This is a genomic window from Streptomyces sp. NBC_01166 (assembly GCF_045039765.1).
In the GTDB taxonomy this organism is placed as follows: Bacteria; Actinomycetota; Actinomycetes; order Streptomycetales; family Streptomycetaceae; genus Streptomyces.
Genome location: NZ_CP108613.1, coordinates 2,846,015 through 2,903,685 on the forward strand (window position 1 = coordinate 2,846,015; position 57,671 = coordinate 2,903,685).

Genomic DNA, 57,671 nt, shown 5'->3' on the forward strand with positions numbered 1-57,671 from the left:
CAGCCAGCGGCGGTAGAGGCCGTCACGGATCTTCCCCGGCTCGGTGTACTGCTCGACGATGTCGAGCGCTTCACGGAGGTTGCCGTAGTAGCCCACCGGGTCGAAGCGCTGGAAGCCGGCGTTCGACGCGTCCTCGCGCTTGATGTGGTAGTAGCACAGGTAGTCGCTGAGGACGGAGATGTTCGCCGCCCGCAGGTAGGTCTCCACGACGAAGACGTGGTCCTCCAGGCGCCGGCGTCCCTCACGGAACTTGATGCCGTTGCTCTCCAGGAACTCCCTGCGGAACATCTTGTGCGGCGTCAGGCTGTCGATCAGCGGGGCGTTGGAGACGCTCGCCCGCGGGCGGTTGACGCGGAAGAGCTCCACCGGCACCGGACGGCCCTTGCCCGCCATCTTCCCGATGATGACGTCGGAGCCGTTCTCCACGCCGTAGCGGTACATGCGTTCGAGCGCCTCGTCGCCGAGCCAGTCGTCGTTGTCGACGTACATGACGAACTCGCCCTTGGCCGCCGCCGTCCCGACGTTGCGCGGCTTGCCCGACCAGCCCGACGACTCCTGATGGATGACGTGCATGTTCGGGTGGGCGGCCGCGAGTTCGTCCAGGCGGGCGGGGGTCGCGTCCGTGGAACCGTCGTCGACGAAGATCGCCTCGTACTCGTCGTCCGGCAGGGACTGCCGCAACAGGGAGGAAATGCAGTCCTCGATGTACTCGCCCGGGTTGTAGACGGGAATGACGACGCTGACCTTGACGGACATGCAGAACCTCATCTGGTAATCAGGAAAAATCGGCGCTGAATCCCACCCGGGACGCCCGTCCGACAGGATATATCCGGAGAGGTGGATCCTTCTCCGGGGTGGATGTTCGGTAATCAGGCGAGGACAATGAGTAACGGGCCGGTGCGGGGGTGAACGACGAGCCGCCGGGCCCAGAATGTGCCCGGCGGCGGTCGGAGTCCGGCGACTTCAGGAACGGACGTCGGACGGGCCACGCATTCAGCTCTTGGCGCCTTCCTCGCTGTAACGCTTCTTGAGCACCCGCTTCTTGTTCGTGCCTTCTGCGTTCTTGCCCTTCTCGATGATGACGAGGTTGTGGTAGAAGTGCATGCCCACAATGTTGAGGTCCGTGTAGGACGGCTCGTAATCCTTGTCCACGAACTCCTCGTAGTTGAGGCCGTCGGCGAGCCTTTTCAGCATCGACATGCTGGTCTTCGGGTCGTCGCGGTCCTCACTGCCCTGCCATTCCGGCCAGTACGAGGTCTGCGTGTCCTCGACGGCATAGATCCCGCCGTCCTTGAGCAGCGGGAAAAGCGTCTCGAACGTGGTCAGAATGTGCGGACTCAGATGGCTGCCGTCGTCGATGATGACGTCGAGCGTGCCGATCTTCGAGGCCACACCGATGAGGGAGCCGGGATCGGACTGGTCGCCGATGAAGGTCGTGATCCGCTCCTCGTCGACAAATGACTTGTCCTGGATGTCCATTCCGAAGATCTGCGCCTTGGGGAAGAAGTGCTTCCACATACGCAGCGAGGCGCCACCTTGCCCCGCCCTGCTGTAACCGCCGATACCGATCTCCAGCAGATTGAAGGAGTCATCCTTCAGATGCTCGAGGTGCCGCTGATAGTGCTGCGCATAGCGGTGGGTTCCCCACTTGTCCGTCCTGAAGTGCTGGGCGAGCTTGCGCAGGTCGTGCGAGATCGCGGCGATTCCCGTAGGCGCGGCGGGGCGCGGAACAGCGGCGGGAGCACCCGACAGTCTCCTCCGGAGGCGGCGCAGCCGCTTCCATCCCGCCTCTCCGACAATTGCCCTGACCATCTTCTTTGCAGCCGTCTTTGTTGCCATCGTACGGATCCCCTTCCGTATGGAACACTGCAGAGGCATCACAACGGAGAGTCGTGACACCCAGAAGTCCAGCCCGTCAGCGATTCGTGAACCCAGGAGTTCGGAGTCGATTCGCCGGCTCGGCCGACACGGGAACAGCATGGACGCCGAAATGCGTCAGCCCCGCGCCGACCGGCTCGATAGGCAGTGAACTTACTGGGTCCGGGCAACAGTCGGCAATCACCACAGGTCACGGAGTTCCGTGGAGATCCTTGAAAGACTCCGCGAGGGCCTCCCGCCAATTCCGGATGGGCTCGAGACCGGCTTTCGCCCAGCGGTCGTGACCCAGCACGCTGTACGCGGGACGCGGAGCCGGCCGGGCGAAGGCCGCGCTCGTGGTCGGGCGGACACGTTCCGGGTCGGCGCCCAGCTGCTCGAAGATGGCGCGGGTGAAACCGAACCACGTCGTCTCGCCGCCGCTGGTGCCGTGGTAGATGCCCGCCGGTGCCGTACCGGCGAGGGCGCCCTGCCCCAGCCGGACGAGCCGGTCGGCCAGGTCACCGGTCCAGGTGGGCTGACCCAGCTGGTCGTCCACGACGTCCAGCGTGTCCTTGATGCCCTCGAGCTTGATCATCGTACGGACGAAGTTGCCTCCGCCCGCTCCGTACAGCCACGCGGTGCGGACGACGTAACCCTTGTCGGGCAGAAGGGAGAGGACGGCCCGCTCGCCCGCCAGCTTGGTCCGCCCGTAGGCGCTCCTCGGCGCGGTGGGCGCGTCCTCGGCGTAAGGCTCGCTCGCCTGTCCGTCGAACACGTAGTCGGTGGAGACCTGGAGGAGCACGATTCCGTACTCGGCGCAGACCTCGGCGAGGAGCCGTGGGCCCTCCCCGTTGATGCGCAGCGCCTCGTCCTCGCGGGTCTCGGCGTCGTCCACCGCGGTCCAGGCGGCACAATTGACGATCACGGACGGGCCGTGCTCCTCGACGGCCCGTCGCACGGAACCCGCGTCGGTGATGTCCAGCGCCTTGCGGTCCAGACCCACAGCGGTCTCGCCGTCCCGGGCCAACCTGGCCAGGACGTCCTGCGCGAGCATCCCGCCCGCTCCTGTGACCAGCCAACTGCCGCTCATACCGCATCCCGCTTTCTGTTGTGCCTGCCGGCGTGAACCGTGAGCCGACGCGAACCCGGCAGCGCGTGGGGAGCCGGAACCCCTGGGGGCCGGCTCCCGCGTCGCTCACCGCCGGGGTTCACCCCGCATCGTAGGGCGTAGGGCTCAGAGAGCCGCGCGGTCCTTCAGCGGCTCCCACCAGGCGCGGTTGTCGCGGTACCACTGGACGGTCTCGGCGAGCCCCTGCTTGAAGTCCTTGCGGGGCTCGTAGCCGAGCTCTTCCCTGATCTTGGTGCAGTCGACCGAGTAACGGCGGTCGTGGCCCTTGCGGTCCTCGACGTAGGTCACGCTGGTCTCCCAGTCGGCGCCGCAGGCCTCGAGCAGCAGGCCGGTCAGCTCCTTGTTGGAGAGTTCGGTTCCACCGCCGATGTTGTAGACCTCGCCGGCCCGGCCCTTCGTGCGCACCAGCTCGATGCCCTGGACGTGGTCGTCGATGTGCAGCCAGTCGCGGACGTTCGCCCCGTCGCCGTACAGCGGGACGGTCTTGCCGTCCAGCAGGTTGGTGACGAAGAGCGGGATGACCTTCTCGGGGAAGTGGTGGTGCCCGTAGTTGTTCGAGCACCGGGTCACCCGCACGTCGAGGCCGTGGGTGCGGTGGTACGAGAGGGCGATCAGGTCGCTGGACGCCTTGGCGGAGGAGTACGGCGAGTTGGGCTCGAGCGGGTGCGTCTCCGGCCAGGATCCCTCGTCGATCGACCCGTAGACCTCGTCCGTCGAGATGTGCACGAAGGTCTTGATCCCGGCCAGGTGCGCGGCGTGGATCAGGGTGTGCGTGCCGACGACGTTCGTACGGACGAATTCGGCTCCGCCGTCGATGGAGCGGTCCACGTGGGACTCGGCGGCGAAGTGCACCACCTGGTCGTGCTCGGCCATCAGCTTGCCGACGAGTTCGGGATCGCAGATGTCGCCCTGCACGAAGGCGAAGCCGGGGTGGTCACGGACCTCGTCGAGGTTGGCCGGGTTGCCCGCGTAGGTGAGCTTGTCGAGCACCGTGACAGCCACGTCGCCCGGCCCCTCGGCGCCCAGCAGGGTGCGGACGTAGTGGGAACCGATGAAGCCGGCCCCGCCGGTCACCAGGATATTGGTCGTCATGAGGAGATCTGCACCTTGCTGTGGTCGCCGAGTACGAGTCGGTGGGCGGAGGGGCTGCGGGGGGCGGGGGTCACTTCGACGTTGCGGCCGATGAGCGACGCCTCGACCCGCCGGACTCCGATGATGGAGGCGTCCTTCAGGACGATGGAGTACTCGATCTCGCTGTCCGCGATGTTGCAGCCTTCGGAGACCGAGGTGAACGGGCCGACGTAGGAGTCGCTGATCACCGAGTCCGCCCCGATGATCACGGGGCCCACGATGCGGCTCCCGGTCACCTTGGCCCCCTTCTCGATGCGGACCCGGCCGATGATCTCGCTGCCGTCGTCGACCTCCGCCTCCTCGGCGTACGGCTCGATGGTCTCCAGCACCGAGCGGTTGACCTCCAGCATGTCGGTGACGTTGCCGGTGTCCTTCCAGTACCCGGAGATCGTGGTGGAGCGCACGTTCCGCTGCTGGTCGATCAGCCACTGGATGGCGTGGGTGATCTCCAGCTCGCCCCGCCAGGACGGCTCGATCGAGCGGACCGCCTCGTGGATGGAGGGGGTGAAGAGGTAGACGCCGACCAGGGCCAGATCGCTCTTGGGGGCCTTCGGCTTCTCCTCCAGGGCGACGACCCGTCCGTCGGAGTCGAGCTCCGCGACACCGAAGGAGGTGGGGTTGGGGACATGCGTCAGCAGGATCTGGGCGTCGGGCCGGTCGCCGCGGAATTCCTCGACCAGCCCGCTGATGCCACCGACGATGAAGTTGTCGCCGAGGTACATGACGAAGTCGTCGTCGCCGAGGAACTCCCGGGCGATGAGCACGGCGTGGGCCAGGCCCAGCGGCTCGTCCTGCGGGATGTAGGTGACCTCGATCCCGAACTCGGAGCCGTCACCCACGGCTTCCCGGATCTCGTCGACCGTGTCACCGACGACGATGCCGACCTCGGTGATGCCCGCCTCGGCGATGGCCTCCAGGCCGTAGAAGAGAACCGGCTTGTTGGCGACCGGCACCAGCTGCTTGGCCGATGTGTGGGTGATGGGGCGCAGACGGGTGCCCGCCCCACCGGAGAGTACGAGAGCCTTCACGTTTTTCTGTCCCCATATTGAGAGTGTGGTGATCGAGTGCTGGACACCGGTGCGAACGAAGCAGGCTGAGCGCAATGTGATTTTACTGTGAAATCCCTGGCTCCCCTGCCGCACGGGAAGGTAAGGCCGACGCGTCCACCCGGTCGCGCGGGCCCCGGGCCGAGTCGGCCCCGTGGGCGGGAACATCCCTCTCCACGGCTCCGTCTACTCCGGACCCCTGCCCGATGCAGGCCAAGGAGTGAACACGGCATCACCGATGTACACCCCGGCGACGTCGCGCAGCCGCCGGGAATCGCACTGTCGTTCACGTTCAATTGAGACAGCCGATACGGCGCGTTGGTTGTGCGCGGCACCCATTTTCGACCTGTGAGCTGCACCACAAAGGCCCGTCGAAACCTGTTTCCAGGTTTCGACGGGCCCATGCCCGATGTGTGCCTTCCCGGGATCAGCCGCCCACGGGTTCGCCGAGGCTCCGGGCGACACCGATGTTGCGCGCCTCCGCCTTGGCGGCCAGTTCCCGGACCGCCGTGTCGAACTGTTCGATGGAGGTGGGCTCGTCGGGGCCGAGCAGATACTGCTTCAGCTCACGCCGGGCCTCTCCCAGGGAGTCGGCTGCCGGGTCGGTGACGGCTGCCATCAGCTCGTCCAGCTCGACCGCCGAGTTCGAGAGGATCACCGCGGCGCGCACCGCGGTGTTCTGACGCCGGAATTCCTCCACGCCCATCGCGGCCGAGTCGGTCACCGCGTACGGCTTGCCGCTCGCGATGAAGTCCGAGACCACGCTGGAGATGTCCGAGACCATGGCGTCCGACTCGTTGAAGCAGTCGTACAGACGGGGCGCGGCCCCGACGATGACCTTGTGCTCCCACCAGCCGGTGGAACGCCAGTAGGCGTCGTTCCACTCTTCCCTGAGCTTCGCGGTCTCCGCCTCGGTCTCGGGGTCGACCTTGGCGTCCCGGGACTGCTCGGCCTCGTCCCTGTCGGTCTGCGAACTGCCGGCGAGCCGGGACAGCCGCGTCTCGATGCTGAGCATCGCGGCCTGCGCCTCGGCCTGCCCGGCGCGCAGCGCGTCGCGCTCCTTCGCCCACCGGGGGTCGGTGGCGCGTTCGGCGGCGGCCTGCTCGATCATCGCGGTGATACGGGCGTGCACGGCCTTGGCCTTCCGGCTGCGGGTGCCGGTGAAGGGGTGCGGCTTGTAGAGCACCCGGACCGGCTCGTCGGCGGTGAGCAGACGCCTGACGATGTTCTCGCCCGCCAGCAGCAGCGAGGTGTTGCCGGGGTTGTCGTCCCAGCCTTCCCAGGTGGGCGCGTACAGCACGGTCGGGATCGGGTTCTTCGGGGCGCCGGTCCACGGCTTGATCGAGGCGAGCTGGGGGCGTCCCACCTCGACGATGTCCTCGTCGCGGATGCCGACGTCGGCCAGCGCGTAGCGGTCCCGCCCGGCCTTCCCGGCGGTCCACACCTCGTCGTACACCTTGCTGTACGGGTTGACGCTGGCGAGCTTGTCGCTGTCGCCGTGGCCGATGAAGACGTGCTTCATCGTCGGGACCCGCAGCATGTGGATGTTCTTGCCGACGTTCGCCGCGTACAGGGCCACGCGGACCGACGAGAGGTCCAGGTTCATCAGGTGGACCCCGCCGGGCACGCAGAGCACCGGCACCGAGGTCATCGCCAGCTGGGGGACGATGTTCCGCTCACGCAGGAAGATCAGCGGCCGCCCGCCGAGCTGGGCCATCGTCTCCAGCCACATGTTCACCTGGTACGCCGAATCCTTGGATCCGGAGAAGTACATGATGACCGTCGGCCGGTAGGTGCCCAGCCAGTCGTCGACCGCCGCGAGGACCTTGGCCTCCGGCGGGACGAGGCGGCTGGGGCGCGCGTAGGGCAGCAGCGCGGCGAGGTAGAGGACGGCGAAGCCGAGCATGAGCGCCAGGCCGCCGTACGCGAAGGCGGCGGTGCCGGTCTCGATGGCGACCAGCACGCCGATCAGGGCGAACAGGTCCAGGTGCAGCATCTTCTCGGCCGGACGGCTCATCAGCCTGCGCGGCGGGGCGTCCCCGATGGCCACGGCGCTGAGGTCGATGTTCCGCGTGACCACCGGCAGCTTGCGGCGCAGCCGGATGAGGGTGACTATCGCGCTCTGCGGCGCCTGGAGCCCGTAGAAGGCCAGCAGGCAGGCCACGGTCACGTAGAAGAGGGCCGCCTCGCCGTAGCCCATGCGCGAGAGCAGCAGGATCAGCAGCAGCTGACGCACCAGGAAGCGGATCGAAAGACCCGCGCGCACCGCGGCGAGCCGGTTGATGAGATAGCTGCCGCAGCGGTGAAGATATTGGTCCGCCGCATACGTCACGAAGGCTGCTGCCGCGAAGAACCACAGGTTGGGGACTATGGCCGCGACCATGACGCACGGGAAGCCCAGACCCAGGAGAAGCGCGGCGGCCAGCTCCGAACCGCTGCCGACACGAGCCAAACGAATGGCTTTCGAAATCACGAAGTACCGCTCCTGAGAATGCCGACTGGATTACCTTGCGGGGAAATTGTGAAGAGCGCCTTCACGCATTCGGACCCCGCCGGTTTCGCCCTTACGGCGAACCGACGGGGTCCGAATAGTCGATCACTGATTATGGCACATCGATCTGACGGTCCAGCACCGAGGCCAGGGCCTGCTCGAAGCCGGACGCCTCGCTCGCCCCACGGGTCGGGTCCTGCTGGCGGACGTCGATCACATGGCCGGTCATCTCGGACAGCAGGACGTCCACGGACGTACGGGCCACGGCCTCGGAGGAGAGCAGCGAGCCCACCGGCTCCTCGCCGAACGCCTTGGTCCGCATCGGCGTCGCGGTCCGCTCGGGGTTGACGCAGTTCACCCGGACCCCGTCCGCCGCCCACTCGTCCGACAGCGCCTGGGTGAGGTTCACCATGGCGGCCTTGGTGGAGGAGTAGAGGCTGTACTCGGCGCGGCCGCGGGTGTAGCTGCTGGAGGTGTAGAGCAGCAGCTGGCCCTTGGTCTCCGCCAGGTACTTGTACGAGGCGCGGGCGATCTGGACGGGCGCCAGGTAATTGACGTTCAGCGCCTCCTGGATCGTCGCGCTGTCGGTCTCGGCCAGCTTGCCGATGCGCAGCACGCCGGCGGTGTTGACCACGTAGTCGATGCGCCCGGTCTCCGCGTACGCCTTGGAGAGCGCGTCGTCGACGTGTTCCGGGTTCTCGATGTGCGTCCCCGTGGTGGAGCGCCCGAGGGCGTACACCTTGGCGCCGAACGACTCCGCGAGCGACGCGATGTCCGCCCCGATGCCGTACGACCCGCCGAAGACCACCATGGTCTTGCCGGTGAGCAGTTCCCGGTAGCCCGCCTCGCCCGTCGGCTGCGGAACGGCCGTCGAGGCCAGCTGGAACAGCTTGTCCGCGATGAAGACGTCGACCGGCTGGGTGACCTTCATGTTGTACTCGTCGCCCGCGACGACGTAGATCGGCACGTCCGGCAGGTACTTCAGGACTACCGAACAGTCGTCGGTGGCCTGGAAGTTGGGGTCACCCGAGGCGACCTCGTAGGCCCGCCGGATGGTCGACAGCTTGAACGCCTGGGGCGTCTGGCCGCGACGCAGCCGGGAGCGGTCCGGTACGTCCGTGATGAACGCGCCGTCCTCGCCGTGGGTGCGGGTCACGATGATGGTGTCGGCGGACGGAATGGCGACGTCGACCGCCTGGTAGCGCTCGAGCGCCTCGACGCAGTCCTTGATCACCCGCTGGGAGAGCAGAGGGCGCACGGCGTCGTGGAACAGTACGTTGCGGTCCTCCCCGTCGGCCAGGCCCTCGCCGAGTGCCGCGATGGCACGTTCGGTGGTCTCGTTGCGGGTCGAACCGCCCTCGATCACCTTGATGACCTTGGTCAGGCCGGCCTTCGCGACGATCTTCTCGACATCGGAGACATAACCCGGAGCCATCAGGACGATGACGTCGTCGATCGATTCGGCCTGCTGGAAGATGCTCAGAGTGTGCTCGATGACGGCTTTGCCGGCGATCTTCAGCAGCTGCTTCGGTATCGACAGACCCACGCGCTGACCGGTACCGCCGGCGAGTACGACTGCCGTGGTGCGGACTTGGGCTATGTACTGCTCAGACACAGACGACCTACCTTGCGAGGGCTGGGGAACATCCCGATGGTTACACTCTCCGTTACCATCTCGCAAGGTGGACGTCGAGTGCGCCTCACCCGGTGAACACCTGCCGTTCCCCTGCCACACAGGAGAAACACCTGAACCGCGGCCCTTCGGGCAGGTGACCGACGCCACACGCGTGAGCGGCATGGAGCACCTTTGAGCGGGCCTCCGCGCACCGGATTTCACCCGCGCGGCCCATCGGCACCCTCCGTACCCCCGCGTCCCGCCCGGGTGGCTTCCCGTCACCGGGCGGGACCGCGTCATCAGTCGCTGAAGGGCTCGAACCCCTCGTACTCGCGCTGCGCGGCGTCGCGCTCGGACTCGCGCTCGCGGCGGCGCTGCGCGGCGGGGCGCGGAGCCTCCATGCGGTGGTCCTCGCCACGGCGGCCCAGCATCTCGGCCCCGGCGGCCATGGTCGGCTCCCAGTCGAAGACGACCGCGTTGTCCTCGGCGCCGATGGCCACGCCGTCGCCGGCCCGGGCGCCCGCCTTGCGCAGCTCGTCCTCGACACCGAGCCGGTTGAGCCGGTCCGCGAGGTAGCCGACGGCCTCGTCGTTGTTGAAGTCGGTCTGGCGGATCCAGCGCTCGGGCTTCTCACCGCGCACGCGGTAGATGCCGTCGTCCTCCACCGTCACGGTGAAGCCGGCGTCGTCGACGGCCTTGGGACGGATGACGACCCGCGTCGACTCCTCCTTCGGCTTGCTGGCCCGCGCCTCGGCGATGATCCCGGCGAGGGCGTACGAGAGTTCGTTGAGGCCCTTGTGCGCGATGGCCGAGACCTCGAAGACGCGGTAGCCGCGCTCCTCCAGGTCGGGGCGGATCATGTCGGCGAGGTCCTGGCCGTCCGGGATGTCGACCTTGTTGAGGGCGACGATGCGCGGGCGGTTCTCGAGGCCGCCGTACAGCCGCAGCTCCTCCTCGATCATGTCGAGGTCGGAGACCGGGTCGCGGTCCGACTCCAGCGTCGCGGTGTCCAGGACGTGCACCAGGACGGAGCAGCGCTCGACGTGCCGGAGGAACTCCAGGCCGAGGCCCTTGCCCTGGCTGGCGCCGGGGATGAGCCCCGGGACGTCCGCGATGGTGTAGACGGTCGAGCCGGCGGTGACGACGCCCAGGTTGGGGACGAGGGTCGTGAACGGGTAGTCCGCGATCTTCGGCTTGGCGGCGGAGAGCACCGAGATCAGCGAGGACTTGCCGGCGCTCGGGTAGCCCACGAGCGCGACGTCGGCGACGGTCTTGAGCTCCAGGACGATGTCCCGGCTCTCCCCCGGCTCACCGAGCAGCGCGAAGCCGGGCGCCTTGCGGCGGGCGGAGGCCAGCGCGGCGTTGCCGAGGCCGCCGCGGCCGCCCTGGCCCGCGACGAAGGTGGTCCCCTGACCGACCAGGTCGGCGAGGACGTTGCCGGCCTTGTCGAGGACGACGGTGCCGTCCGGCACGGGCAGCACGAGGTCCTGGCCGTCCTTGCCGGAGCGGTTGTCACCGGCGCCGGGCTGGCCGTTCGTGGCCTTGCGGTGGGGGTGGTGGTGGTAGTCCAGCAGCGTCGTCACGGCCTGCTCGACGACGAGGATCACATCGCCGCCGCGCCCGCCGTTGCCCCCGTCGGGACCGCCGAGCGGCTTGAACTTCTCACGGTGTACGGAGGCCACGCCGTGGCCTCCGTTACCCGCGGCGGCATGCAGCTCGACGCGGTCCACGAAGGTGGTCATGGTGGGTGCCTCCAGGTACTACGGAAAAATACGGGAATGTCTCTTGACGTAACGCGCCGAGGGCGGACCCGCTTCCCCGGTTACCGGGAAAGCTGAGATCCGCCCTCGGAAGGTGCCTTGTCGTTCAGCCGTTGCCTGACTCAGGCAGCGACGGGAACGATGTTCACGACCTTGCGGCCACGGTGCGTACCGAACTCCACCGCACCGGCGGTCAGCGCGAACAGCGTGTCGTCGCCGCCACGGCCGACGCCCGTGCCCGGGTGGAAGTGGGTGCCGCGCTGGCGGACCAGGATCTCACCGGCGTTCACGGCCTGACCGCCGAAGCGCTTCACGCCGAGCCGCTGGGAATTGGAATCGCGCCCGTTCCGAGTGGACGATGCGCCCTTCTTGTGTGCCATGTCTCCTCAGTCCCTTACTTCGCAGCCGCGGGGATACCGGTGACCTTGATCGCCGTGTACTGCTGGCGGTGACCCTGGCGACGGCGGTAACCCGTCTTGTTCTTGTAGCGAAGGATGTCGATCTTCGCGCCCTTGTGGTGGTCCACGATCTCGGCCTGGACCTTGATGCCGTCCAGGACCCAGGGGTCGCTGGTCACGGCGTCGCCGTCGACAACGAGCAGGGTCGAGAGCTCGACCGTGTCGCCAACCTTGGCGGTGGAAATCTTGTCAACCTCAACGATGTCGCCGACAGCAACCTTGTGCTGGCGACCACCGCTGCGCACGATGGCGTACACGCGGATCTCTCTCTCACTCGGAACGGATCCCCTGATGCCAGCCGCTCGCACGGGCCGGGGCCCGGGACGATCCGGAAGGATGAGCGGCCTCTCCCGCAGGTGCGCGATGCGCGCGCCGAAGCCGGAAGGGATGTGCTCAGGGGGAGGTGCGTACGGAAACACACCGAGCGTTAAGACTACGGACAGCCGCCTTGCCGGTCAAACCGGCCCCGGGCAGGCAGCGGAACGGCCCGGACGGCCCACTGGAGCCCCCGAAAAGCGACTGGGCAGGGATGGATGTCCAGCCGGGGTCGCCGCCCCGCAGGACGACGCGCAGGGGCCCGTGGCGGCGGTGCTCCGGCCCTCCGCGCGCCCCCTGCCCAGGCCGGGCGCGCGGGGCCGTGGTGCGCCCCCGTCCCCGCCACGGTGCGGGACGGGCCGCTGCCCGGCCCACACGCGTCTGTGGGCCCCGCCTCGGTCGAGGCGGGGCCCACAGACGCTGTCACTTCCCGGCCGGTCCCCTAGAGGTCGGTCGAGGCCGTCACGGAAGGCGACGACTGCTCGGCGGCGACGGTCTTCTTCGCCGCTGCCTTCTTCGTCGTCGTCTTCTTCGCCGCGGTCTTCTTCGCGACCGTCTTGGCCGCCGTCTTCTTGGTGGCCGCCTTCTTCGCCGTGGCCTTCTTCGCGGTCTTCCGCGCAGCGGTCTTCTTGACCGGCTCCTCCGATTCCGCAGCTTCGGTGCCGGCGGCCTCGGAGTCGGTACCCGTGACCACGACGGCCGCTGCCTCATCGGCGCCGGCCGGCGACCCCGCCGGAGTGGTGACCTTGCGGGTCACCCGGCGACGGGCGCGCGGCGGGGCGGCCGGAGCGGACTCCTCGTCAGCCGCCGGCGCCTCGGGCTCCGCCGCCTTCTCCGAGGGAGCGGGCGCCGGCGCCGCGGCGGCCTCGACGACCGGGTCCTCGGCCGCGACGGGCTCCGCCGCGGGCTCGGCCGGACGGACCGGCGGTGTCACGTCGGCCTGCTTGGGCGAGCCCGCCGGAGCGGTCGCCTTCCTGGTCGCCCTGCGACGCGTACGCGCCGGAGGTGCGGCCTCGGCCTCGGGTGCGGCGGGAGCCTCCACCGGGGCCTCGGCCACCGGCTCGGGCTGCTGCTTCTCCTCGGCCGCCGGGGCCGCCGGGGCGGTCTCGGCCACCGGGGCGGGCGCGCCGGCCGGAGCCGTGACCTTACGGGTCGCACGCCGGCGGCCACGGCCGCGCGACGCTGCCGCCTCGGCCTCGGCCGGGCTGCTGTACAGCTCCTCGTCGGCGACGAACTCCGGCTCGGGCAGCGCCACCGGGGCGGCGACCTCGGCGGCCACCTCTGCCTCGGTCTCGGCCTCGGCCTCGGCCTCGGCCGGCAGCTCGTGCTCGTGCTCCTGGCCGTGCTCGTGCTCGTGTCCCGCCCCGCCGCGGCCGCGCTTCTTGGACCGCTTGCCACCGCCGCCGCCGACGGCCGTGGGCTGCTCCATGTGGACGATCACACCGCGGCCGTTGCAGTGGACGCAGGTCTCGGAGAAGGACTCCAGCAGACCCTGGCCCACCCGCTTACGGGTCATCTGGACCAGGCCCAGCGAGGTGACCTCGGCGACCTGGTGCTTCGTACGGTCCCGGCCCAGGCACTCCAGGAGCCGCCGCAGGACCAGGTCCCGGTTGGACTCCAGCACCATGTCGATGAAGTCGACGACGACGATGCCGCCGAGGTCGCGCAGCCGCAGCTGGCGGACGATCTCCTCGGCCGCCTCCAGGTTGTTCTTGGTGACGGTCTCCTCGAGGTTTCCGCCCTGGCCGGTGAACTTGCCGGTGTTGACGTCGACGACGACCATCGCCTCGGTCTTGTCGATCACCAGCGAGCCGCCGCTCGGCAGATAGACCTTGCGGTCCAGCGCCTTCATCAGCTGCTCGTCGATGCGGTACGTCGCGAAGACGTCGACCTCGGAGGTCCAGCGCGACAGCCGGTCCGTGAGGTCCGGTGCCACGTGCGAGACGTAGCCGTGGATGGTGTCCCAGGCATCGTCACCGCTGACGATCACCTTCGAGAAGTCCTCGTTGAAGATGTCGCGGACGACCCGGACGGTCATGTCCGGCTCGCCGTAGAGCAGCGTCGGCGCGTTGGAGCTGCTGGTGTTCTTCGACTTCTTCTGGATCTCTTCCCACTGGCCCTGCAGCCGCTCGACGTCGCGGCGCAGCTCGTCCTCGCTCGCGCCCTCGGCGGCGGTGCGCACGATGACGCCCGCGTCCTCGGGGACGATCTTCTTGAGGATGGTCTTCAGCCGGGCGCGCTCGGTGTCGGGCAGCTTGCGGCTGATGCCGGTCATCGAGCCCTCGGGCACGTAGACCAGGTACCGGCCGGGCAGCGAGACCTGGCTGGTCAGGCGGGCGCCCTTGTGGCCGATCGGGTCCTTCGTCACCTGGACGAGGACGGACTGGCCGGACTTGAGCGCGGTCTCGATGCGGCGCGGCCCGTGGGCCATGCCGAGCGCCTCGAAGTTGACCTCGCCCGCGTAGAGGACGGCGTTGCGGCCCTTGCCGATGTCGACGAAGGCGGCCTCCATGGACGGCAGTACGTTCTGCACCTTGCCCAGGTAGACGTTGCCGACGTAGCTGGTGGCCTGCTCCTTGTTCACGTAGTGCTCGACGAGCACGTTGTCCTCGAGGACGCCGATCTGGGTGCGCTCGCCGCTCTGGCGGACGACCATGACACGCTCGACGGCCTCGCGGCGGGCCAGGAACTCGGCCTCGGTGATGATCGGGACGCGGCGGCGGCCCTGCTCGCGACCCTCGCGGCGGCGCTGCTTCTTGGCCTCCATGCGGGTCGAGCCCTTGATGGACTGGACCTCGTCGAAGCCGGTGCCGGGCTCGCGCTCGGCCTCCTTCTTACGGGGCTCGCGGACCTTGACGACCGTGCGCTCCGGGTCGTCGGCGCCCGTGCCCGTGTCCTCGCCGGCGGCGTCCCCGCTGCGGCGGCGACGACGACGGCGGCGACGGCTGCTGCTGGAGCCGGAGGAGGACTCGTGCTCCTCCTCGTCCTCGTCGTCGTGCGCCTGCTGCTCGTCCTCGGAACGGTCCGCGGCGTCGTCGTCGTGCTGCTCCACGTCGTCCGTGTCGTTGGCCTCACCGCGACGACGGCGGCGGCCCCCACGGCGGCGACGGCGCGAGGGGCGGTCCCCGTACTCGTCCGTCTCGTCGCCCTCGTGCTCGGCGTCCGTCTCGGTCTCGGCCTCGTGCTCGTCCTCGACGGGGGCGGCCGGAGCCTCCTGCTCGGCCGGAAGCGTCACCGGGGTCGCGGCCGGCTCGGTCTCGACGGCCTCGCCACGACGGCGGCGACGGCGACGCGAACCGCCCTGAGGCGCGGACTCGGCAGCCTCGGCGGGTGCGGCGGCCTCGGCGGGTGCGGCGGCCTCGGCGGTCTGCCTGCTCTCGGCCTTACGCGGCGCGCGGTCCGCGCTCTTCTGCTCCTCGACCTCGTCGCCCTCGTCGTAGGCCGGGGCGGAACCCGCGGCGGCAGCGGCGGCAGCCGCGGTCTCCGGGGTCTGGAACATCGGCTCGGCGAAGACCGGGGCCTGGAAGACGGCCACGGCGGGGCGCGTCGCGCGGCGTCCCTTGCGGGCGGGCTCCTCGGTCTTCCCGGTGAACTCGGGACGGCCGGCGGCGGCGGTGGCGCGGCGGCGCTGGCGGCCGCGCGGCGCGGCCTCCTCGACCTGCTCGGCCTCGGAGGCCAGCTCCTCGGCCACTGCGGCGGGGAGTTCCTCGCCCTTCTCGGCGGCCGCCTCGGCGACCTCCTCGACGGGCTGCGGGGCACCGGCCGGCGCGGACGCCTTACGGGAGGCACGGCGGCGGCCCCGTGCGGGCGGCGCGGCCTCGGCGGGCGGCGCCTCGACGGTCTCCTCGGCGCGGACGGGTTCGGCGGCCTCGGCAGCCGGTTCGGCCACGATCGCGGCCGGGGATTCGGCGCTCCGGGCGCCCTGCGGCGCCCCGGCCGGGGCAGACGCACGACGGCGGGTACGGCCTCGCGGCGCGGCGGCGGGCTCGGCCGGCTCCGCGGGGGCCTCGGCTACGGGCTCGGGAGCCTTCACCGGCTCGGCCACGATGTCCTGCGCGGCGGTCCCGTCCGCCTGGGGGGAACCCGCCGGAGCGGTGGCCTTGCGGGTGGCGCGGCGACGGCCACGGGGGGCCTCCACGACGGGGGCCTCGACGGCCTCTTCGGTCTCATCCTCGGCCGGGGTCCCGTCGGCGGGCTCGGTGACCGGCTCCACGACCTCGGCGGCGGCCTGCGGCGCACCCGCCGGAGCGGTCGCCTTACGGACCGCACGGCGACGGGCACGTGCCGGCGGCGCGGCCTCGTCCGCCTCGGCGCTCACGGCAGGGGTCTCCGGGGCGGCGGCCGGGGTCCCGTCGGCGGGCTCGCTGACCGGCTCCACGACCTCGGCGGCGGCCTGCGGCGCACCCGCCGGAGCGGTCGCCTTACGGACCGCACGGCGACGGGTACGTGACGGCGGCGCGGCCTCTGCGGCGGGCTCGGCCTGCTCGGCGGAAGCGGCCGGTATGGCCGGCGTGACGTCCTCGGCGGCGGACGCGCCCGGCGCGCCCGACGGCGGGCCGGCGGGGCGGGACGCCGCGCGGCGCCTGCGGCGCGGCGGCAACTTGTCCCCGGGGGCGTTGTTGTCCTCCGCGTTTACGGGGTTTCCGGTGGTACCGGGTTCGTTCGGCTCGTGCATGCGGGCGGTTCTCCCGTCGCGCTCCCGGGCGCCACGCCTTGTTCCGGTCCGACGCGATTCGCGCGATGTGCGCGATACCGCCGTCCGGGGCGCGGGCGCCGCACGGGAGCTGATGTCTGGCTCGCCGGTTCCGTACGCGCTACGCACGGCCTGGCGAAAGTCTTATGGGGCGGTGCGCGGCCCGACCCAGGTGGCTCCCGAGTCCGAGGGCTGCGCTACAACGACCGCCTTACGCGGAACCTGCACCTTCCGGCGCCGTCGCGGCGGCTGCCGGATCGGCCGTGGAAACGGCCGGGGCTGCCTCGCGGTCAGGCGCGAGCGGGTCGGTCACCGTGCCGGACTCCTCGTCGAAGAGCCCCTGCGCCAGCCTGGTCACCGCTGCGGGGACCGGCGGCGCCAGGTCGGCCACAGCTCGGAGACCGGACAGGACGTCGTCGGGTCGCACGGCAGGCGTCACGTGCCGTACTACCAGCCGCAGTATCGCACAGGGCCCGTCCCCGGACCTATCAGGCTGTGGATCAAGAGCCTCCAGACCGGCGACCGCCGCACGGGCGTCGAAGGTCCGCATGCCGTTCTTCGCGCGGCGCTGGACCTCCACGGTCTCCGCGCCCAGGAAGGCGGCGACGGCTTTTTCGGCGTCCTGGACGGTGACCCCGTCCAGCCGCATCTCCCACACGGAGGCGGTCAGCCGGTCCGCGAGGCCCGAGGTGCGGGCCTCCACCGCGTCGATGACGTCGAGGCCCTCGGGCATCGACGCGTCGAGCAGCTTGCGCAGAGTGTCCGGATCCCGCGCCTCGGTGAGGGCGATCTCCAGGAATTCGGCCTCGCTGCCCGTCCCCGTGGGGGCGGCGTTGGCGTACGACACCTTCGGGTGCGGGGTGAAGCCGGCCGAGTAGGCCATCGGCACCTCGGAGCGGCGCAACGCCCGCTCGAAGGCACGCTGGAAGTCTCTGTGACTCGTGAACCGGAGGCGGCCCCGCTTGGTGTAGCGCAGTCGGATGCGCTGCACCGCCGGTGCGGGCGGCGGGCCTTCGGGCTGTCGCTTGCCCAGTGGTTCTTCTCCTCGGTGCGGGGCGGCCGCGGTGGCGTGCCGCCCACGAAGTACAGGGTGCCCCGGGGTGCCGCTCCGGCTCACCCCCGCTTGACGGTTTCGTCGGCAAGCAGGGAGATCTCTGGTGCGGGCGCCGCGCTGGGGACAGTCGTTGTCCTACCCAGGGTACGCGCCGCGGACCCATCGAGTTCCCGCGCGTCCGTGACCTGCGGTGGTCCCACCAGTGCGCGCCACGCGTCCCTGCGGGCCGCGCGGAGGGTCTCCCGGGCCGAGGCGAGTGCGCCGCGGGCCGCGCGTCCCGCCTCCAGTGCGACCCGCTTGACGGGCGCCCAGGCCACGTCGCGCAGGAAATGCCCCACCGGCGTGCACACCGCGCGGTAGACCCAGGTCACCGGCGCACCGACCAGGTGCCACGCCAGCCAGGCCAGGGCGCGGCCGACGGCGCGGGAGATGAACCCTGCGACCCGCCAGGCGACGCCGAAGGCCGCCGCGATCTCCCGGCCCACCGGCGCCAGGACCCGGCGGTACACCCACGCGAGCGGCAGCACGAGCAGGGTCATGACCAGCCATACGACGGCGGTCCACAGCCCCCGGCCGGTGGCGGCGAGCCCCTTTCCGGCCATCAGGAGCGTCCACGCGATGCCGTGTCCCACCGGGGTGAGCACGTGCCGGTGTACCCACACGAGCGGCAGCACGACCAGGTGCACCACGAGCCAGTCCGCCGCGATGCCGAGCGGCTTCAGGACGTACCGCCACACGCCGACGGCGGGCCACACCAGGAGGAGGGTGACGAGTCCGGTGACCGCCGGGACGAGCAGCTTGTCGTACACCCACCGCAGCCCGTGTCCGGCCGGGGTGAGTACGGCTCCGTAGAGCCACACCAGCGGGACGACGACCCCGTACCGGACGACCGGGACGACGACGTAGCGCCACAGGCCTACCCAGGGCCATACGAGAAGGGCCACGGTCAGCCGGGCGAGCGCCCTCCCGACCGGGACGAGCACCTGGTCGTACAGCCACTCCAGCGCCCGCCCGAGGGGGCGCAGCAGCACCCGCTCCGCGAGACGTCCTCCCGCGACGAGAAGATCCCAGAGCATCCGGACCGGCAGGACCAGGACGAGCACGACGATCCTGACGGGAATCCTGACGAGGGTCGTCAGACAGCCTTCTCCGCCTTCGTACGGCGCGGGCGTGCGGTGCTTGTCGAGGTCCATGCCGTTAGGGACGCGAAGACCCTCCCCAGGGTTTCCCGGCAAGGAAGAACTCAGCAGAGGGCCATGGCCCGCACGGACCCGCCGAGATTCTCGTCGTCGGTGCCGAGGAGCGCGTCGGCGGACGCGGGCAGGCACTCCACCGCTTCGATCTTGTACCGGGGGAAGGTGCCGAGCACGGCCGGGGCGGTCGCGAGCGTGACCCGCACCTTGCCGTCGGCCGAGACGGCGACCCTGCCCGCTTCGCTCACCGCGGAGTCGAACGGGCCGTCGTCCCCCGCGTCCGCGGCCGAACTCACGACGATCCGGCCCGAGTCGGTCACCGTGATGTCGGAGATGTGGCGGGTACCGGCGACGGCGGGGTGGGCGGCACGGTAGGTCCGGCGTGTCACGGTGCCGAACCGGGGCTGCCCCCACGAGGCGAAGGTGAGGGGCGCCGCGTACAGCGTGGCGGGACGGCTGTCGCCCGTTCCCCGGTCGGCCCACAGGGCGGCGAGCTTCCCGTTCCGTGCGACCAGCGCGAAGCTCTCGAAGTCGTCGCCCTCACCGATCGACGGGAGCGGCGAGTGGTCGACGACCGTCGCCGTCGACCCGGTGACCTTCAGCCGGTAGACGATGCCGCGGGCGGTGAGCGCCAGGTACTCCCCCGGCATCCCCGGAATGCCCTCGATGGCTTCGAGGTCGACCGGCTCCGGCCCGTCCCAGGTGACCGGGGAGACGTCGTCGGAGCCCGCCCGGTGGGTGATCCGGGAGATCCGCTGCTGCCCGGACCCCTTGTTGTCGTGCACGACGAGCGCGTTCACCCCGGTCCCGTCCCCGGCGGGGCCCTCGTAGGCGAGGCCGCTGACACCGCTGCGGACGTCGCCGCCGGTCCTGTGCCATGCGCCGTCGGCGCCGGCGGGGGCGGTGCCGAGCACCGTCATCAGCGCGGTGGCCGCGGTGAGCCAGGCCATGGGCTGCAACATCGGGAGTTTCACTGGGTGCCGCTCGCCTTCTCCGTAAGACTTTCTCCGTCGGGCCGGCGCGCACGCACGCGCCGGACGTCAGGTTATTGATCTTGGTGAGCGGTCCCGGACACCATTACGCCGTTCGCCGGAGCGCGACGGGCGGTCCGGAAGAGGCAGCGCGCCGCGCTGACAGCGGTCCGCCCCGCCGGGCAGGGGCCGGGCGGGGCGGGAACGGCTGTCACCCGTACGAGGGCGGGGTGTTACTTCACCACCGTGAGCGGCAGGAGCTTCTTGCCGGTGGGGCCGATCTGGATGTCCAGGTCGAGCTGCGGACACACGCCGCAGTCGAAGCACGGCGTCCAGCGGCAGTCCTCGACCTCGGTCTCGTCGAGGGAGTCCTGCCAGTCCTCCCAGAGCCAGTCCTTGTCGAGGCCGGAGTCCAGGTGGTCCCAGGGCAGGACCTCCTCGTACGTCCGCTCGCGGGTGGTGTACCAGTCGACGTCGACGCCGAAGGACGGGAGCGCCTTCTCCGCGCTCCTCATCCACAGGTCGTAGCTGAAGTGCTCGCGCCAGCCGTCGAAGCGGCCGCCGGACTCGTAGACCTCGCGGATGACGGAGCCGACCCGGCGGTCACCGCGGGAGAGCAGGCCCTCGACGATGCCGGGCTTGCCGTCGTGGTAGCGGAAACCGATGGAGCGGCCGTACTTCTTGTCGTCGCGGATCTTGTCCCGGAGCTTCTTCAGCCGGGCGTCGGTGGCCTCGGCGCTGAGCTGCGGGGCCCACTGGAAGGGGGTGTGAGGCTTGGGCACGAAGCCGCCGATGGAGACGGTGCAGCGGATGTCGTTCTGCCCGGAGACCTCGCGGCCCTTGGCGATCACGTTGACCGCCATGTCACCGATCTGGAGGACGTCCTCGTCGGTCTCGGTGGGCAGACCGCACATGAAGTACAGCTTCACCTGGCGCCAGCCGTTGCCGTACGCGGTGGCGACCGTACGGATCAGGTCCTCCTCCGAGACCATCTTGTTGATGACCTTGCGCATGCGCTCGGAGCCGCCCTCGGGGGCGAAGGTGAGGCCGGACCTGCGGCCGTTGCGGGTCAGCTCGTTGGCCAGGTCCACGTTGAACGCGTCGACGCGGGTGGAGGGCAGCGAGAGGCCGATCTTGTCGTCCGTGTAGCGGTCGGCGAGGCCCTTGGCGATGTCACCGATCTCGGTGTGGTCCGCGGAGGAGAGCGACAGGAGGCCGACCTCCTCGAACCCGGTGGCCTTGAGCCCCTTCTCCACCATCTCGCCGATGCCGGTGATGCTTCGCTCCCGCACGGGGCGCGTGATCATGCCGGCCTGGCAGAAACGGCAGCCGCGGGTGCAGCCGCGGAAGATCTCCACGGACATCCGCTCGTGGACGGTCTCGGCGAGGGGGACGAGCGGCTGCTTGGGGTACGGCCATTCGTCGAGGTCCATGACGGTGTGCTTGGACACCCGCCACGGCACGCCGGACTTGTTGGGCACGACGCGGCCGATGCGGCCGTCGGGGAGGTACTCGACGTCGTAGAAGCCGGGGACGTAGACGCCGCCCGTCCTCGCGAGGCGGAACAGCACCTCCTCGCGGCCCCCGGGCCGGCCCTCGGCCTTCCAGGCGCGGATGATCTCTGTGATCTCCAGGACGGCCTGCTCGCCGTCGCCGATGACCGCGCAGTCGATGAAGTCCGCGATCGGCTCGGGGTTGAACGCGGCGTGGCCGCCCGCCAGCACGATCGGGTGGTCGACGGTGCGGTCCTTGGACTCCAGCGGGATGCCCGCGAGGTCGAGGGCCGTGAGCATGTTGGTGTAGCCGAGCTCGGTGGAGAAGCTGAGACCGAACACGTCGAAGGCGCCGACGGGGCGGTGGCTGTCGACGGTGAACTGGGGCACCTTGTGCTCGCGCATCAGCTCCTCGAGGTCCGGCCACACGCTGTACGTGCGCTCGGCGAGGACGCCCTCACGCTCGTTGAGCACCTCGTAGAGGATCATGACGCCCTGGTTGGGCAGTCCGACCTCGTAGGCGTCCGGGTACATGAGCGCCCAGCGGACGTCGCACTCGTCCCACGGTTTGACGGTGGAGTTCAGCTCACCGCCGACGTACTGAATGGGCTTCTGCACATGCGGGAGCAGAGCTTCGAGCTGTGGGAAGACCGACTCGGCAGACATCTGAGGACCTTCGTAGCTGGCAGGGGTGACCACCAAGCGTAACCCGGTGCTCAGCCTTTCAGCGCCGCGCGAAGATCCGGCCGTGACGCCCGCGCCCAGACCTCGGGCAGCTCGCGTTCCCGTGCCTCCGCCGCGGCCTCCTCATGCCCGTACAGAAGACCCCAGGTGAACGCGGACTCCCCCGCGCCCTGGGCCTGCACCGCCAGGGTGCGCAGGGCGTCCCGGGCCACGACGCTGTCCTGGTGGTCGCCGAGGACCGACTGCACGGACTTCATCCGTTTGGCGAACTTCTTGGCCGGCTTGCCCAGCGCCGGCCTGGCGGCCTCGGCGGCGTAGCGGACGCGTTTGGCGGCCTTGCGCGCTTCGTGCATGGCCACGTCGCGTTCCGCGCCGGGCTGCTGGTCCAGGGCGTGCCCGACGCGGGTGGCGAGGCGTTCGTAGTCCTTGAGCACGGCGCGGGGCAGGGCGTCCCGAGGCGGCCGCGCGGCTCCGGGGAGCAGGGGCGGGTCGGCGAGGAGGGCGTCCAGGGAGTCCAGCAGGGCCAGGTAGCGCTCCGCGTCGAGCACGGAGGCGACCCGTCGCCGTGAATCGGTGCGCCTGGCGACGGAGGTGAGCGTCAGCCGGGCGCTCACGGGGCCCAGGAGGAGGGTGTCGGGCAGCGCGGCGACATGGGAGCGGAGCCGTTCGCCGAGGACTTCCTGGTCGCGGTCGACCCCGAGTTCGGCGGCGAGCCACTTCAGCTCGGCGCGGAGGGGATCCGTGACGGTGCGGTCGAGCACCTTGCGGTACGTCCTGAAGGCGCTGCGCAGCCTGCGGGTGGCGACCCGCATGCGGTGCACGCTGTCGGGCAGGTCGCGGCGGACGGCGGGGTCGAGCTCGACGAGAGCCGTGACCTGGCGGCGTACGTAGGCGAGCACATGGTCGCCCGCGGTGCGCGGGGAGGGCTTCTTCACCTTCTTCGGCCGCGGCTTCCCGGGGGCGGTCTCGGCCAGCGCCCTGGCCAGCTTGGACGGCGCGGCGGAGGGCCGGACACCGGCCTTGCGCAGCCGCCGCTCGACGGCGTCCAGGAGGGCGGGGTCGACGTCGTCGGCCAGCTCGACCTCCAGCTCGGTCCACGCCGACGTGGTGCCGTGCCCCTCCTCGGTGAGCCGCTCCGCGAGGACCTCGTCGATGCTCAGCTCGGCGAGCAGGGCTCCGTCCTCGTCGAGGAGGTGGTGGACGTCCCGGGCGGAGAGGATCCGGACGACGGGGGTCACCTCCGTGTTCCGCACCCGGGAGCGGAGCAACTCGCCGAGGGCGGGCGGCAGGGTGTCGGTGAGCGGGGCCCGGATCTCGTCACGGACGTCGGCGGAGACGGGGAGTTTGAGGTGCCACCCGGCGTCGTCACCGCCCGTTCTGCGGCGCAGCGTGAGGGAGTCCGAGGCCAGCCGGAAGTCCTCGGTGTCGTAGTAGACGGCGTCCAGCTCACTGAGGCCCCGGTGGACCACCGCGGAGACCCCGGTCGCACGGGTCAGGTCGGGCAGCCTGGTCTCGGGGGTCGCTTCGTACTTCCGCTCGATCTCACGCTTCGAGTCCGCCATATGACGAACCTATCCGCGATGCCCCGGGTTATGCAGGGCGGAGCCGAGGCCGACCGGCGTGCGCCGGTCGGCCTCGGCGCTCAGGCCGACATCGGCCGTTGCACCTTGATCGACTGGAGCAGTCCGACGGCCACCCATACGGCGAACATCGACGAGCCCCCGTAGGACACGAACGGCAGCGGAAGTCCGGCCACCGGCATGATCCCGAGTGTCATTCCGATGTTCTCGAAGGACTGGAAGGCGAACCAGGCGATGATGCCGGCGGCCACGATCGTCCCGTACAGCTCGGTCGTCCCCCGGGCGATACGGCAGGCGCGCCACAGGACGACGCCGAGCAGGACGATGATCAGTCCGGCTCCGAGGAAGCCGAGCTCCTCGCCCGCGACGGTGAAGACGAAGTCGGTCTGCTGTTCGGGGACGAACTGGCCCGTCGTCTGGGAGCCGTTGAAGAGCCCGGTGCCGGTGAGTCCGCCGGAGCCGATCGCGATGCGGGCCTGGTTGGTGTTGTAGCCGACCCCGGCCGGGTCGAGTGCCGGGTTGGCGAAGGCCGCGAAGCGGGCGATCTGGTAGTCGTCCAGGACGCCGAGCTGCCAGACGGCCACCGCCCCCGCCGTGCCCGCGCCGAGGAGCCCGAAGACCCAGCGGTTGGACGCGCCGGAGGCGAGGAGCACGCCGAGCACGATGACGGCCATGACCATCACGGAGCCGAGGTCGGGCATCAGCATGACGACGGCCATGGGGACCAGCGCCAGGCCGAGGGCCTTGGCGACGGTCCGGTGGTCGGGGTGCAGCTGGTCGCCCGCGTCGACCCGGGCGGCGAGCAGCATCGCCATGCCCAGGATGATCGTGATCTTGGTGAACTCGGAGGGCTGGAGGGAGAAGCCGCCGGGAAGCAGGATCCAGGCGTGCGCGCCGTTCACGGTCGCGCCCAGCGGGGTGAGGACCGCGAGGACGAGCAGGACCGACAGCCCGTAGAGGACCGGCACCGCTCCCCGCAGGGTGCGGTGCCCGAGCCAGATGGTGCCGATCATCAGCGCGAGGCCGATGCCGGTGTTGAGCGCGTGCCGGAAGAGGAAGTAGTAGGGATCGCCGTGCGTGAGGGACTCACGGTTACGGGTCGCCGACCAGACCAGCAGCGAGCCGACGAAGGACAGCGCCAAGGCCGATCCGAGCAGGGGCCAGTCCAGCCGCCGCACGACGGAGTCGCGGGCGGTGAGCTTGGCCCAGACGGAGCGTTCCTCGGGGGCGTAGCGCGAGACGGAGAAACCTGCCATCAGTCACGCCTCCCCACGGTCCCGGCCAGGGCGCCCGCGAGCGCCTGGGTGCCGTCGTCGACGGGCGCGGGGGTGTACGGCTTGATCTTGGGCGACTCGATCTGGCCGTCCGGCTTGATCTTGGGCAGGGTCTTCTGGGGCGCGGGCAGCAGCGCCTTCTTGAGGTCCTGCTTGCCGCTCGCGTCGAGCCCGTAGAGCGCGTTGTAGATGTTGCGCACGGCGGGGCCGGAGGCGCCGGAGCCCGTACCACCCTGGGAGATCGTCATGACGATCGAGTAGTCCTTGGTGTACGTGGCGAACCAGGAGGTCGTCTGCTTGCCGTAGACCTCGGCCGTGCCCGTCTTGGCGTGCATCGGGATCTTGTCCTGGGGCCATCCGCCGAACCGCCAGGCGGCGCTGCCCACGGTCGCGACTCCCGCGAGGGCTTTGTCTATCTTGTCGCGCGTGTCTCCCTTGAAGGGCAGCTTGCCGTGGGCCTGGGGCGCGATCTCCTGGACGTCCTTGCCGTCGCCGCTGACGATCGCCTTGCCGACGGTCGGGTCGTACAGGGTGCCGCCGTTGGAGATCGCGGAGTAGATCGTCGCCATCTGGATCGGGGTGACGAGCGTGTCACCCTGGCCGATCGAGTAGTTGACGGAGTCACCGGCGCGCATCTTGTTGCCCTCGATGCACCCTTCGTACGCGATCTTCTCGACGTACGTGCCGTTCTTCTTGCCCTGCTTGCACCAGGCCGCCTTGTTGGCGTCGTAGAAGTCCTGCTTCCACTGGCGGTCGGGAACGCGGCCGGCGACCTCGTTGGGGAGGTCGATGCCGGTCTCCTTGCCGAGACCGAACTGGTGGGCGGTCTTGTAGAACCAGTCCGCCGGGTCCTTCTTCGGCTTGTTGCCGCCGTCCTTCGCCCATTCCTTGTGTGCCAGGCCGTAGTAGACGGTGTCGCAGGAGACCTCGAGGGCGCGCCCGAGGCTGATGCTGCCGTAGCCCTGGGACTCGAAGTTCTTGAAGACCTGGCCGCCGATGGAGTACGAGCTCGGGCAGGGGTAGTTGCCGTCGAAGTCGTATCCGGCGTTCACCGCGGCGGTCGAGGAGATGACCTTGAAGATCGACCCCGGTGCGGCGGTGCCCTGGATGGCGCGGTTCAGCAGCGGGAAGTTGGACTTCTTGCCGGTGAGCTTGGCGTAGTCCTTGGCGGAGATGCCGCCGATCCAGGCGTTGGGGTCGTACGTGGGCAGGGAGGCCATGGACACGATGCGCCCGGTCTTGGCCTCCATGACGACGACGGCGCCGGAGTCGGCCTTGTACAGCTCGTTGGTGTTGCGGTCCATCTCCTTGCGGGCCGTCTCCATCGCCTTGTTGAGCTCGTACTCGGCGACGGCCTGGACCCGGGCGTCGATGGAGGTGACGACGCTGGAACCGGGCTCGGCCTCGTCGTTCTGCGCCTGGCCGATGACACGGCCGAGGTTGTCGACCTCGTAGCGGGTGACGCCGGCCTTGCCGCGCAGCTCCTTGTCGTACGTGCGCTCCAGGCCGGAGCGGCCGACCTGGTCGGAGCGGAGGTAGGGCGAGTCGGTGTCCTGCGCCTTGGTGACCTCTTCGTCGGTGACGGGCGAGAGGTAGCCGAGGACCTGGGCGGTGTTGGCCTTGCCGGGTGCGGCGTAGCGGCGTACGGCGGTGGGTTCGGCCGTGATGCCGGGGAAGTCCTCGGCGCGCTCCCGGATCGTGAGGGCCTGCTGGGTGGTGGCCTCGTCGGTGACCGGGATCGGCTGGTAGGGCGAGCCGTTCCAGCAGGGCTGCGGGGTCTTGGCGTCGCAGAGCCGGACCTTGTCCTGGACGTCCTTGGGCTTCATGTCGAGGACGTCGGCCAGCCGGGTGAGGACGCCGACGCCGTCGTCCTTCATCTTCATCAGCTCGGTGCGGCTCGCGGAGACGACGAGGCGGGTCTCGTTGTCGGCGAGGGGCACACCGCGGGCGTCGAGGATGGCACCGCGGACGGCGGGCTGCACGACCTGCTGGACGTGGTTGTTCTTGGCCTCGTCGGTGTACTCCTGCCCGTTGCGGATCTGGAGGTACCAGAGCCGGCCGCCGAGCGTGAGGAGCAGGGAGAAGACGAGGACCTGGATGACGACGAGGCGGATCTGGACCCGCTGGGTCCGGCCCGTCTCCGGGATGTTGCTCACGAGGTGCCCCCGGTGCTGGTGGGTCGGCAGGGGGTACGGGGGTCGCCCCCGGAAGAAGACAGCCTCACAGTCGCTTGACCCCCTTGATCCTTCCTGCGCGTGCGGCGCGGCTGCGGGCCGCCCTGAGACGCATCCCGCCCCGCTGGCTGCCGATCCGCAGCCCGGTTCCGGTGGCCAGCCAGCCGGCGGCGACGTCGCCGCTGCCGGAGCTGTCGGCGACCGGGTCGTTCTCGGTGCGTCTGGCGAGCGCCATGATCAGCGGAACGGTGAACGGCGCCAGGAGCAGGTCGTACACCACGGCGGTGAACAGCAGGCTGCCGAGGCCCACATGACGGGCCGCCGTGTCGCCGACGAGCGCGCCGACACCGGCGTACAGCAGGGTCGATCCGAGCGCCGCGGCGACGACGAAGGCCATCGGGGCGAACGCCGACTTGAGCTGGCCCTTCTCCGGACGGGCCATTCCGGCGAGGTAGCCGATGACACAGAGCACCAGGGCGTAGCGCCCGGCGGCGTGGTCGGCGGGCGGTGCCAGGTCCGCGAGGAGGCCCGCGCCGAAGCCGATGAGGGCGCCACTGACCGGTCCGTACACGAAGGCGAGTCCGAGGACCACGAGGAGCAGCAGGTCGGGGGTGGCCCCGGGCAGCTGCAGACGGGCGAGGACGGATACCTGGATGACGAGGGCGACCACGACCAGGGTGACGGAGAGCAGAGTCCGGTTGAAGCGCATGGGGATCAGCTCTATTCCTGGTCGTTCGCCGCGTCACCGGCGGCCGTGCCGGTGTCGCCGGAGGCGTCCGGGGAGGCACCCGGGGATGCGGAGGCGTCGGGTTTCTCGTTGACGTTCCCGACGACCTTTCCGCTGCCGTCGACGAGGTCGCCGTTCGGCTGGGCGGTAACGGTGACGGTCGGGGTGGGCTTGGGCTTCTCCGGCTTCTTGGGCTGCTTCGGCAGGACCATGTCGCGGGGGTCCTCGCGGGGCGCCTGGACGACGATGCCCACGACGTCGAGCTTCGTGAAGCCGACGAACGGACGGACGAAGACTGTCCGGGTGAGGTCTCCGCCGGACGGGTCGACGCGGACCACCTCGCCGACCGGCACGCCGGGGACGAAGGGCTTGTCCTTGCTGGACCCGAAGGTGACCAGCCGGTCACCCTTCTTCACGTCGGCCTTGCCGTTGAGGAACTGGACCGACAGCGGCCGGGAGCCCTGACCGGTGGCGAAGCCGAGCTCGTCGGTCTTCTCCATCCGGGTGCCGACGGTGAAGTCGGGGTCGTTGGCCAGCAGGACGGTCGCGGTGTTCGGGCCGACGGTGGTGACCCGGCCGACGAGCCCTTCGCCGTTGAGTACGGTCATGTCGCGCTCGAGACCGTCGTTCGCCCCGGCGTCGATGGTGATGGTCCAGGAGAAGCCCTGGGCCGCTCCTATGGCGATGACCTGGGCGGCCTTGATGCCGTACTGGCCGGCCCCGGCGGTCTTCAGCATGCTGTCGAGCTGGCGGGCCTTGCTGGTGTTGCGGTCGTCGCTGCCGAGCTTCGTCTTCAACGCGGCGTTCTCGTGCTCCAGGGCCGCGATCCGGTCGTGCCGGTCACCGGAGTCCCGTACGGCGCCGATGGCGTTGCCCACCGGGTCTACCGCCGCCGAGACGCCGTTCTCGACCGGCCCGAAGACCGTGGCGGCTGCCTGCCGTGCTCCGTCCACCGGCGACGCCTCGCCACCGCGGATATCCACCGTGATCAGGGCGAATGCGATGGCGATCAGCAGCACCAGGAGCAGCCGGCTCTCTCGTGTGTCCCTCACGTGCGGCGGCCGTGCCTTCCTCGTCGGAATGTTCGTGCCTGTATACCAACATTCCGCCGTACGGGACGGCAGTGCCCGTACGGCGGAACATCGTGTTCTAGCGTCGGGGCTGGGCGTCCAGCACCTGCTGGAGTGCCTCGAACTCCTCGACGCACTTGCCGGATCCGAGAGCCACCGAGTCCAGCGGGTCCTCGGCGATGTGGATCGGCATGCCCGTCTCGTGGCGGAGCCTCTCGTCGAGCCCGCGCAGGAGCGCGCCGCCGCCGGTGAGGACGATCCCGCGGTCCATGACGTCGCCCGAGAGCTCCGGCGGGCACTTGTCGAGCGTCGTCTTCACGGCGTCGACGATCGCGTTGACCGGTTCCTCGATGGCCTTGCGGACCTCGGTCGCGGAGATGACGACGGTCTTGGGCAGGCCCGAGACCAGGTCGCGTCCGCGGATCTCGGTGTGCTCGTCCTTCTCCATCTCGAAGGCCGAGCCAATCGTGATCTTGATCTGTTCGGCGGTGCGCTCACCGAGGAGGAGGGAGTACTCCTTCTTGACATGCTGGATGATCGCGTTGTCCAGCTCGTCCCCGGCGACCCGGATGGACTGGGCAGTGACGATTCCGCCGAGCGAGATCACCGCGACCTCGGTGGTGCCGCCACCGATGTCGACGACCATGTTGCCGGTGGCCTCGTGGACCGGCAGCCCGGAGCCGATGGCCGCGGCCATGGGCTCCTCGATGATGTGCACCTGGCGCGCGCCGGCCTGGGTCGACGCCTCGATGACGGCGCGTCGCTCGACCCCTGTGATGCCGGAGGGCACACAGACGACGACTCGCGGGCGGGCCAGGTAGCGGCGCTTGTGAATCTTGAGGATGAAGTAGCGGAGCATGCGCTCCGTGATCTCGAAGTCGGCGATCACGCCGTCCTTCAGGGGCCGCACGGCAACGATGTTGCCCGGTGTGCGGCCGATCATCTTCTTTGCCTCGGAGCCGACCGCCAGGATTCCGCCGGTGTTGGTGTTGATGGCCACGACGGACGGCTCGTTCAGAACGATGCCGCGCCCCCTGACGTACACCAGCGTGTTGGCAGTCCCGAGGTCGATAGCCATGTCACGGCCGATGAACGACATTGAGTTCCCCTTGTTCCCCATGAGGATGCGTCGGGCCTTCCCAAGAAGCGAAGAATGGCTTGTTTTAGGTAGGCGAGGGTTGGCGCTGCGGGCGTGGAAGCTTCCATCGTAGTGCCGTATGCACGGACACAGCGCGAGGGTCCTTCGCCAAGCGAGCAGAACGGCTGCCCGTTCCACCCATGGTGACGTTACGTCGGGGGGATGCGTTCCCGCGATACGTGACCCTATGCCGAAGGGCGACCGAATTACTTCGGTCGCCCCAGGTCATGAGCGCTGATTGGCGGAGCCGAAGTCAGGAAAGGCCGGGAAAGAAGAGCTTGAGTTCTCGCTCTGCGGACTCCTCGGAGTCCGAGGCGTGGATGAGGTTCTCCCGGGTGATCGTGCCGAAGTCACCACGGATCGAACCGGGCGCGGCGGCGATCGGGTCGGTGGGGCCGGCCAGGGCGCGGACGCCCTCGATCACCCGCTCGCCTTCGGCCACCAGAGCGACGACGGGGCCGGAGGCCATGAACTCGACGAGCGGCTCGTAGAACGGACGGCCCTTGTGCTCGCCGTAGTGCTGCTCCAGGGTCTCCTGGTCGAGCGTGCGCAGCTCCAGCGCGGTGATCGTCCAGCCGGCCTTGCGTTCGATGCGGCCGACGATCTCGCCGATCAGCCCACGCCGCACGGCGTCGGGCTTGAGAAGGACGAGGGTGCGCTGAGTCATGTACGGCTCCTTGCAGACTTCCGGTGCGGGTGAGGGCGAGATTACAGGGGTACGCGAACGGCCCTACGGCCGGGTTTACTCTGCGTCATCCTTGGGCCGGAGCCTCCGTGCTCTCCTGCGCCTCGGCCTGGGCCGCCCACCGCGCCTTGGCCTCGTCGATCCTGCGTCCGTAGTGCACCGAGGCCCACCACAGGGCACCGAAGATCACCCCGAGGATGAACATCATCGGGACGAAGAAGCCGCTCAGCACCAGCACGATCTGGAGCGCCCAGCCCAGCTGCACACCACCGGGACGGGTGATCACACCGCAGAGCAGGACGGACAGAAGCATGCCGATGCCGCAGACCGTCCAGACCATGGCCATGGACATGTCGTCCGACTTCATCGCCACGAGTCCGGCGAAGCCGATGACGAAGAATTCACCGATCAGTGTCGATGCGCAGAGCGTACGCACAGGTCAGCGCCTTCCCAGGAGCAGCCGGGCCTCGCCGACCGTGATCACGGATCCGGTCACCAGGACTCCGGCGCCCGCGTATTCGGCCTCTTCCTCGGCGAGGGTGATCGCCGCCTCCAGCGCGTCGTCGAGGCGGGGCTCGACCTGGACGCGCTCGTGGCCGAAGACCTCGACGGCGACGGCGGCCAGGGCGTCCGCGTCCATGGCGCGCGGGCTGGAGTTCTGGGTGACGACGATCTCGGCGAAGATCGGCTCGAAGGCTTCGAGAAGCCCCCGCACGTCCTTGCCGTCGCTCGCGCCGACGACCCCGATCAGCCGGGAGAAGCTGAACGCCTCGGAGACGCCCTCGGCGGCGGCGAGTGCGCCGGCCGGGTTGTGCGCCGCGTCCAGGACGACGGTGGGGCTGGACCGGACGACCTCCAGGCGGCCCGGCGAGAGCACCGAGAGGAAGGCCTTGCGGACCGCTTCGACGTCGAGGCTGCGGGCCTGCTCCGCGCCGATGCCGAAGAACGCCTCGACGGCGGCCAGCGCCACCGCCGCGTTGTGCGCCTGGTGCGCCCCGTAGAGCGGCAGGAAGATGTTGTCGTACTCGCCGCCCAGGCCCCGCAGGGTCAGCAGCTGGCCGCCGACCGCGATCTCACGGGAGACGATGCCGAACTCCATGCCCTCGCGGGCGACCGTGGCATCCACCTCGACGGCCTTCTTCAGCATGACCTGCGCGGCGTCGACCGGCTGCTGGGCCAGGATCACCGTCGCGTCCTGCTTGATGACGCCGGCCTTCTCACCCGCGATCTCGGCGGGGGTGGTGCCGAGGCGGTCGGTGTGGTCGAGCGAGATGGGGGTGACGACGGCGACCGAGGCGTCGATGACGTTCGTCGCGTCCCAGGTGCCGCCCATACCGACCTCGACGACCGCGACATCGACCGGCGCGTCGGCGAAGGCCGCGTACGCCATGCCGGTCAGCACCTCGAAGAACGAGAGCCGGTAGGGCTGCTGGGCGTCGACCATCTCGACGTACGGCTTGATGTCGTTGTACGTCTCGATGAAGCGTTCCGGGTCGATCGGGGCGCCGTCCAGGCTGATGCGCTCGGTGATCGACTGGACGTGCGGGGAGGTGTAGCGGCCGGTGCGGAGCTCGAAGGCGCTCAGCAGGGCCTCGATCATGCGGGCCGTGCTGGTCTTGCCGTTGGTCCCCGTGATGTGGATCGAGGGGTAGGCGCGCTGGGGCTCACCCAGCACGTCCATCAGGGCCGCGATACGGGTCACCGAGGGTTCGAGCTTGGTCTCGCCCCACCGTCCGGCGAGCTCCTGCTCCACCTCGCGCAGCGCCCGGTCGGTCTCGGGGTCGGCGGGGCGGTCGGGCACCGCCTCGCCCTGCGGCGGACCCGACTGGGTGCGCAGCGTCCGGCTCCCGGCCTCGATCACCGCCAGGTCGGGGTCGCGCTGGGTCTCTTCGTCGACGATCTCCGCGAAGGTGTCGTCGGGGTCGGACGCGTCGTGCCGGTCTGAAGGGCGGGGCTCACTCACAGGGCCAGTCTACGGATGGCCACGGACATCGCGCGCAGCGCCCGCTGCCGCACTCTCCCCGGGGCACGGCGAAGCCCCCGCGCTCCCGGTCGGTCGGGGGCGCGGGGGCTCCGGTCCAAGGTCATCAGCCCTTCGGCAGGTTCGCCAGCTGGGCGGTGATCCTCTCGATGTCGGCCTCGGCCTTGGCGAGCCGGCCACGGATCTTGTCGACCACATTGTCGGGGGCCTTGGCGAGGAACGCCTCGTTGCCGAGCTTGGCGTTCGCCTGGACGATCTCCTTCTTGGCGGCCTCCAGGTCCTTGGTGAGGCGCTTGCGCTCGGCGGCGACGTCGATGGTGCCGGAGAGGTCGAGGGCGACCGTGGCACCGGCGACGGGGAGCGAGGCGGTGGCGTGGAAGCCGTCGCCGGCCGGCTGGAGGCGCAGCAGCTGCCGGATGGCGGCCTCGTGGGGCGCGAGGGCCGTGCCGTCCAGGGTGAGCGCGGCGGGGACCTTCTGACCGGGCTGCAGGCCTTGGTCGGAACGGAACCTGCGGACCTCGGTGACGACCTGCTGGACGAGCTCGATCTCCTGCTCGGCCTCCTGGTCGCGGAAGCCGGAGTCGTTCGGCCAGTCGGCGACGACGAGTGACTCGCCGCCGGTGAGGGTCGTCCAGAGCGTCTCGGTGACGAAGGGGACGACCGGGTGCAGCAGGCGCAGGGTGACGTCGAGGACCTCGCCCAGGACGCGCGCGGAGACCTTGGCCTGCTCGCCCTCGGCGAAGAACGTCGTCTTGGACAGCTCGACGTACCAGTCGAAGACCTCGTCCCACGCGAAGTGGAACAGGGCGTCGGACAGCTTGGCGAACTGGTAGTCGTCGTAGAGCGCGTCGACCTGGGCGACGACCGTGTTGAGCCGGGAGAGGATCCAGCGGTCGGTGGCGGTCATCTGCTCGGGGGCCGGCAGTGCGCCCTCGACCGTCGCGCCGTTCATCAGCGCGAAGCGGGTGGCGTTCCAGATCTTGTTGGCGAAGTTGCGGGAGCCCTGGACCCAGTCCTCGCCGATCGGGACGTCGACGCCGGGGTTGGCACCGCGGGCCAGGGTGAAGCGGACGGCGTCGGAGCCGTACTTGTCCATCCAGTCCAGCGGGTTGACGACGTTGCCCTTGGACTTCGACATCTTCTTGCCGGTCTCGTCGCGGACCATGCCGTGGAAGGCGATGGTGCGGAACGGGACGTCGCCCATGGCGTACAGGCCGAACATCATCATCCTGGCGACCCAGAAGAACATCAGGTCGTAGCCGGTGACCAGGACGGAGTTCGGATAGAACTTCTCCAGCGACTCGGTCTGCTCCGGCCAGCCCATGGTGGAGAACGGCCACAGTCCGGAGGAGAACCAGGTGTCGAGGACGTCGGTGTCCTGGTGCCAGCCCTCGCCGGTGGGCGCCTCGTCGTTCGGGCCGACGCAGACCATCTCGCCGTTCGGGCCGTGCCAGACGGGGATGCGGTGGCCCCACCACAGCTGGCGCGAGATGCACCAGTCGTTGAGGTTGTCGACCCAGTCGAAGTAGCGCGGGGTCAGGTCGGCGGGGTGGATGTTGACGCGGCCGTCGCGGACGGCGTCGCCCGCCGTCTTGGCGAGCGTCTCGACCTTGACCCACCACTGCATCGACAGGCGCGGCTCCAGCGTCGTCTTGCAGCGGGAGCAGTGGCCGACGGAGTGGACGTAGGGGCGCTTCTCGGCGACGATCCGGCCGTCGGCGCGCAGGGCGGCGACGATCGCGGACCGGGCCTCGAAGCGGTCCAGACCCTGGAAGGGGCCGGGGGTGATGATGATGCCGCGCTCGTCGAGGACCTGGATGGTCTCCAGGTCGTGGCGCCGGCCGATGGCGAAGTCGTTCGGGTCGTGCGCGGGGGTGACCTTGACGGCGCCGGTGCCGAACTCGGGGTCGACGTGGGTGTCCGCGACGACCGGGATGGTGCGGTTCGTGAGCGGCAGCCTGATCTGCTTGCCGATAAGGCGGGCGTAGCGCTCGTCGTCGGGGTGGACGGCGACGGCGGTGTCACCGAGCATCGTCTCCGCGCGGGTGGTGGCGACGACGATGGTGTCGTCACCGTCGCCGTACTTCATGGAGACGAGCTCGCCGTCGTCGTCCTGGTAGTCCACCTCGATGTCGGAGATGGCCGTCAGACAGCGCGGGCACCAGTTGATGATGCGCTCGGCGCGGTAGATCAGGCCGTCGTCGTACATCCGCTTGAAGATGGTCTGGACGGCCGTGGACAGGCCCTCGTCCATGGTGAAGCGCTCGCGGTCCCAGGCGACGCCGTCGCCGAGGCGGCGCATCTGGCCGGAGATCTGACCGCCGGACTCTTCCTTCCACTGCCAGACGCGCTCGACGAACGCCTCGCGGCCCAGGTCGTGGCGGGACTTGCCGTCCTTGGCGAGCTCGCGCTCGACGACGTTCTGGGTGGCGATGCCGGCGTGGTCCATGCCGGGCTGCCACAGCGTCTCGTAACCCTGCATGCGCTTGCGGCGGGTGAGGGCGTCGATCAGCGTGTGCTCGAAGGCGTGGCCCAGGTGGAGGCTGCCGGTGACGTTCGGCGGGGGGATGACGACGGTGTACGCGGGCTTGTCGCTCTTCGCGTCGGCCGTGAAGTAACCGCGTTCTACCCAGCGCTCGTACAGCGGCCCCTCTACATCGGCCGGCGCGTACTGGGTCGGCAGTTCGGGGGTGCTGGCTGGCTGCTGCGCTGCGTTCTCGGTCACGCCACACAGTTTAGGGGCGTCACAGTCGTGCACTGAAACCGGTTTGTTCAGTAACGGTGTACGTCCGGATGCCCTAAGTGAGCGCCGCTTCCGTCAGGATGTTCGGAACGCATAAGCATTCTGGAGGGGACAGCGCAATGAGCTACAACCAGCCGGGCCCGTACGGCGGGCAGCCGCCGCAGGGCCAGCCCGGACCGTACGGCCAGCAGCCGGGCCCGTACGGGCAGCAGCCCGGCCCGTACGGCGGCCCCCCGCCGCAGGGTCCTCCGCAGGGCCAGCCGCAGGGCCAGCCCGGCTACGGCTACCCGCAGCAGGCCCCCCAGGGTGTCCCGCCGCAGCAGCAGCCCCCGCAGGGCTACGGCTACCCGCAGGGCCAGCAGCCGGGGCCGTACGGCCAGCAGCCGCCCACTCCCCCGTACGGCGGCCAGCAGGCGTACCCCGGCATGCCTCCGCAGCCGGGCGCTCCGAAGAAGAAGACGGGCCTGATCATCGGCGCGGCCGTGGTGGCGCTGGCGGTCGTCGCGGGCGGGGTGTACTTCCTGACAGCGGGCGGCGGCAGCGGCGATGTGGCGGACTCCACCAAGGGGTACAAGCTCACGCCGGCCGCCTCGGTGGACGACTACAAGAAGAGCCCTTCCGAGAAGACGCCCTCAGGCCCGCTGACCGGCAAGGAGAAAGCCGAGTCGGAGGCCATGGGGGTCAAGAACCCCAGTCAAGCCGGCGCTCAGTACATGAGTGGCACCGAGGAGAACCCCCTCACTGCAAAGTTGCTCATGCTGTACGGCGCTTGGGGCGAAATCGAGGACCCCGCCAAGGTCATCGACGGCTTCTTCAAGAGTGCCGAGAAGGAAGCAATGAAGGACGAGGGTGCGAAGGGCTCGCTGGTCGGCAGCCCGAAGAACGTCACCCCCGCCGGTTTCGAAGGCGCGCTGATGAAGTGCCAGAACATGAACATCCCCAACGAGGAGGCCGACGGTAAGCCGGAGAACGGCCCCAAGGAAATGATCATGCCTGTCTGCGTCTGGGCCGACTACAGCACTGTCGCTGCCGTGATCGGTTTCGACATCGGTGGCGCCATGACGAACAAGCCCATGACCCAGGACGAGACGGCCGCCCTCGCCGCCAAGCTCTACAACACCTCCCGCACCAAGGTCTGATCCCGCACAGCGCGAAGGGGCGCCCGGCCACTGGCCGGGTGCCCCTTCATGTGCGCGTCGTTGTCGCTGGCACCATGCAGACTCCTCGTGACAACTGGCGTCGGGCGGGACTGGCTGAGTGGGGATCCAGCAGCGGATCACCGGACGGACATCGCACAATTCACGCCCGTTCGACCACGAAAAGATATGGCCGAACCACCTCGTTTAGACAGGATCAGGTCCTGGCATATTGGCAGGCCGTATTGACGTGCACATTATTACTTATCAATGCGTCGAGTTGAATTATGCACCACGCGTTCGTCAAAGGGGTGTCATTACCGCAGGCAGTCTTCACCTTTGCACCCACAACATATCCCTTACTGGCCAGATATCTCTCACACTGCCACGCGGTAGCACTTGCAGTCTCCGCCGTCGCCAGCGGGATCAGCACCGCCGCTGCAGTCACTCCCACTGCCGCAAGAACACGTTGAGCCTTCGGAAACTTCATGGGGCCTCCATCAAAGACAAGAGCAAGTTCGTGAAATAAGATCACCTTCCTAAATTAACAACAAGTTGTCACGCTGCAGTTGTCCAAATATCGCCACTCGCGGCCGATGGTTGACGCGAAATGCCCACCCCGCGCATCGCTGGCGCAGAACGCCGAAGGGGCGCCCGGCCACCGGCCGGGCGCCCCTTCGGCGTGTGTGGTGTGCTGCCGCTACGCGGACTTCTCGTGGCGGCCGCCGTCGTTCTTGCCGATCGTGCGCGGTTCGCGCGGGACCAGCGTCGGGTTGACGTTGTTGCGGACGACGTCCGGGGTGATGACCACGCGGGCCACGTCCTTGCGGGACGGAACCTCGTACATCACGGACTGCAGGACCTCTTCCATGATGGCGCGCAGACCGCGCGCGCCCGTCTGGCGGAGGATCGCCTGGTCGGCGATGGCTTCGAGGGCCTCGCGCTCGAAGTCCAGCTCGACACCGTCGAGTTCGAACAGACGCTGGTACTGCTTCACCAGCGCGTTACGCGGCTCGACCAGGATCTGGAGCAGTGCCTCACGGTCCAGGTTGTGGACCGAGGTCAGCACGGGGAGACGGCCGATGAACTCGGGGATCATCCCGAACTTCACCAGGTCCTCCGGCATGACCTCCTGGAACTGGTCGCTCGCCTGGATCTCCAGCTTGGAGCGGATCGTGGCCCCGAAGCCGATGCCCTTGGCGCCGGCCCGCGACTCGATGATCTTCTCCAGGCCCGAGAAGGCGCCGCCCACGATGAACAGCACGTTCGTCGTGTCGATCTGGATGAACTCCTGGTGCGGGTGCTTCCGTCCGCCCTGCGGCGGTACGGAGGCGGTGGTGCCCTCCAGGATCTTCAGGAGGGCCTGCTGGACGCCCTCGCCGGATACGTCGCGCGTGATCGACGGGTTCTCGCTCTTGCGGGCGACCTTGTCGATCTCGTCGATGTAGATGATGCCGGTCTCGGCCTTCTTGACGTCGTAGTCAGCGGCCTGGATCAGCTTCAGCAGGATGTTCTCGACGTCCTCACCGACATAGCCGGCCTCCGTCAGCGCCGTCGCGTCCGCGATGGCGAACGGGACGTTGAGCATGCGGGCCAGCGTCTGCGCGAGGAGCGTCTTGCCCGAGCCCGTGGGGCCCAGCAGCAGGATGTTGGACTTGGCGAGCTCGATCGCGTCGTCACGATTCGCGCCGCCGCCGTTCTCCCCGGCCTGGACCCGCTTGTAGTGGTTGTACACAGCGACCGAGAGGGCCTTCTTCGCGGGCTCCTGCCCGACGACGTACCCCTCGAGGAACTCGTAGATCTCGCGCGGCTTGGGGAGCTCCTCCCACCGCACTTCGGAGGTCTCTGCGAGCTCCTCCTCGATGATCTCGTTGCAGAGATCGATGCACTCGTCGCAGATGTACACACCGGGTCCCGCGATGAGCTTCTTCACCTGCTTCTGGCTCTTTCCGCAGAACGAGCACTTGAGCAGGTCGCCGCCATCACCGATGCGTGCCACGAGGTGCTTCCCCTTCGCCTGGGAGCAGCCTGGTTCAGCGGCTCCTGGTGCCTCTATCCGACGGTACCTTGCCTGGCCCCCCGTTCGGGCCCCCCTTGGCACTGTTCACACGGCCGGGGCCGTGCGGGTGGAATGTGCCAAGGGGAAAGACCGACGTCAGACGGACGCGCCTGCTGTGGTCTTACGGGTGGAGACAATCTGGTCCACCAGACCGTACGCGAGTGCGTCGTCCGCGGTAAGGATCTTGTCGCGCTCGATGTCCTCGCTGATCTTCTCCAGCGGGGTGGTGGAGTGCTTCGCCAGCATCTCCTCGAGCTGGGTGCGCATCCGCAGGATCTCGTTGGCCGCGATCTCCAGGTCGGAGAGCTGCTCACGGCCGGTCTGCGAGGACGGCTGGTGGATCAGCACACGGGCGTGCGGGAGCGCCATGCGCTTGCCCGGGGTGCCCGCGGCCAGCAGGACGGCGGCGGCGGAGGCCGCCTGGCCCATGCAGACCGTCTGGATGTCCGGCTTCACGAACTGCATCGTGTCGTAGATCGCGGTGAGCGCGGTGAACGAGCCGCCGGGGCTGTTGATGTAGATCGAGATGTCGCGGTCCGGGTCCATCGACTCGAGGCACAGCAGCTGCGCCATGACGTCGTTGGCCGAGGCGTCGTCGATCTGCACACCGAGGAAGATCACGCGCTCCTCGAAGAGCTTCGCGTACGGGTCGTACTCACGCACACCCTGCGAGGTGCGCTCCACGAAGCGCGGGACGACGTAGCGGTTGTCCACCTGCGGGCCGGTGTAGAGGCCGCTCGCGGAGGCGCCGGAGAAGTTGTTCATGTGGGTGTTCACCATCCTGGTGGCGTTCATGTGGGCTGGAGGTCTCGGCGTACGAGAGGGTGCGGGGTGGTGCACGCCCGGATCAGGCTCCGGTGCCGCCGCCGCCCGGGATGCCCGACGCGACCGAGATGATCTCGTCGATGAGGCCGTAGTCCTTGGCCTCCTCGGCGGTGTACCAGCGGTCGCGGTCGCCGTCGCGGATGATCGTCTCCACGGTCTGACCGGAGTGGTGCGCGGTGATCTCGGCCATCCGCGTCTTCGTACGGAGCAGGTACTGCGCCTGGATCTTGATGTCCGAGGCGGTACCGCCGATGCCGGCCGAACCCTGGTGCATGAGGATGTCGGTGTTCGGGAGCGCGAAGCGCTTGCCCGCCGTGCCACCGGTGAGCAGGAACTGGCCCATGGAGGCCGCCATGCCCATACCGATGGTGACCACGTCGTTCGGGATGTACTGCATGGTGTCGTAGACCGCCATGCCGGCCGTCACCGAACCGCCGGGGCTGTTGATGTAGAGGTAGATGTCCTTGTCGGGTTCCGCGGCAAGGAGCAGAAGCTGTGCGGTGATCTTGTTGGCGATGTCATCGTCGACCTGCTGACCGAGGAAGATGATGCGCTCGCCGAGCAGTCGGCTGTAGACCTGGTCACCGAGGCCTCCACCGAGGGACGGCTCTCCGGCGGCGTAGGGCATCAGATTCGTCACGTATCCACCTGCTCGTCTCTGACGGCTCCGGCCGTCTCAGCGTCTTCGTACCGGGTGGGCCGGGACTACCCGACCCTTCCTCTTCATGGACCCTAACGCGCAGGTGGGACAACGCCATCCCGCTTCCCCAACTGTTCGCTGGGAGCGCAAGGTGAGCAGTCCGCACAAGGGTTCCCGGGCGGTCCCCGGGGCGCGGGGCCGATACGACGACGGGCCCCGGACTCATACGTCCGGGGCCCGTCGTGCGGATCAGATCAACGATCGGAGCGGGGCTCAGGCCTCGTTCTTCTCGTCCTTCTTCTCGTCGGCCGACTCGGTGGTCTCCTCGGCGGCCTCGACCGTCTCGGTGGCCTCGTCCTCGTCGTCCTCGAGCTCGACGACCTCACCGTTGGTGTCGATGACCTTGGCGGCCTCGACCACGACGGCGAGCGCCTTGCCGCGGGCGACCTCGCCGACGAGCATCGGCACCTGGCCGCCTTCGACGACGGCCTGGGCGAACTGGTCGGGGCTCATGCCGGAGGACTGCGCGCGCCGCATGAGGTGCTCGGTGAGCTCCTCCTGGTTGACGTTCAGCTTCTCCTTGTTGACGAGCTCGTCAAGGATGAACTGGGTCTTGATGCCCTTGATGGCCTGCTCGGAGGTCTCGTTCTCGAACTCCTCCAGGGTCTTGCCCTGGATCTCGAGGTACTTCTCCAGGTCGAGACCCATCTGGCCGAGCTGGTGGTGCTCCAGGTTGTGCTTGCGGGTCTGGACCTCGTCCGCGAGAAGCTTCTCGGGGATCGGGACCTCGGCCAGCTTCAGCAGTTCCTCGAGGACGCGCTCCTGGGCCTGGGTGGCCTGGTCGTACTGCTTGGTGCTCTCGAGACGCTTGCGGCTGTCCTCGCGGAGCTCGGCGAGCGTGTCGAACTCGCTCGCCATCTGCGCGAAGTCGTCGTCCAGCTCAGGCAGTTCGCGGGAGGCGACGGCGGTGACCTTGACGGTGACCTCCGCTTCCTTGCCCTCGGCGGAGCCGCCCTTCAGCTCGGAGGTGAAGGTGGCCTCGCCACCGGCCTCCAGGCCGGTCACGGCCTCGTCGATGCCTTCGAGGAGCTCGCCGGAGCCGATGGTGTACGAGACACCGGCGGCCACGCCGTCCTCGAGGACCTCTCCGTCGACCTTGGCCTCGAGGTCGATCGTGACGACGTCGCCCTCGGCCGCGGCGCGCTCGACCGGGTTGGTCGAGGCGAAGCGCTCACGGAGCTGCTCCACGGCCTTGTCGACGTCCTCGTCGCTCACTTCGAGTGCGTCCACGGTGACCTCGATGCCGGAGTAGTCCGGAATCTCGATCTCGGGACGGACATCCACCTCGGCGGTGAAGGCCAGCAGCTCGCCATCCTTGAGTTCGGTGATGTCAACCTCGGGCTGGCCCAGAACGTTGAGCTCACCCTCGTTGACAGCCTCGGTGTAGAACTTCGGAAGGGCGTCGTTGACGGCCTCCTCCAGCACAGCACCACGGCCGAACCGCTGGTCGATGACGCGGTTGGGGATCTTGCCCTTACGGAAGCCCTTCACCGTGACCTGCTGGTTGATCTTCTTGTACGCCGCGTCGAGGCTGTCCTTGAGCTCCTCGAAGGGCACCTCGATGCTGAGCCGAACCCGAGTCGGGTTCAGGGTCTCCACGGCGCTCTTCACGGTTCGGTCTCCTTGGTGGCTGACTTCTTGGGGTTCTGCTGGGCCGCCGAGAGGCGGCTTCGCGGATCGAGCCCGGTACATCAGACACACGGGCACGCAATTTGCATAGTAACGGCAAGGGGGAGGACTCCCACAATGCGATCTTGCTGGTGGTCGGGGTGGCCGGATTCGAACCGACGACCTTCCGCTCCCAAAGCGGACGCGCTACCAAGCTGCGCCACACCCCGTCGGTGCGACACGTAGGGTACATGCAGAAGGCCGCCGCGCAGGCCGATTCGCGCAGGCGCCCCCGGGCCGGTCACGAGGCCACGCCGATACGGGTGTGCGCGCACCTTCCCCGACCCGCTACGATGCTTCCCGTACCGAGTTCCGCCGGGCCTTCCGGACCGGCATCGCGGTGCTTGCGGGCGTAGCTCAATGGTAGAGCCCTAGTCTTCCAAACTAGCTACGCGGGTTCGATTCCCGTCGCCCGCTCCAACGGCTCAGGGCCGGGCGGAGGATTCTTCCTCCGCCCGGCCCTGAGTGTTTTCCACGGCTCTCCGGGACCCGCTCACTCCCCGGAGGGCAGCGCGTCCCGCAACGCCTTCACGGCGGCGGCCGGGTCGTAACCCTCGGGGACGCCCTCGACCATGATGATGTCGCCCTCGATGTGCCGTGAGCGCAGCGGCGCGATCTCCCGGTAGGCGGGTGAGTCCCACCAGGCGCGCGCCTCCTCGATCCCGGGGAAGCCGATCATCACGACGTGCCCGGGCCAGCTGCCCTCCTTCACCTCGTGCGGCGTGACGTGCACGAGGTACCGCCCGCCGTGCACCTCGAAGGTGCCGGGGAGCCGCTCGATGTACTCGGCGATCTCCGGGTGCGGGGGCGCCTCCTGCAGATGGGCGATGACGTAGGCGGGCACGACGTCCTTCCTGATGTGCGGGCCGGGCCCCCGTGCCCGTCCGGATCCGGCGACATCTCCCGTTCCGGCCGGGCGCGTTCGATCCGGATCCGCTCCATGCGTACGGCCCGGCCGGCGGTCCGTACGCCAGCCGGGTGCTGCCGGGGGCTCAGAAGCTGATCTGGTTGATCGTGTCGGCTATCGAGTTCATGAATCTGTTGATCGACGGCGCCATACCCGTCGAGGCCAGGAAGAAGCCGAAGAGCACGGCGACGACCGCCGGCCCGCCCTTGATGGATCCACCGCGGATCAGCACCACCAGGACGATCCCCAGCAGAAGCACCACAGACAGTGAAATGGCCACGACTGATCACACCCTTGGTCGGTCCGCCTTGCCGGCCCGGTGGCGTGCGGCCAGCACACCTCCGTCGCGTCCATCGTGCCACCAACTCCCCTGTGACTGCTGCCGGGTGATGAAGAGAGATGACCGGATCGCGCCATCCTCACGCCCGCGTGCAACCGGAAGCGCCTCTCGTGCGATCCGGCGCACGCGGCGCGCTCCAGGGGCGGAGAGGGGGCGCACCGGGAAGCTGTGCGCCCGCTGTGCGCAGGGCAGTTCGAATACCGGCCGGATGTGATCGTTTCCATATCCCCACACTTCATTCACAGCGATTTGCCAGGAGTTCGTGCGACGTAATTCACTCTCGCCAACCAGCCGCCGATATGCCCCATTTAAGACGGATGAATCAGCACGTAACGGGCGGTTGTCGGTGGTTTCACATTCGAATGACAGGGAACACGCGATATCTCTTAGGAGTTTTACGCATACCGATCGACGGGTCTAAGGTGCATGAGATGTCCAAAGCTCCGAGCGAAATTCAGAGGGCCCCGATCACCCCGGAGAGCCGGGAGTCGGAGCCGAGACACGAGCAGATCCTGACGGCCCCGGGGGCGCCCTCCCCCACCGTCCGGACGGCTCCTGCCCCCACAGAGGCGCCCGCACCGGCCAAGAGTCGTGACGCGTACTTCGACAATGTGAAGTACCTCGCGATCGTCCTCGTCGCCGTGGCCCACTCGTGGGAGCCGGTGATGGACGGCAGCCGCGCCACTCGAGCGCTGTACATGATCGTGTACATGTTCCACATGCCGGCGTTCATCCTTGTCTCCGGATACTTCTCACGGTCGTTCAACATGAGCGCGCCCAAGGTGAAGCGCCTCATCACCGGAGTCGTGGTGCCCTATGTGCTCTTCGAGACCGCGTACTCGCTCTTCAAGCGCTACGCCGGCGGCGAGCACGACGCGTCCATCACCCTGCTCGACCCCTTCTTCCTCACCTGGTTCCTGATCGCCCTGTTCATCTGGCGGGTCACCACACCGATTTGGCAATCGCTGCGCCACCCGCTCCCGGTCGCCCTCCTGATCGCGGCGCTCGCCTCGGTCTCGCCCGGCATCGGCGACGATCTGGACCTGCAGCGCGTCTGCCAGCTCCTGCCGTTCTTCGTGCTCGGCCTGCTGATGAAGCCCGAGCACTTCCAGCTGGTCCGGCGGCGTGAGGTGCGTCTGCTGTCCCTTCCCCTGCTCGCCGGGGCCCTGGCCTTCGCCTACTGGGTGGCGCCGCACATGCAGCTCGGCTGGTTCTACCGGAGCAACAGCGCCCAGGAGATGGACTTCCAGTGGTGGACGGGGCCCGTGATGACCCTGGCGATGTTCGGATGCGCGCTGCTGCTCACGATCTCGTTCCTCGCCTGGGTTCCCCGCCGCCACATGTGGTTCACCGTGCTGGGCGCCGGGACGATCTGCGGCTACCTGCTGCACGGCTTCCTGATCAAGGGCGCCGGCTACTACGGCCTGTTCGACCGCTACGAGTGGCTCTCGGGGCCCGTGGGGCTCGTCGTCGTCTCTCTCGTCGCCGCCGTCGCCGTGACTGCGCTGTGCACCCCGCCGGTCCGGCGCGCGCTCCGCTTCGCGACCGAGCCGGACATGAACTGGGCATTCCGCAAGACCCCCGCCAAGCGCTGAGCCTGTCCGGATCGGCCCCCTACCTCCGGGGGCCGGTCCCCTCGGCGCGTCAGCCGGCCGCCGGGTTGGCTTGATCCCGCTGTTCGGCGGGGGTGACGCTGCCGTCCAGCCCCAACAGGCCGCGCACCTGCGCATATTTGTCGCTCAGACGGGTACGGGTCGCCGGCTCCAGGACCGCGAGCCGGTCGGGGTCCGCGTTGTGCGCCAGATCCGACTCCTTGATCAGCAGTGCTCCGGGCGTGGCGAGAATCCGCCCGGTGTACGTGCAGAGGTCCTCTCCGTCCCGCTTGGTGACGGCGAGGACCATTTCTTTTACCCGCCGGGGCAGCGGGGCCTCGTCCAGCCACTGCCGGGAGAGCACGCCGTCCTCGACCGCGTCGTGCAGCCAGGCGGCGGCGATCTGCTCCTCGCTGCCGCCCCGGATCCGTACGCCCTCGGCCACCGCGGCCAGGTGTTCCGTGTAGGGGCGCCCCGCCTTGTCGGTCTGAAGACGATGGGCCTCGCGGGCGATCGTTTCCACCTGGGGCAGCGTCAGATACGGGTTCGGCATGGGCCGACTGTACGACGGGCACCGTGGCACTCCGAAGGGTCCTCCGAGGCACTCCGAATCGTTCGGTAAACTAATTACTGACGATTCCTTGACGCACTCTTGACCCAACGAAGGAGACGGGCTCATCGGACACGCAGACACGCTCATCGCCATGGGGGGCGCGTTCCTCGCCGCCGCCGTCCTCGCCCGCGTCGGCGGCCGTATCGGACTGCCGACCATTCCCCTGTTCATCCTGGCCGGGATCCTCCTCGGCCCGCACACACCCGGGGTCGTGCTTCTCGACGACCCGCACGACCTGGAGATGCTCTCCGCGCTCGGACTCGTGCTGCTGCTCTTCTACCTCGGCCTCGAGTTCCACCTGGACGACCTGAAGAAGGGCGGGCGCAAGATGGCGCTCGCCGGCGGCACCTATCTCGCCCTGAACGTCGGCGCGGGGCTCGGCTTCGGCTTCGCGCTGGGCTGGGGCACCTCGGAAGCGCTGGTCCTCGCGGGCGTGCTCGGGATCTCCTCGTCGGCCATCGTCACGAAGGTCCTGGTGGACCTGGGCCGGATCGGCAGCCCGGAGACGCGGCCGATCCTCGGCATCATCGTCGTCGAGGACGTCTTCCTCGCCCTCTACCTGGCCGCCCTGCAGCCCATCCTGTCCGGCGCGGACAGTCTCGGCGCGGCGGTGCTCGACGGCGGCAAGGCGTTCGGTTTCCTGCTGCTGCTCGCCCTGGTGGCCCGGTTCGGCACGAAGCTCATCGGCAAGCTGATGAACACCAAGGACGACGAACTCCTCGTCATCTCCTTCCTCGGGGTAGCCGTCTTCGTCGCCGGGATCTCCGAGTGGTTCGGGGTGGCCGACGCGATCGGGGCGTTCATGGTCGGCCTGATGCTGGGCAGCACCACCTCGGGCCCCCGCATCCTGAAGCTGGTGCACCCGCTGCGGGACGCGTTCGGCGCGATCTTCTTCTTCGCCTTCGGGCTGTCCATCAACCCCGGCGACCTGCCGAGCGTGGTGTGGCCGGTGCTGGCCGCCGTCGCGGTGACCGTGGCGATGAACGTCTTCGCGGGGATGGCCACGGCGAAGATCTACGCCTTCGGGCCGAAGGCCACGGCGAACATCTCCACCACCCTGCTGGCGCGAGGTGAGTTCGCGCTGATCCTCGCCACGATGGCGGCGGGCGCAGGCCTGGACGAACGGCTCTCCCCGTTCATCGCCGGGTACGTGCTCCTGCTCGCGGTCCTCTCGCCCCTGGCGGCCGGCCGGTCGCACTGGCTCGCCCGGATCCTTCCCGGAGGACGTGCGCGGGACCAGGAGGCCGAGAAAGAGGCGGTGCCGGTCTGACGTGCGGATGCCCCGGGTGCGAGGGCCGTCTCCCCGCACCCGGGATGACGCCCTCGGACGGCATACCGGGAACGGCGTGCCCTGCATCACGCACCCCGGACGACGTGCCCGGGATCACGAACCCCGGACGACGTGCCCGGCATCACGCGCCCGGAAAGACCTCACGTTCGAGTGACGGCCGAACACCTGCATTGACGCCTGTACGGTTTCGACCGGTTCCGTGGGGTTCAGCTCCGACGGGACAGCAGCAGGAGCGCGCGGTCGTCGTTGACGTCCTTCGCGCAGGCCTCGATCAGATGCCAGGCCGCCCCCTCGAAGCCCGTGGCGACGTAGCGGTCGGCCTCGCCGGTCAGCCGGTCGATGCCCTCGGCGATGTCCCGGTCGGACGCCTCCACCAGCCCGTCCGTGAAGAGCATCAGGACGTCCCCGGGCGCCAGCGAGCCCTTCACCGCGTCGAACTGCGCACCGTCGTACACGCCGAGCAGGGGGCCCTCCGCTGCCTTCTCCTCCCACCGGCCGCTGCCCGCGTGCAACTGCAGCGCCGGGGGATGTCCGGCCGAGAGGAGTTCGTAGTCGCCGGAGTCCAGGTCCAGGACGAGATGGATGGAGGTGGCGAAGCCCTCGTCCCAGTCCTGGCGCAGCAGATAGCCGTTGGCCGCGGGGAGGAAGCCGTGCGGGGGCAGGGAGCCGAGGAGGCCGCCGAAGGCACCGGACAGCAGCAGGGCGCGGGAACCCGCGTCCATGCCCTTGCCGGAGACATCGGTCAGCACGACCTCCAGGGTGCGGCCGCCGTTGGTACGGGCGGCGACGACGAAGTCGCCGGAGAAGGACTGGCCGCCCGCCGGGCGGAGGGCCATCTCGCGGTGCCAGCCCTCGGGGAGCCGCGGCAGGGCGCTCTGGACCCGGATCCGCTCGCGCAGGTCGAAGAGCATCGTGCCGCCGCGTCGCCACGGCACCCCGACCCTGGCCCGGAACTGGGCGAGGACGAGCCCGAAGAAGCCGCAGGCCGCGACGACCAGGACGGTGCCCGGTGTGACCCGGGCGGGCCCCTCCGCATAGGGGCCGAGGGCGACGGACTCCACGATCAGGGCCGCGGCGGCGGTCGCGTAGAGACTCAGCAGGCTGGCCGGCCGCAGCAGCAGACCGCCCGCGACGATCGGCAGTGCCAGGGCGGTCGGTGAGCACCAGACCGGGTTGATCAGCGTGGTGCCGGTGATCACCGGAATCATGATCAGCAGACCGGCCAGGGCTATCCAGTCGGAGCCGTCCCCGCGGAAGTAGTCGACTCCGGACCTGCGCAGCGCGATGCGCGCCCGGTGCGCTGATCTTCGCCACCGGGCGGTGTAGGTGTCTGCTCCTCTGCGACGGGCCATTGCCGGGACCTTATCCACCCGACGGCCTCCGGTGCAGGGGGACCCGGTGACAATGTGTTCGAAACTGGTTCGCTCACGCCTCGCGGCCCTGGTAAGCAGGGGTCATGACTACGGAACTGCGGGTGCTGTCGGCGGCGGAATCGGATGCCTGGTTCGGCTGTCTCGAATTGGCTTTCGGCGGGGTCCCCTTCTCGCCCGAGAGCCGCGAGATGTACGCCGCCCTGGCCGAGCCGCAGCGCGCGCTCGCCCACTGGGACGGCGCTGACTGCGTGGGAACGGCCGGTTCGTACAGCTTCCGTCTGACCGTGCCCGGCGGGGCCGCGGTGCCGACAGCCGGTGTCACGGGCGTGAGCGTCTCCTCGACGCACCGCAGGCAGGGGCTGCTGACGGCGATGATGCGGCGCCAGCTCGACGACGTCCGCTCGTGGGGCGAGCCGCTCGCGGTGCTGCTGGCCTCGGAGCCCGGCATCTACGGCCGCTTCGGCTACAGCGCGGCCACGACCGAGACGAACCTGCGGATCGACACCTCCCGGGCCTCCTTGGCGCTTCCCCCGGGCACGGACGAGGTGCGGGTGCGCCGGTCGTCCCCCGCACAGGCTCTCGACGCCTGCGAGGCGGTGTACGCGCAACTGGCTGCGGGCCGTCCCGGCACTCCGCTGCGCCGGCCCGGCTGGGAGCGGGTGCCCGTGAACGACCCGGAGAGCGGCCGCAAGGGCGGCTCCCCGCTGCAGTGCGTGCTCGCGGAGCGGGACGGCGAGGTGACGGGGTACGCGACGTTCCACCTGCGGCCCGCCTGGGACGACGCCGGCCCCCGCGGCACGGTGGCGGTGCGTGACCTGGCGGCGCTGGACCCCGCCTCGTACGCGGCGTTGTGGCGCTTCCTGTTCGGGATCGACCTGACGACGGTGGTCGAGTGCCACAACCGGCCCGCGGACGACGCCGTGCTCCGGCTGGTCTCCGACGTCCGGCGCTGCGAGGTGCGTCAGCGGGACGGGCTGTACGTGCGGCTGGTCGAGCTGGGTGCGGCACTGGAGGCCCGGCGCTACCGGGCGCCCGTCGACGTGGTGCTGGAGGTGGAGGACACCTTCTGCCCCTGGAACGCGGGTCGTTGGCGCCTGACCGCCGACGCGAAGGGCGCGGCCACCTGCCGGCGGACGGACGACGAGCCCGAACTTGCCCTCTCGGTGAACCAGTTGGGGGCCGCCTATCTGGGCGGCGTGTCGCTGACGACGCTCGCGGCGGCCGGGCAGGTGCGGGAACTGCGGTTGGGCGCGCTGGCGGAGACCGCCCTGGCGTTCTCCTCGGACGTGCAGCCGTGGTGCCCGCACGGATTCTGAACCCGGTCGGCCTCCGGCCTGCCTACTACCGGCCCGGTACCGACGGCTGGCAGGCCGGGCACCAGAAGAGGTTGCGGGCCGCCAGGTCCGCCGTACGGACCTCGGTGCCGCAGATGTGGCAGGCCTGCCTGGCCCGGCGGTAGACGTACACCTCGCCGCCGTGGTCGTCGACCCGCGGGGGCCTGCCCATCGCCTCCGGCAGATGCTCGGGGCGGACCGTGTCGATGCGGTTGTTCCGCACGCCCTCGCGCATCAGGAGGCCGAGGTCGGCCCAGATCGCGTCCCACTCGCCCCGCGTGAGGTCCTTCCCCGGGCGGTACGGGTCGATGCCGTGCCGGAAGAGGACCTCCGCGCGGTAGACGTTGCCGACGCCCGCGACGACCTTCTGGTCCATCAGCAGGGCGGCGACCGTGACGCGGCTGCGGGAGATCCGCTGCCAGGCCCGCTCGCCGTCCTCGTCGGCGCGCAGCGGGTCCGGGCCGAGCCGGTCGTGTATCGCGCGCTTCTCGGGGCCCGTGATCAGGGCGCACGTGGTGGGGCCGCGCAGATCGGCGTGGTGGGCGTCGTTCAGCAGGCGCAGCCGGACCGTGTCGGCGGGCGGCGGCGCCGGAGCCGTACCGAAGCCGAGCTTGCCGAAGAGGCCGAGGTGGATGTGGACCCAGACCGACCCCTCGAAGCCGAGGAAGAGGTGCTTGCCGTGCGCGTCGACGCCGGTGAGGGTCCGGCCGTCCAGCAGGGCCGCGCTGTCGGAGAACTTGCCCTGGGGGCTGCTCACGCGCACCGGGCGGCCCGCGAACCGCTCGTGGTGGTCCGCGGCGAGGCGGTGGATCGTATGCCCCTCGGGCACGGCATCTCTCCTGGTGACGCGCCTGTGCCGCCGGGTGAGGGCCCGGCGGCACAGGGAAAGCGGGTGCGGGGGCCTGGTCAGCCCTGCTGCGGGTGGTGGGCCGGGATCGGGGGGAGCTCGCCGGTGTTCTCGTACGCCGAGAGCATCTCGATGCGGCGGGTGTGGCGCTCCTCGCCCGAGTACGGGGTGGCCAGGAAGATCTCGACGAACTTGGTGGACTCCTCCACCGTGTGCATCCGGCCGCCGATGGCCACCACGTTGGCGTCGTTGTGCTCGCGGCCGAGCGCGGCGGTCTGCTCGCTCCAGGCGAGCGCGGCGCGGACGCCCTTGACCTTGTTCGCGGCGATCTGCTCGCCGTTGCCGGAGCCGCCGATGACGATCCCGAGGCTGTCCTTGTCCGCGGCCGTCCGCTCGGCGGCACGGAGGCAGAACGGCGGGTAGTCGTCCTGGGCGTCGTAGATGTGAGGACCGCAGTCGAGGGCCTCGTGGCCGTGGGCCGTGAGCCACTCGACGAGGTGGTTCTTCAGTTCGAAGCCGGCATGGTCGGAGCCGAGGTACACGCGCATGGTGCGAAGTGTGGCACGGACGGGGCGGGGTAATCGTCAGCGGGGTCGGGACCCACCGGGCTTTCCACGGGTCCGGTTCATACCGGGACTGTGCGCAAAGCCACACGGGCAACGATCGGGTCAAGGAAACGGACTAGGGGGTTCCGATTTCGGTGCCGGTCGGGCTTGAATGCGTGGCCTTGCCTTCGCACCACCCCCGCCGAAGGCAACACCCGACACACGTGATCAGAAAACGTAAGGATTCGATCCATGACGTCGCAGACGACTCTGGCTGGACCGGGCCAACAGCCCGGCGAGCCGGGTAAGCCGGGTTCCCCGGACGGGCTCCAGGCCGGCCTCAAGAACCGTCATCTCTCGATGATCGCCATCGGCGGCGTGATCGGGGCGGGCCTCTTCGTCGGCTCCGGAGCCGGCATCGCCGCCGCGGGACCGGCCATTCTCCTGTCGTACGCGCTGGTCGGCCTGATGGTCGTCTTTGTCATGCGAATGCTCGGCGAGATGGCCGTCGCCAGGCCGAGCTCGGGTTCCTTCTCCGCCTACGCCGACCAGGCCCTGGGCCGCTGGGCCGGGTTCTCCATCGGCTGGCTGTACTGGTTCTTCTGGGTCGTGGTGCTCGCCGTCGAGGCCACGGCGGGTGCCAAGATCCTGGAGGGCTGGATCCCCGGCGTACCGCAGTGGGCGTGGGCCCTGATCGTCATGGTGGTGCTGACGGCGACCAACCTGGTCTCCGTCGGCTCGTACGGTGAGTTCGAGTTCTGGTTCGCCGGGATCAAGGTCGTGGCGATCGGCGCGTTCGTCGTCGTCGGCCTGCTCGCCGTCTTCGGCATCCTGCCGGGTTCGGACAACGCGGGGTCGGGCCTCGCCCACCTCACGGACACCGGCGGGTTCTTCCCCGAAGGGCCGGGGGCCATCCTCACGGGTGTGCTGATGGTCGTCTTCTCCTTCATGGGAAGCGAGATCGTGACGCTGGCGGCCGGTGAGTCCGAGAACCCGCAGCGCGCCGTCTCCAAGGCCACCAACAGCGTGATCTGGCGTATCGCGATCTTCTACCTGGGCTCGATATTCGTGGTCCTCACCCTGCTGCCGTGGAACGACCCCTCGATCGTCGAGGACGGTTCGTACGTCGCGGCGCTGAACGCCATCGGCATCCCGCACGCCGGCCAGGTCATGGACGTCATCGTGCTGACGGCCGTGCTGTCCTGTCTCAACTCCGGCCTCTACACGGCCTCGCGCATGGCCTTCTCGCTGGGACAGCGGGGGGACGCGCCCAAGGCGTTCGCCAGGGTGAACAAGCGGGGCGTGCCGCAGGCGGCGATCCTGTCGTCCGTGGTCTTCGGCTTCGTCGCGGTGTTCTTCAACTACCAGTGGCCCGACACGGTCTTCGCGTTCCTGCTGAACTCCTCCGGCGCGGTCGCCCTGTTCGTGTGGCTGGTGATCTGCTTCACCCAGCTGCGGATGCGCGGCATCATCATGCGCGAGTCGCCCGAGAAGCTCGTCGTACGGATGTGGCTCTTCCCGTATCTGACCTGGGCGACCATCGCGATGATCTCCTTCGTCCTCGTCTACATGCTGACCGACGACGCCGGGCGCGAGCAGGTGCTGCTCTCGCTGCTGGTCGCGGCCCTGGTCGTGGGGATCTCGCTGGTGCGCGACGCCCGCGGCCGGAAGGCGGCGGCGCCGGTCGAGTGATCGGCACGCATACCTGACGGCGGCTGTCAGGTATACCCGGAAGGCTCTCCCTCGCCCCGCGATCCCGCGAAGCGAACGGAGAGCCTTCCTCATGACCGCCACCCCCGCAGTCGACAGTTTCCAGACCGGCTTCCCCATCGGCCCCGACCTCCTGGTGGAGGCCACGGGTGCCGACGACATCCGGTCGGCGGTGCGGGAGGCCGCCTCGCGCGGGCTGCCCGCCGCCGTCCACGCGACCGGGCACGGGCTGCCGGGCCCGGTGGAGGGCGGGGTACTGATCAGCACCCGCCGGATGAACACCGTGAAGATCGACCCGGAGCACCGCACGGCCCGCATCGGCGCGGGCGCGACCTGGGGCGAGGTCATCGCGGCCGCGGCCCCGCACGGGCTCGCCCCGCTGAACGGCTCGGCGCCCGGGGTGGGTGCCGTCTCGTACACGCTGGGCGGCGGGCTGGGCATCCTGGCCCGGGAGTTCGGCTACGCCGCCGACCACGTCCGCTCACTGGACGTGGTGACCGCCGACGGTGTGGAGCGCCACGTCACCCCGGACACCGAACCGGAGCTCTTCTGGGGGCTGCGGGGCGGCGGGCACCGGCTGGGCGTCGTGACGGGGTTGGAGATCGGCCTGGTGGGCGTGGAACGGCTGTACGGCGGCTCGCTGGCCTTCGACGGGGACGTGGCCCCGGATGTGCTGCGGCGCTACCTGGAGTGGACGCGGACCGTGCCGGAGACCTGCACCTCCTCGCTGGCGGCGATGTGCTACCCCGACATGCCGCAGCTGCCGGAGCCGCTGCGGGGGCGGTACGTGGTCTCGGTGCGGGTCGCGTACACCGGCACGGCAGCGGACGGCGAGGCACTGGTGGCGCCGCTGCGGGCCATCGGGCCGGGGCTCTCCGACTCGCTGCGGGAGATGCCGTACACCGACAGCCACACCATCCACAGCGACCCGCCGTTCCCGCACGCCTACTACGGCGAGGGCCTGATGCTGAGCGACCTGGACGCCGGAACGGCCGCGCGGGTGCTGGAGCTGACCGGGCCGAAGGCCCCGATGATGACGGTGGTCCAGCTCAACCACATGGGCGGGGCGTTGGCCGAGCCGCCCGCCCACGACAGCGCGGTGCCGCACCGGGACGCGGGCTTCCTGCTGCGGCTGCTGTCACCGCTGGACGGTACGGACGTGGAGGCGGTGCGGGCGCTGTACGCGCGGGTGGCCGGGGAGACGGCGCCGTACGCCCTGGGCCGTGCGCTGAACTTCGCCTTCGGTGGCGGGGACCGCGCGGAGACGTACGACGGTGTGCACGAACCCCGGACACGCGAGAGGCTCGCCGGTCTGGTGTCGCGATACGACCCGGCGAGCCTCTTCGGTGGTGCCTACTGAGGTCTTTCGGCTCAGCCTCGGCGCCCGATGAGCTTCCAGGAGGCGGGCAGCGCGCCCATGGCCAGTGCGGCCTTGAGCGCGTCGCCGATCAGGAACGGCACGAGGCCGGCCGCGACCGCGGCGCTCATCGACATGCCGGTCGAGAACGCCAGGTACGGCACGCCGACCGCGTAGATGATCAGGGAGCCGACCGCCATGGTGCCCGCGGTGCGCAGGACGGACCGGTCACCGCCCCGGCGGGCCAGGCCGCCGACGACCGTGGCGGCCAGCAGCATGCCGAGGACGTAACCGAACGACGCGCCGCCCGGTCCCGAGGTGCCCTCTGAGAACCACGGCATGCCGGCCATGCCGACGAGCGCGTACAGGGCGAGGGAGAGGAAGCCGCGGCGGGCGCCGAGCGCGGTGCCGATGAGCAGTGCGGCGAAGGTCTGGCCGGTGACGGGGACCGGGGAGCCGGGGACGGGCACGGCGATCTGGGCCGCGATGCCGGTGAGGGCGGCGCCACCGACGACCAGCGCCGTGTCCACGGCGTAGCGGTGCCGGGCTGCGGGCAGCAGGTCGGCGAGGACCGCTCCGGAACGGACGGGGGCGGCAGCAGTACTCATCGGGACTCCGCGGGTGAGGTCGGCAGGCAGGACTGGAGCCGACGTTAGCCGACGGCACATCCCTGGATCACCATCAGCCGCCCACAAAGCGGCGGTTGAGGGGTTAGTCGGGTTCACACAAAGAGCGTGACGCAATGACTCCTCGGCGTGATGCTGGTCACGGAGGTGGGGGTGTGCCCGGCACTCCGTTCGGGAAGGGGTGCCGTCCCGTGAGACTGTAGGTTCCCCATAAATGATCCGAGAGTGATCCGCAGCTCATGCACGACGCGCCCCCCACGCACTCCCCCGTACGGTCCGAGCCCCTGGCCCACGGCCTGAAGCAACGGCATCTGACGATGCTCGGTCTGGGCGGGGTGATCGGCGCCGGCCTCTTCGTCGGGTCGGGCGCCGGGATCGCGGTCGCCGGGCCCGCCGTCGTCGTCTCGTATCTGATCGCGGGCGTGCTGGCGATGCTGGTCATGCGGATGCTCGGCGAGATGTCGGCCGCGATGCCCGCGTCGGGGTCCTTCTCCGTCCACGCGGAGCGTGCGCTGGGGCGCTGGGCCGGCTTCAGTGTGGGCTGGCTCTACTGGTTCATGCTGGTGGTGGTGCTCGCCGTGGAGGCGACGGCGGCCGCACAGATCGCCCATGCCTGGGTGCCGGCGGTGGACCAGTGGCTCTGGGTGCTGCTGTTCATGGTGGTGTTCACCGTGGCCAACCTGACGGCGGTGAAGAACTTCGGCGAGTTCGAGTTCTGGTTCGCCGCCCTGAAGGTGGCCGCGATCGTGGCCTTCCTGGTCCTCGGCCTGCTGGCCGTCTTCGGCATCCTCCCGGACACGGATCCGGTGGGCCTGGCCAACCTGACCGGCCAGGGCGGCTTCCTGCCGAACGGCTGGGACGGCGTGGTCTCCGGTGTGCTGACGGTGGTGTTCGCCTTCGGCGGCCTGGAGGTCGTGACGATCGCGGCGGCCGAGACCGACGATCCGGCGCGCGCCGTGGGGCGTGCGGTGCGCAGCGCGGTGGTGCGCATCCTCTTCTTCTACGTCGGTTCGATGCTGGTGATCGTGACCGTGCTGCCCTGGACCGCGCAGCAGGCCGGGCTCAGCCCTTATGTGAAGGTGCTGGATTCGATCGGTGTGCCGTCGGCCGGGCAGATCATGAACATCGTGGTGTTCGTGGCGCTGCTCTCGGCGCTCAACGCCAATCTGTACGGCTCGTCCCGGATGATCTTCTCGCTGGCCGAGCGCGGCGAGGCGCCGCGCGGGCTGCTGAAGGTGTCCGGCGGGCAGAGCGGCGGGGGCGGGGTGCCCCGTCGGGCGGTGCTGGCCTCGGTGGCCTTCGGCTTCGTCTCCGTGCTGCTCAATCTCGAATGGCCCGACACCGTCTTCCTCTACATGCTCAACTCCGTCGGGGCGGTCCTGCTGTTCGTCTGGGGCCTGATCGCCGCCTCACAGCTGCGGCTGCGGCGCCGGCTCGAACGGGAGGCGCCGGACGCCCTGGCGTTGCGGATGTGGTGCTTTCCCTATCTGACGTGGGTGACCCTGGCCGGTCTGCTGGCCGTCCTGCTGCTGATGCTCACCGACGACGCCGCCCGCCCGCAGGTGCTGTGGTCGGCGGGGGCCACCTGCCTGGTGCTGCTCGTGGCGGCGGTGCGGGAGCTGCGGACGAAGGTGTAGGCGGGTGCACACCTTGTGTGAGCCCGGTGACCGTATAGCGGACAACGGTTCCCCGTGGTCGGGGCTCGTGGCCAGACTGTGGGCCGTCCCCTGTCCCGACCAGTGAACAGAGCCTGTCCATGTCCCGGACCTCCGCGCCGCCCCCCACGGACGCCGCCGCCCCCGCCGCCGACTCCGCGCTCACCCACGGCCTCAAGCAGCGCCATCTGTCGATGATCGCCCTGGGCGGTGTGATCGGGGCCGGACTGTTCGTCGGCTCGGGCGCGGGCATCGCCGCGGCCGGCCCCTCGATCGTCATCGCGTACGGCATCTCCGGACTGCTGGTCATGTTCGTGATGCGGATGCTCGGAGAGATGTCCGCGGCCAATCCCGCCTCCGGCTCCTTCTCCGTCCACGCGGAACGGGCGATCGGGCCGTGGGCGGGCTTCACCGCCGGATGGTCGTTCTGGGTGCTGCTCTGCGTCGCCGTGGGGCTGGAGGGCATCGGCGCCGCGCAGATCGTCACGGGGTGGCTGCCCGGTACGCCGGAGTGGGCCTGGGTCGCCCTGTTCATGGTGATCTTCCTCGGCACGAATCTCGCCGCCGTGAAGAACTTCGGAGAGTTCGAGTTCTGGTTCGCCGCGCTCAAGGTCATCGCGATCACGCTCTTCCTCGTGCTGGGCGTCCTCGCGATCCTGGGCGTGCTGCCCGGCACGGACTCCCCCGGCACCTCGAACCTCACCGGGGACGGCGGCTTCATGCCGCACGGCTCGGAGGGCCTGATCATCGGCCTGCTCGCCTCCGTCTTCGCGTACGGCGGCCTGGAGACCGTCACCATCGCCGCCGCCGAGTCCGAGAACCCCGTGCGGGGCGTCGCCAAGGCGGTGCGTACGGCGATGTGGCGCATCGCGGTCTTCTACATCGGTTCGATGGCGGTCATCGTGACCCTCGTGCCGTGGGACGACCCCACGGTCGCCGAGGTCGGCCCGTTCTACGCGATGCTCGACCACCTCGGCATCAGCGGCGCCGCGGAGATCATGAACGTGGTCATCCTGGTCGCCCTGCTCTCCGCGATGAACGCGAACATCTACGGCTCCTCGCGCATGGCCTGCTCCCTGGTCGCCCGCGGCCAGGGCCCGAAGGTGCTCGGCAGGATCTCCTCGGGCGTGCCGCGCAACGCCGTGCTCGCCTCGTCCGTCTTCGGCTTCCTGTGCGTGCTGCTCAGCTACTGGCGCCCCGAGGACGTCTTCCCGTGGCTCCTCAACATGATCGGCGCCGTGATCCTGGTCGTCTGGATCTTCATCGCCGTCTCGCAGCTGATCCTGCGCAGGCGGACGGAGCGCGAGGCCCCGGACCGGCTCGTCGTCCGGATGTGGCTCTTCCCGGTCCTGACGATCGTGGCGCTGGTGGCCATGGCCGGCATCTTCGTCCTGATGCTGCGCCAGCCCGACACGCGCGACCAGCTGCTGGCGACGGGCGCGCTCACGGCGGTGCTGATCGTGATCGGCCTCGTGCGGCAGAAGCGGGCGGAGCGCCGCGCGCCGGCCGGGAGCTGAGCGCGCGGTCCGGCCCACCGCCGCCCGCGACGCGCCTCAGCTCGCCCCGGCCCGCAGGAGCACCTCGCCCGCCTCGGTGCGGAAGTAGAGCACCGAGCGGCCGGACCTGCGGCGCCCGGCCAGGCCCGCGTCCAGCAGCACCTTCAGGTGGCGGCCCACCGATCCCAGCCCCTGACCGGTCAGCGCCACCAGTTCCGTGGTGCTCCTGGGGCGGTCGAGCAGAACGAGGACACCGGCCCGCGCGGGCCCCAGCAGCCGCCCGAGGCTGTCGGGGACGGCGGGCCGGTCCGCGTCCGACAGCGTTCCGGAGCAGG

General features: G+C 69.6%; 45 protein-coding genes and 2 tRNA genes (2 of these 47 running past the window's edge). 9 read left to right on the forward strand and 38 right to left on the reverse strand.

Features of this window, described 5'->3' with window-relative positions; genetic code table 11:
- The 25 genes from OG379_RS13235 to OG379_RS13355 all read right to left on the reverse strand — a co-directional run.
- Positions 1-756 carry the 5' portion of a glycosyltransferase family 2 protein gene (locus OG379_RS13235; protein ID WP_405662328.1) on the reverse strand. The gene continues 1,239 nt to the left of window position 1, outside the view, so only the first 756 of its 1,995 coding nucleotides appear in the window; its start codon is at positions 754-756; its stop codon lies off the left edge, out of view.
- Between the two features lie 237 nt (positions 757-993).
- Positions 994-1,839: a hypothetical protein gene (locus tag OG379_RS13240; RefSeq protein WP_393759444.1), complete on the reverse strand. Its 846-nt coding sequence runs from the start codon at positions 1,837-1,839 to the stop codon at positions 994-996.
- Positions 1,840-2,068: 229 nt separating this feature from the next.
- A complete protein-coding gene (gene rfbD, locus OG379_RS13245; protein ID WP_405662331.1) occupies positions 2,069-2,947 on the reverse strand; it encodes a dTDP-4-dehydrorhamnose reductase in 879 nt (292 codons plus the stop codon).
- 144 nt (positions 2,948-3,091) lie between these two features.
- On the reverse strand, positions 3,092-4,078 hold the full coding sequence (gene rfbB / locus OG379_RS13250) for a dTDP-glucose 4,6-dehydratase (RefSeq protein ID WP_405662334.1): 987 nt from the start codon (positions 4,076-4,078) through the stop codon (positions 3,092-3,094).
- A complete protein-coding gene (locus OG379_RS13255) occupies positions 4,075-5,145 on the reverse strand; it encodes a glucose-1-phosphate thymidylyltransferase (protein ID WP_405662336.1) in 1,071 nt (356 codons plus the stop codon). Before OG379_RS13255 ends, rfbB begins: the two co-directional genes overlap by 4 nt.
- A 445-nt stretch (positions 5,146-5,590) precedes the next feature.
- On the reverse strand, positions 5,591-7,636 hold the full coding sequence (locus tag OG379_RS13260; RefSeq protein ID WP_393759437.1) for a hypothetical protein: 2,046 nt from the start codon (positions 7,634-7,636) through the stop codon (positions 5,591-5,593).
- Between the two features lie 130 nt (positions 7,637-7,766).
- Positions 7,767-9,269 (reverse strand): D-ribitol-5-phosphate cytidylyltransferase, encoded by a 1,503-nt coding sequence (locus tag OG379_RS13265; protein ID WP_393759435.1) that lies wholly within the window; start codon positions 9,267-9,269, stop codon positions 7,767-7,769.
- Positions 9,270-9,568: 299 nt separating this feature from the next.
- Complete coding sequence (obgE, locus tag OG379_RS13270) at positions 9,569-11,011, reverse strand: GTPase ObgE (protein WP_405662339.1); 1,443 nt, start codon at positions 11,009-11,011, stop codon at positions 9,569-9,571.
- Positions 11,012-11,151: 140 nt separating this feature from the next.
- On the reverse strand, positions 11,152-11,409 hold the full coding sequence (gene rpmA, locus OG379_RS13275; RefSeq protein ID WP_056785490.1) for a 50S ribosomal protein L27: 258 nt from the start codon (positions 11,407-11,409) through the stop codon (positions 11,152-11,154).
- Positions 11,410-11,423: 14 nt separating this feature from the next.
- The gene (gene rplU / locus OG379_RS13280; RefSeq protein ID WP_015577124.1) at positions 11,424-11,744 is read right to left on the reverse strand and encodes a 50S ribosomal protein L21; all 321 of its coding nucleotides are present in this window, start codon (positions 11,742-11,744) and stop codon (positions 11,424-11,426) included.
- Between the two features lie 500 nt (positions 11,745-12,244).
- Positions 12,245-16,477, reverse strand: a complete 4,233-nt coding sequence (locus tag OG379_RS13285) for an Rne/Rng family ribonuclease (RefSeq protein WP_405662342.1) — start codon at positions 16,475-16,477, stop codon at positions 12,245-12,247.
- Positions 16,478-16,706: 229 nt separating this feature from the next.
- Positions 16,707-17,486 (reverse strand): TIGR03936 family radical SAM-associated protein, encoded by a 780-nt coding sequence (locus OG379_RS13290; protein ID WP_405662345.1) that lies wholly within the window; start codon positions 17,484-17,486, stop codon positions 16,707-16,709.
- 122 nt (positions 17,487-17,608) lie between these two features.
- Complete coding sequence (locus OG379_RS13295; protein ID WP_405662347.1) at positions 17,609-18,742, reverse strand: hypothetical protein; 1,134 nt, start codon at positions 18,740-18,742, stop codon at positions 17,609-17,611.
- Positions 18,743-18,792: 50 nt separating this feature from the next.
- The gene (locus OG379_RS13300; protein WP_405662349.1) at positions 18,793-19,692 is read right to left on the reverse strand and encodes a hypothetical protein; all 900 of its coding nucleotides are present in this window, start codon (positions 19,690-19,692) and stop codon (positions 18,793-18,795) included.
- Between the two features lie 254 nt (positions 19,693-19,946).
- On the reverse strand, positions 19,947-21,872 hold the full coding sequence (locus OG379_RS13305; RefSeq protein WP_405662351.1) for a TIGR03960 family B12-binding radical SAM protein: 1,926 nt from the start codon (positions 21,870-21,872) through the stop codon (positions 19,947-19,949).
- Between the two features lie 50 nt (positions 21,873-21,922).
- A complete protein-coding gene (locus OG379_RS13310) occupies positions 21,923-23,452 on the reverse strand; it encodes a CHAD domain-containing protein (protein ID WP_405662353.1) in 1,530 nt (509 codons plus the stop codon).
- 80 nt (positions 23,453-23,532) lie between these two features.
- Positions 23,533-24,726: a rod shape-determining protein RodA gene (gene rodA / locus OG379_RS13315; RefSeq protein WP_393759417.1), complete on the reverse strand. Its 1,194-nt coding sequence runs from the start codon at positions 24,724-24,726 to the stop codon at positions 23,533-23,535.
- Positions 24,726-26,900, reverse strand: a complete 2,175-nt coding sequence (gene mrdA / locus OG379_RS13320) for a penicillin-binding protein 2 (RefSeq protein WP_405662355.1) — start codon at positions 26,898-26,900, stop codon at positions 24,726-24,728. The genes rodA and mrdA overlap by 1 nt, the downstream gene beginning before the upstream one ends.
- A 64-nt stretch (positions 26,901-26,964) precedes the next feature.
- Entirely contained in the window at positions 26,965-27,627 is a 663-nt protein-coding gene (mreD, locus tag OG379_RS13325; protein WP_393759413.1) for a rod shape-determining protein MreD, read from the reverse strand.
- Between the two features lie 11 nt (positions 27,628-27,638).
- Positions 27,639-28,697 (reverse strand): rod shape-determining protein MreC, encoded by a 1,059-nt coding sequence (mreC, locus tag OG379_RS13330; RefSeq protein ID WP_405662357.1) that lies wholly within the window; start codon positions 28,695-28,697, stop codon positions 27,639-27,641.
- 97 nt (positions 28,698-28,794) lie between these two features.
- Positions 28,795-29,814, reverse strand: a complete 1,020-nt coding sequence (locus tag OG379_RS13335; protein ID WP_015577137.1) for a rod shape-determining protein — start codon at positions 29,812-29,814, stop codon at positions 28,795-28,797.
- A gap of 292 nt (positions 29,815-30,106) precedes the next feature.
- On the reverse strand, positions 30,107-30,520 hold the full coding sequence (gene ndk, locus OG379_RS13340) for a nucleoside-diphosphate kinase (RefSeq protein WP_014156293.1): 414 nt from the start codon (positions 30,518-30,520) through the stop codon (positions 30,107-30,109).
- A gap of 85 nt (positions 30,521-30,605) precedes the next feature.
- Positions 30,606-30,974 (reverse strand): DUF4233 domain-containing protein, encoded by a 369-nt coding sequence (locus OG379_RS13345; RefSeq protein ID WP_393759408.1) that lies wholly within the window; start codon positions 30,972-30,974, stop codon positions 30,606-30,608.
- Between the two features lie 3 nt (positions 30,975-30,977).
- On the reverse strand, positions 30,978-32,501 hold the full coding sequence (locus tag OG379_RS13350) for a bifunctional folylpolyglutamate synthase/dihydrofolate synthase (RefSeq protein WP_405662361.1): 1,524 nt from the start codon (positions 32,499-32,501) through the stop codon (positions 30,978-30,980).
- 124 nt (positions 32,502-32,625) lie between these two features.
- Positions 32,626-35,244, reverse strand: coding sequence for a valine--tRNA ligase (locus OG379_RS13355; protein ID WP_405662363.1), 2,619 nt, complete (start codon positions 35,242-35,244; stop codon positions 32,626-32,628).
- 137 nt (positions 35,245-35,381) lie between these two features.
- Between OG379_RS13355 and OG379_RS13360 the strand changes: the two genes are divergently transcribed.
- The gene (locus OG379_RS13360) at positions 35,382-36,401 is read left to right on the forward strand and encodes a hypothetical protein (protein ID WP_405662365.1); all 1,020 of its coding nucleotides are present in this window, start codon (positions 35,382-35,384) and stop codon (positions 36,399-36,401) included.
- 697 nt (positions 36,402-37,098) lie between these two features.
- Here the strand turns inward: OG379_RS13360 and clpX are convergent.
- The 5 genes from clpX to OG379_RS13385 all read right to left on the reverse strand — a co-directional run bounded on the left by clpX (position 37,099) and on the right by OG379_RS13385 (position 41,820).
- The gene (gene clpX, locus OG379_RS13365) at positions 37,099-38,397 is read right to left on the reverse strand and encodes an ATP-dependent Clp protease ATP-binding subunit ClpX (protein ID WP_103516222.1); all 1,299 of its coding nucleotides are present in this window, start codon (positions 38,395-38,397) and stop codon (positions 37,099-37,101) included.
- Between the two features lie 156 nt (positions 38,398-38,553).
- Positions 38,554-39,237, reverse strand: coding sequence for an ATP-dependent Clp protease proteolytic subunit (locus tag OG379_RS13370; RefSeq protein ID WP_031091966.1), 684 nt, complete (start codon positions 39,235-39,237; stop codon positions 38,554-38,556).
- A 67-nt stretch (positions 39,238-39,304) separates the two neighbouring features.
- Positions 39,305-39,910, reverse strand: coding sequence for an ATP-dependent Clp protease proteolytic subunit (locus OG379_RS13375; RefSeq protein WP_031091967.1), 606 nt, complete (start codon positions 39,908-39,910; stop codon positions 39,305-39,307).
- A 285-nt stretch (positions 39,911-40,195) separates the two neighbouring features.
- A complete protein-coding gene (gene tig / locus OG379_RS13380) occupies positions 40,196-41,593 on the reverse strand; it encodes a trigger factor (protein ID WP_405662367.1) in 1,398 nt (465 codons plus the stop codon).
- 150 nt (positions 41,594-41,743) lie between these two features.
- A tRNA-Pro gene (locus OG379_RS13385) sits at positions 41,744-41,820 on the reverse strand.
- A 176-nt stretch (positions 41,821-41,996) separates the two neighbouring features.
- On the opposite strand from OG379_RS13385, the gene OG379_RS13390 reads away from it, so the two are divergent.
- Positions 41,997-42,070 (forward strand) — tRNA-Gly (locus OG379_RS13390).
- Positions 42,071-42,143: 73 nt separating this feature from the next.
- Here OG379_RS13390 and OG379_RS13395 read toward each other — a convergent pair.
- Together OG379_RS13395 and OG379_RS13400 are read right to left on the reverse strand one after the other, a co-directional pair.
- Complete coding sequence (locus OG379_RS13395) at positions 42,144-42,494, reverse strand: DUF1330 domain-containing protein (protein ID WP_405662370.1); 351 nt, start codon at positions 42,492-42,494, stop codon at positions 42,144-42,146.
- 148 nt (positions 42,495-42,642) lie between these two features.
- Positions 42,643-42,837, reverse strand: coding sequence for a hypothetical protein (locus OG379_RS13400; protein WP_073746901.1), 195 nt, complete (start codon positions 42,835-42,837; stop codon positions 42,643-42,645).
- A 491-nt stretch (positions 42,838-43,328) separates the two neighbouring features.
- Here OG379_RS13400 and OG379_RS13405 point away from each other — a divergent pair, with 491 nt between their 5' ends.
- A complete protein-coding gene (locus OG379_RS13405) occupies positions 43,329-44,492 on the forward strand; it encodes an acyltransferase family protein (RefSeq protein WP_405662372.1) in 1,164 nt (387 codons plus the stop codon).
- Positions 44,493-44,541: 49 nt separating this feature from the next.
- Here the strand turns inward: OG379_RS13405 and OG379_RS13410 are convergent, their stop codons facing one another.
- Positions 44,542-45,042, reverse strand: coding sequence for an HD domain-containing protein (locus OG379_RS13410; RefSeq protein ID WP_405662374.1), 501 nt, complete (start codon positions 45,040-45,042; stop codon positions 44,542-44,544).
- A 151-nt stretch (positions 45,043-45,193) separates the two neighbouring features.
- Between OG379_RS13410 and OG379_RS13415 the strand changes: the two genes are divergently transcribed.
- The gene (locus OG379_RS13415; protein ID WP_393759392.1) at positions 45,194-46,372 is read left to right on the forward strand and encodes a cation:proton antiporter; all 1,179 of its coding nucleotides are present in this window, start codon (positions 45,194-45,196) and stop codon (positions 46,370-46,372) included.
- Between the two features lie 227 nt (positions 46,373-46,599).
- Here OG379_RS13415 and OG379_RS13420 read toward each other — a convergent pair whose 3' ends face one another.
- Entirely contained in the window at positions 46,600-47,745 is a 1,146-nt protein-coding gene (locus tag OG379_RS13420) for a PP2C family protein-serine/threonine phosphatase (protein WP_405662377.1), read from the reverse strand.
- A 104-nt stretch (positions 47,746-47,849) separates the two neighbouring features.
- On the opposite strand from OG379_RS13420, the gene OG379_RS13425 reads away from it, so the two are divergent.
- Complete coding sequence (locus OG379_RS13425; RefSeq protein WP_405662380.1) at positions 47,850-49,082, forward strand: GNAT family N-acetyltransferase; 1,233 nt, start codon at positions 47,850-47,852, stop codon at positions 49,080-49,082.
- A gap of 25 nt (positions 49,083-49,107) precedes the next feature.
- Here OG379_RS13425 and OG379_RS13430 read toward each other — a convergent pair whose 3' ends face one another.
- The gene (locus tag OG379_RS13430) at positions 49,108-49,929 is read right to left on the reverse strand and encodes an Fpg/Nei family DNA glycosylase (protein WP_405662382.1); all 822 of its coding nucleotides are present in this window, start codon (positions 49,927-49,929) and stop codon (positions 49,108-49,110) included.
- A gap of 77 nt (positions 49,930-50,006) precedes the next feature.
- Entirely contained in the window at positions 50,007-50,495 is a 489-nt protein-coding gene (locus OG379_RS13435; RefSeq protein WP_401623588.1) for a ribose-5-phosphate isomerase, read from the reverse strand.
- A 249-nt stretch (positions 50,496-50,744) separates the two neighbouring features.
- On the opposite strand from OG379_RS13435, the gene OG379_RS13440 reads away from it, so the two are divergent.
- Positions 50,745-52,184: an amino acid permease gene (locus OG379_RS13440; protein WP_405662385.1), complete on the forward strand. Its 1,440-nt coding sequence runs from the start codon at positions 50,745-50,747 to the stop codon at positions 52,182-52,184.
- Positions 52,185-52,275: 91 nt separating this feature from the next.
- Positions 52,276-53,562, forward strand: a complete 1,287-nt coding sequence (locus OG379_RS13445; RefSeq protein ID WP_405662387.1) for an FAD-binding oxidoreductase — start codon at positions 52,276-52,278, stop codon at positions 53,560-53,562.
- A gap of 11 nt (positions 53,563-53,573) precedes the next feature.
- Here the strand turns inward: OG379_RS13445 and OG379_RS13450 are convergent, their stop codons facing one another.
- Entirely contained in the window at positions 53,574-54,167 is a 594-nt protein-coding gene (locus tag OG379_RS13450) for a biotin transporter BioY (RefSeq protein WP_387394689.1), read from the reverse strand.
- 257 nt (positions 54,168-54,424) lie between these two features.
- Between OG379_RS13450 and OG379_RS13455 the strand changes: the two genes are divergently transcribed.
- Together OG379_RS13455 and OG379_RS13460 are read left to right on the forward strand one after the other, a co-directional pair.
- Positions 54,425-55,822: an amino acid permease gene (locus tag OG379_RS13455; protein ID WP_405662390.1), complete on the forward strand. Its 1,398-nt coding sequence runs from the start codon at positions 54,425-54,427 to the stop codon at positions 55,820-55,822.
- A 119-nt stretch (positions 55,823-55,941) separates the two neighbouring features.
- Positions 55,942-57,357 (forward strand): amino acid permease, encoded by a 1,416-nt coding sequence (locus tag OG379_RS13460; protein ID WP_393759377.1) that lies wholly within the window; start codon positions 55,942-55,944, stop codon positions 57,355-57,357.
- 36 nt (positions 57,358-57,393) lie between these two features.
- Here OG379_RS13460 and OG379_RS13465 read toward each other — a convergent pair whose 3' ends face one another.
- On the reverse strand, positions 57,394-57,671 hold the 3' portion of the coding sequence (locus OG379_RS13465; RefSeq protein ID WP_405662392.1) for an ArsR/SmtB family transcription factor. Its footprint extends 688 nt past the window's final position; only the last 278 of its 966 coding nucleotides appear in the window; its start codon lies off the right edge, out of view; its stop codon occupies positions 57,394-57,396.

Coding starts and splice junctions, on each gene's coding strand:
- OG379_RS13240 (WP_393759444.1), bottom strand. CDS start 1,839: ATGGCAACAAAGACGGCTGCAAAGAAGATGGTCAGGGCAATTGTCGGA.
- rfbD (WP_405662331.1), bottom strand. CDS start 2,947: ATGAGCGGCAGTTGGCTGGTCACAGGAGCGGGCGGGATGCTCGCGCAG.
- rfbB (WP_405662334.1), bottom strand. CDS start 4,078: ATGACGACCAATATCCTGGTGACCGGCGGGGCCGGCTTCATCGGTTCC.
- obgE (WP_405662339.1), bottom strand. CDS start 11,011: ATGACCACCTTCGTGGACCGCGTCGAGCTGCATGCCGCCGCGGGTAAC.
- rpmA (WP_056785490.1), bottom strand. CDS start 11,409: ATGGCACACAAGAAGGGCGCATCGTCCACTCGGAACGGGCGCGATTCC.
- OG379_RS13285 (WP_405662342.1), bottom strand. CDS start 16,477: ATGCACGAGCCGAACGAACCCGGTACCACCGGAAACCCCGTAAACGCG.
- OG379_RS13295 (WP_405662347.1), bottom strand. CDS start 18,742: ATGGACCTCGACAAGCACCGCACGCCCGCGCCGTACGAAGGCGGAGAA.
- OG379_RS13300 (WP_405662349.1), bottom strand. CDS start 19,692: ATGGCCTGGCTCACCGCGGCCACCGCGCTGATGACGGTGCTCGGCACC.
- OG379_RS13305 (WP_405662351.1), bottom strand. CDS start 21,872: ATGTCTGCCGAGTCGGTCTTCCCACAGCTCGAAGCTCTGCTCCCGCAT.
- OG379_RS13310 (WP_405662353.1), bottom strand. CDS start 23,452: ATGGCGGACTCGAAGCGTGAGATCGAGCGGAAGTACGAAGCGACCCCC.
- rodA (WP_393759417.1), bottom strand. CDS start 24,726: ATGGCAGGTTTCTCCGTCTCGCGCTACGCCCCCGAGGAACGCTCCGTC.
- mreD (WP_393759413.1), bottom strand. CDS start 27,627: ATGCGCTTCAACCGGACTCTGCTCTCCGTCACCCTGGTCGTGGTCGCC.
- OG379_RS13335 (WP_015577137.1), bottom strand. CDS start 29,814: ATGTCGTTCATCGGCCGTGACATGGCTATCGACCTCGGGACTGCCAAC.
- ndk (WP_014156293.1), bottom strand. CDS start 30,520: ATGACTCAGCGCACCCTCGTCCTTCTCAAGCCCGACGCCGTGCGGCGT.
- OG379_RS13360 (WP_405662365.1), top strand. CDS start 35,382: ATGAGCTACAACCAGCCGGGCCCGTACGGCGGGCAGCCGCCGCAGGGC.
- OG379_RS13370 (WP_031091966.1), bottom strand. CDS start 39,237: ATGGTGAACACCCACATGAACAACTTCTCCGGCGCCTCCGCGAGCGGC.
- OG379_RS13375 (WP_031091967.1), bottom strand. CDS start 39,910: ATGCCCTACGCCGCCGGAGAGCCGTCCCTCGGTGGAGGCCTCGGTGAC.
- OG379_RS13405 (WP_405662372.1), top strand. CDS start 43,329: ATGTCCAAAGCTCCGAGCGAAATTCAGAGGGCCCCGATCACCCCGGAG.
- OG379_RS13410 (WP_405662374.1), bottom strand. CDS start 45,042: ATGCCGAACCCGTATCTGACGCTGCCCCAGGTGGAAACGATCGCCCGC.
- OG379_RS13415 (WP_393759392.1), top strand. CDS start 45,194: ATGGGGGGCGCGTTCCTCGCCGCCGCCGTCCTCGCCCGCGTCGGCGGC.
- OG379_RS13420 (WP_405662377.1), bottom strand. CDS start 47,745: ATGGCCCGTCGCAGAGGAGCAGACACCTACACCGCCCGGTGGCGAAGA.
- OG379_RS13425 (WP_405662380.1), top strand. CDS start 47,850: ATGACTACGGAACTGCGGGTGCTGTCGGCGGCGGAATCGGATGCCTGG.
- OG379_RS13435 (WP_401623588.1), bottom strand. CDS start 50,495: ATGCGCGTGTACCTCGGCTCCGACCATGCCGGCTTCGAACTGAAGAAC.
- OG379_RS13440 (WP_405662385.1), top strand. CDS start 50,745: ATGACGTCGCAGACGACTCTGGCTGGACCGGGCCAACAGCCCGGCGAG.
- OG379_RS13445 (WP_405662387.1), top strand. CDS start 52,276: ATGACCGCCACCCCCGCAGTCGACAGTTTCCAGACCGGCTTCCCCATC.
- OG379_RS13450 (WP_387394689.1), bottom strand. CDS start 54,167: ATGAGTACTGCTGCCGCCCCCGTCCGTTCCGGAGCGGTCCTCGCCGAC.
- OG379_RS13455 (WP_405662390.1), top strand. CDS start 54,425: ATGCACGACGCGCCCCCCACGCACTCCCCCGTACGGTCCGAGCCCCTG.
- OG379_RS13460 (WP_393759377.1), top strand. CDS start 55,942: ATGTCCCGGACCTCCGCGCCGCCCCCCACGGACGCCGCCGCCCCCGCC.